The 57,671-nt window shown below is 50.8% G+C and carries 47 protein-coding genes (1 of these 47 only partly in view); 30 read left to right on the top strand and 17 right to left on the bottom strand.

The window, feature by feature from the left end:
• Positions 1-328 precede the first annotated feature (328 nt).
• The 5 genes from IXB28_RS12100 to IXB28_RS12080 all read left to right on the top strand — a co-directional run bounded on the left by IXB28_RS12100 (position 329) and on the right by IXB28_RS12080 (position 8,109).
• Positions 329-2,713, top strand: coding sequence for a response regulator (locus IXB28_RS12100; protein WP_215618858.1), 2,385 nt, complete (start codon positions 329-331; stop codon positions 2,711-2,713).
• Positions 2,714-2,734: 21 nt separating this feature from the next.
• Positions 2,735-6,544, top strand: a complete 3,810-nt coding sequence (locus IXB28_RS12095) for a PAS domain S-box protein (RefSeq protein ID WP_215618857.1) — start codon at positions 2,735-2,737, stop codon at positions 6,542-6,544.
• Between the two features lie 107 nt (positions 6,545-6,651).
• Positions 6,652-7,026: a response regulator gene (locus IXB28_RS12090; protein WP_215618856.1), complete on the top strand. Its 375-nt coding sequence runs from the start codon at positions 6,652-6,654 to the stop codon at positions 7,024-7,026.
• A 176-nt stretch (positions 7,027-7,202) separates the two neighbouring features.
• On the top strand, positions 7,203-7,640 hold the full coding sequence (locus IXB28_RS12085) for a hypothetical protein (protein WP_215618855.1): 438 nt from the start codon (positions 7,203-7,205) through the stop codon (positions 7,638-7,640).
• An 88-nt stretch (positions 7,641-7,728) separates the two neighbouring features.
• Positions 7,729-8,109 (top strand): hypothetical protein, encoded by a 381-nt coding sequence (locus IXB28_RS12080; RefSeq protein ID WP_215618854.1) that lies wholly within the window; start codon positions 7,729-7,731, stop codon positions 8,107-8,109.
• Between the two features lie 3 nt (positions 8,110-8,112).
• Here IXB28_RS12080 and IXB28_RS12075 read toward each other — a convergent pair whose 3' ends face one another.
• On the bottom strand, positions 8,113-8,922 hold the full coding sequence (locus IXB28_RS12075) for a TerC family protein (protein ID WP_215618853.1): 810 nt from the start codon (positions 8,920-8,922) through the stop codon (positions 8,113-8,115).
• Between the two features lie 135 nt (positions 8,923-9,057).
• On the opposite strand from IXB28_RS12075, the gene IXB28_RS12070 reads away from it, so the two are divergent.
• Entirely contained in the window at positions 9,058-9,759 is a 702-nt protein-coding gene (locus IXB28_RS12070; RefSeq protein ID WP_407659199.1) for a hypothetical protein, read from the top strand.
• Positions 9,760-9,764: 5 nt separating this feature from the next.
• Here the strand turns inward: IXB28_RS12070 and clpP are convergent, their stop codons facing one another.
• Both clpP and IXB28_RS12060 read right to left on the bottom strand, forming a co-directional pair.
• On the bottom strand, positions 9,765-10,370 hold the full coding sequence (gene clpP / locus IXB28_RS12065; RefSeq protein ID WP_215618851.1) for an ATP-dependent Clp endopeptidase proteolytic subunit ClpP: 606 nt from the start codon (positions 10,368-10,370) through the stop codon (positions 9,765-9,767).
• Between the two features lie 105 nt (positions 10,371-10,475).
• Entirely contained in the window at positions 10,476-10,904 is a 429-nt protein-coding gene (locus tag IXB28_RS12060) for a hypothetical protein (protein WP_215618850.1), read from the bottom strand.
• Positions 10,905-11,025: 121 nt separating this feature from the next.
• Here IXB28_RS12060 and petN point away from each other — a divergent pair, with 121 nt between their 5' ends.
• From petN to IXB28_RS12040, 4 genes are all read left to right on the top strand, one after another.
• Positions 11,026-11,115, top strand: coding sequence for a cytochrome b6-f complex subunit PetN (petN, locus tag IXB28_RS16830; RefSeq protein WP_215618849.1), 90 nt, complete (start codon positions 11,026-11,028; stop codon positions 11,113-11,115).
• A 43-nt stretch (positions 11,116-11,158) separates the two neighbouring features.
• A complete protein-coding gene (locus IXB28_RS12050) occupies positions 11,159-11,344 on the top strand; it encodes a hypothetical protein (RefSeq protein WP_215619075.1) in 186 nt (61 codons plus the stop codon).
• 105 nt (positions 11,345-11,449) lie between these two features.
• Positions 11,450-12,829: a 16S rRNA (cytosine(967)-C(5))-methyltransferase gene (locus IXB28_RS12045; RefSeq protein ID WP_326521027.1), complete on the top strand. Its 1,380-nt coding sequence runs from the start codon at positions 11,450-11,452 to the stop codon at positions 12,827-12,829.
• Positions 12,830-13,257: 428 nt separating this feature from the next.
• On the top strand, positions 13,258-13,983 hold the full coding sequence (locus IXB28_RS12040) for a PEP-CTERM sorting domain-containing protein (protein ID WP_215618848.1): 726 nt from the start codon (positions 13,258-13,260) through the stop codon (positions 13,981-13,983).
• A 224-nt stretch (positions 13,984-14,207) separates the two neighbouring features.
• On the opposite strand, the gene IXB28_RS12035 is transcribed toward IXB28_RS12040, so the two are convergent.
• Positions 14,208-14,504, bottom strand: coding sequence for a YiaA/YiaB family inner membrane protein (locus tag IXB28_RS12035; protein WP_215618847.1), 297 nt, complete (start codon positions 14,502-14,504; stop codon positions 14,208-14,210).
• Positions 14,505-14,887: 383 nt separating this feature from the next.
• Between IXB28_RS12035 and IXB28_RS16945 the strand changes: the two genes are divergently transcribed.
• Complete coding sequence (locus tag IXB28_RS16945) at positions 14,888-15,202, top strand: PEP-CTERM sorting domain-containing protein (protein ID WP_215618846.1); 315 nt, start codon at positions 14,888-14,890, stop codon at positions 15,200-15,202.
• A 287-nt stretch (positions 15,203-15,489) separates the two neighbouring features.
• Here the strand turns inward: IXB28_RS16945 and IXB28_RS12025 are convergent, their stop codons facing one another.
• Positions 15,490-16,887: an NAD-dependent malic enzyme gene (locus IXB28_RS12025; RefSeq protein ID WP_215618845.1), complete on the bottom strand. Its 1,398-nt coding sequence runs from the start codon at positions 16,885-16,887 to the stop codon at positions 15,490-15,492.
• Between the two features lie 204 nt (positions 16,888-17,091).
• On the opposite strand from IXB28_RS12025, the gene IXB28_RS16615 reads away from it, so the two are divergent.
• On the top strand, positions 17,092-17,988 hold the full coding sequence (locus IXB28_RS16615; protein ID WP_246559780.1) for an SRPBCC domain-containing protein: 897 nt from the start codon (positions 17,092-17,094) through the stop codon (positions 17,986-17,988).
• 19 nt (positions 17,989-18,007) lie between these two features.
• Positions 18,008-18,745 carry a class I SAM-dependent methyltransferase gene (locus IXB28_RS12015; RefSeq protein WP_215618844.1) on the top strand — a complete coding sequence of 246 codons (738 nt, stop codon included), beginning with the start codon at positions 18,008-18,010 and terminating at the stop codon, positions 18,743-18,745.
• A 93-nt stretch (positions 18,746-18,838) separates the two neighbouring features.
• On the opposite strand, the gene IXB28_RS12010 is transcribed toward IXB28_RS12015, so the two are convergent.
• The 3 genes from IXB28_RS12010 to IXB28_RS12000 form a co-directional block, all read right to left on the bottom strand.
• The gene (locus IXB28_RS12010) at positions 18,839-19,006 is read right to left on the bottom strand and encodes a hypothetical protein (RefSeq protein ID WP_215618843.1); all 168 of its coding nucleotides are present in this window, start codon (positions 19,004-19,006) and stop codon (positions 18,839-18,841) included.
• A 193-nt stretch (positions 19,007-19,199) separates the two neighbouring features.
• Positions 19,200-20,249 carry a cation:proton antiporter gene (locus IXB28_RS12005; RefSeq protein ID WP_215618842.1) on the bottom strand — a complete coding sequence of 350 codons (1,050 nt, stop codon included), beginning with the start codon at positions 20,247-20,249 and terminating at the stop codon, positions 19,200-19,202.
• 15 nt (positions 20,250-20,264) lie between these two features.
• The gene (locus IXB28_RS12000) at positions 20,265-22,715 is read right to left on the bottom strand and encodes an NACHT domain-containing protein (protein WP_215618841.1); all 2,451 of its coding nucleotides are present in this window, start codon (positions 22,713-22,715) and stop codon (positions 20,265-20,267) included.
• Positions 22,716-23,511: 796 nt separating this feature from the next.
• Here IXB28_RS12000 and IXB28_RS11995 point away from each other — a divergent pair.
• On the top strand, positions 23,512-23,865 hold the full coding sequence (locus IXB28_RS11995; RefSeq protein ID WP_215618840.1) for an NfeD family protein: 354 nt from the start codon (positions 23,512-23,514) through the stop codon (positions 23,863-23,865).
• 121 nt (positions 23,866-23,986) lie between these two features.
• On the opposite strand, the gene IXB28_RS11990 is transcribed toward IXB28_RS11995, so the two are convergent.
• The 4 genes from IXB28_RS11990 to IXB28_RS11975 all read right to left on the bottom strand — a co-directional run bounded on the left by IXB28_RS11990 (position 23,987) and on the right by IXB28_RS11975 (position 34,193).
• The gene (locus IXB28_RS11990) at positions 23,987-24,853 is read right to left on the bottom strand and encodes an alpha/beta hydrolase (RefSeq protein ID WP_215618839.1); all 867 of its coding nucleotides are present in this window, start codon (positions 24,851-24,853) and stop codon (positions 23,987-23,989) included.
• A gap of 80 nt (positions 24,854-24,933) precedes the next feature.
• The gene (locus tag IXB28_RS11985) at positions 24,934-27,882 is read right to left on the bottom strand and encodes a glycerol-3-phosphate acyltransferase (RefSeq protein WP_215618838.1); all 2,949 of its coding nucleotides are present in this window, start codon (positions 27,880-27,882) and stop codon (positions 24,934-24,936) included.
• A gap of 129 nt (positions 27,883-28,011) precedes the next feature.
• Entirely contained in the window at positions 28,012-32,811 is a 4,800-nt protein-coding gene (locus IXB28_RS11980; protein WP_215618837.1) for a WD40 repeat domain-containing protein, read from the bottom strand.
• Positions 32,812-32,876: 65 nt separating this feature from the next.
• The gene (locus tag IXB28_RS11975; protein ID WP_215618836.1) at positions 32,877-34,193 is read right to left on the bottom strand and encodes an AAA family ATPase; all 1,317 of its coding nucleotides are present in this window, start codon (positions 34,191-34,193) and stop codon (positions 32,877-32,879) included.
• A gap of 385 nt (positions 34,194-34,578) precedes the next feature.
• Between IXB28_RS11975 and IXB28_RS11970 the strand changes: the two genes are divergently transcribed.
• Entirely contained in the window at positions 34,579-36,624 is a 2,046-nt protein-coding gene (locus IXB28_RS11970; protein WP_215618835.1) for a sensor histidine kinase, read from the top strand.
• 470 nt (positions 36,625-37,094) lie between these two features.
• Positions 37,095-37,247 (top strand): hypothetical protein, encoded by a 153-nt coding sequence (locus tag IXB28_RS11965; protein WP_215618834.1) that lies wholly within the window; start codon positions 37,095-37,097, stop codon positions 37,245-37,247.
• Between the two features lie 1,357 nt (positions 37,248-38,604).
• Here the strand turns inward: IXB28_RS11965 and IXB28_RS11960 are convergent.
• Positions 38,605-39,765: a pyridoxal-phosphate-dependent aminotransferase family protein gene (locus tag IXB28_RS11960; protein WP_215618833.1), complete on the bottom strand. Its 1,161-nt coding sequence runs from the start codon at positions 39,763-39,765 to the stop codon at positions 38,605-38,607.
• A gap of 175 nt (positions 39,766-39,940) precedes the next feature.
• Here IXB28_RS11960 and IXB28_RS11955 point away from each other — a divergent pair, with 175 nt between their 5' ends.
• Both IXB28_RS11955 and IXB28_RS11950 read left to right on the top strand, forming a co-directional pair.
• Positions 39,941-40,645, top strand: a complete 705-nt coding sequence (locus IXB28_RS11955) for a C40 family peptidase (RefSeq protein ID WP_215618832.1) — start codon at positions 39,941-39,943, stop codon at positions 40,643-40,645.
• A 306-nt stretch (positions 40,646-40,951) separates the two neighbouring features.
• Entirely contained in the window at positions 40,952-42,232 is a 1,281-nt protein-coding gene (locus IXB28_RS11950) for a lysylphosphatidylglycerol synthase transmembrane domain-containing protein (RefSeq protein WP_215618831.1), read from the top strand.
• A gap of 149 nt (positions 42,233-42,381) precedes the next feature.
• On the opposite strand, the gene IXB28_RS11945 is transcribed toward IXB28_RS11950, so the two are convergent.
• Positions 42,382-43,317 (bottom strand): M28 family peptidase, encoded by a 936-nt coding sequence (locus tag IXB28_RS11945; protein WP_215618830.1) that lies wholly within the window; start codon positions 43,315-43,317, stop codon positions 42,382-42,384.
• Between the two features lie 144 nt (positions 43,318-43,461).
• Between IXB28_RS11945 and IXB28_RS11940 the strand changes: the two genes are divergently transcribed.
• From IXB28_RS11940 to IXB28_RS11925, 4 genes are all read left to right on the top strand, one after another.
• Positions 43,462-43,863 carry a VanZ family protein gene (locus IXB28_RS11940; RefSeq protein WP_215618829.1) on the top strand — a complete coding sequence of 134 codons (402 nt, stop codon included), beginning with the start codon at positions 43,462-43,464 and terminating at the stop codon, positions 43,861-43,863.
• 137 nt (positions 43,864-44,000) lie between these two features.
• Positions 44,001-44,483, top strand: coding sequence for a hypothetical protein (locus IXB28_RS11935; protein WP_215618828.1), 483 nt, complete (start codon positions 44,001-44,003; stop codon positions 44,481-44,483).
• Positions 44,484-44,847: 364 nt separating this feature from the next.
• Positions 44,848-45,981, top strand: a complete 1,134-nt coding sequence (locus IXB28_RS11930; RefSeq protein ID WP_215618827.1) for a hypothetical protein — start codon at positions 44,848-44,850, stop codon at positions 45,979-45,981.
• A 150-nt stretch (positions 45,982-46,131) separates the two neighbouring features.
• Positions 46,132-46,674: a Uma2 family endonuclease gene (locus tag IXB28_RS11925; RefSeq protein WP_215618826.1), complete on the top strand. Its 543-nt coding sequence runs from the start codon at positions 46,132-46,134 to the stop codon at positions 46,672-46,674.
• A 168-nt stretch (positions 46,675-46,842) separates the two neighbouring features.
• On the opposite strand, the gene IXB28_RS11920 is transcribed toward IXB28_RS11925, so the two are convergent.
• Both IXB28_RS11920 and IXB28_RS11915 read right to left on the bottom strand, forming a co-directional pair.
• Positions 46,843-47,283 carry a BLUF domain-containing protein gene (locus tag IXB28_RS11920; RefSeq protein WP_215618825.1) on the bottom strand — a complete coding sequence of 147 codons (441 nt, stop codon included), beginning with the start codon at positions 47,281-47,283 and terminating at the stop codon, positions 46,843-46,845.
• The gene (locus IXB28_RS11915) at positions 47,249-48,637 is read right to left on the bottom strand and encodes a putative bifunctional diguanylate cyclase/phosphodiesterase (protein ID WP_215618824.1); all 1,389 of its coding nucleotides are present in this window, start codon (positions 48,635-48,637) and stop codon (positions 47,249-47,251) included. Before IXB28_RS11915 ends, IXB28_RS11920 begins: the two co-directional genes overlap by 35 nt.
• Positions 48,638-49,689: 1,052 nt before the next feature.
• Between IXB28_RS11915 and IXB28_RS11910 the strand changes: the two genes are divergently transcribed.
• Complete coding sequence (locus IXB28_RS11910) at positions 49,690-51,768, top strand: hypothetical protein (protein WP_215618823.1); 2,079 nt, start codon at positions 49,690-49,692, stop codon at positions 51,766-51,768.
• Positions 51,769-51,934: 166 nt separating this feature from the next.
• On the opposite strand, the gene IXB28_RS11905 is transcribed toward IXB28_RS11910, so the two are convergent.
• On the bottom strand, positions 51,935-53,152 hold the full coding sequence (locus IXB28_RS11905) for an EcsC family protein (RefSeq protein WP_215618822.1): 1,218 nt from the start codon (positions 53,150-53,152) through the stop codon (positions 51,935-51,937).
• A gap of 149 nt (positions 53,153-53,301) precedes the next feature.
• Here IXB28_RS11905 and IXB28_RS11900 point away from each other — a divergent pair, with 149 nt between their 5' ends.
• From IXB28_RS11900 to IXB28_RS11870, 7 genes are all read left to right on the top strand, one after another.
• Entirely contained in the window at positions 53,302-53,646 is a 345-nt protein-coding gene (locus IXB28_RS11900) for a rhodanese-like domain-containing protein (protein ID WP_215618821.1), read from the top strand.
• A 41-nt stretch (positions 53,647-53,687) separates the two neighbouring features.
• Positions 53,688-54,158, top strand: a complete 471-nt coding sequence (locus tag IXB28_RS11895; RefSeq protein ID WP_215618820.1) for a globin family protein — start codon at positions 53,688-53,690, stop codon at positions 54,156-54,158.
• A 36-nt stretch (positions 54,159-54,194) separates the two neighbouring features.
• Positions 54,195-54,878, top strand: a complete 684-nt coding sequence (locus IXB28_RS11890; protein ID WP_215618819.1) for a V4R domain-containing protein — start codon at positions 54,195-54,197, stop codon at positions 54,876-54,878.
• Positions 54,875-55,177 carry a hypothetical protein gene (locus IXB28_RS11885; protein WP_215618818.1) on the top strand — a complete coding sequence of 101 codons (303 nt, stop codon included), beginning with the start codon at positions 54,875-54,877 and terminating at the stop codon, positions 55,175-55,177. Before IXB28_RS11890 ends, IXB28_RS11885 begins: the two co-directional genes overlap by 4 nt.
• Before the next feature lie 89 nt (positions 55,178-55,266).
• Positions 55,267-55,755 (top strand): globin family protein, encoded by a 489-nt coding sequence (locus IXB28_RS11880; protein ID WP_215618817.1) that lies wholly within the window; start codon positions 55,267-55,269, stop codon positions 55,753-55,755.
• Positions 55,756-56,113: 358 nt separating this feature from the next.
• Positions 56,114-56,779 (top strand): V4R domain-containing protein, encoded by a 666-nt coding sequence (locus IXB28_RS11875; RefSeq protein WP_215618816.1) that lies wholly within the window; start codon positions 56,114-56,116, stop codon positions 56,777-56,779.
• A 10-nt stretch (positions 56,780-56,789) separates the two neighbouring features.
• Positions 56,790-57,671 carry the beginning of a serine/threonine-protein kinase gene (locus IXB28_RS11870; protein ID WP_215618815.1) on the top strand. Its footprint extends 891 nt past the window's final position, so only the first 882 of its 1,773 coding nucleotides appear in the window; its start codon is at positions 56,790-56,792; its stop codon lies off the right edge, out of view.

Raw genomic sequence — 57,671 nt, 5'->3', positions numbered from 1 at the left:
AAACTATGAAGCTCACCCGCCTCCCATGGCGATAAAGCGTAGCGAATATCACAAAAAAATCACATTTCGCTGATTGTATTAAACGTAAAGCCTTCGGCCCTGCTGTTAGAGGCTGAACTGCATACTAAACCCATAAAAAAGCTAGCCTAGATATAATTCAAGGCCGGTTGATGTAATTCCTGACCAGTGCCCTCATTTTCTGGTCAGGAATTCTTTCCAATTTTTCAAAAGTTGCTATAAATCCTGCCCATGGCCCATCCAAAAATTGCCGTAAAGCTACAGGTTTTTACTGGGACGTGGTTTAGCAGGGGTAGGAGTTACACCCGCCATGAAAATCTTAGTTGTAGAAGATGATGCAGGATTAGCAGAAATCCTTGACCATACATTGAAGCAACATCACTATCAGACTGAAATGGCTACCGATGGTGAAGCTGGTTGGCAGTGTATCGAGCTATTTGAATACGATTTAGTCCTCCTAGATCTATATCTGCCCAAGCTGGATGGCATCAGTTTTTGCCGCAAGCTAAGGACGTCGGGCTATGCCGTGCCAGTGTTGTTGATGACGGCTGAAGATGCCCTGGCTAGCAAGGTTACGGGGTTAGATGCCGGAGCTGATGATTACATCATTAAACCCCTCGATTTAGACGAACTCTTGGCGCGTATGCGGGCCCTATTGCGCCGTGGCCAAGTGCAAACATCCCCCCTGATAACCTGGGGGCAGGTAACTCTAAATCCCACCAGTTGCGAGGTTTTATGCCAGGAAAAACGTCTGCACTTGACCGGTAAAGAATATGCCCTATTGGAGCTATTACTGCGGCATCGGCACCGAATTTTTAGCTTGAACACGTTGATTGATCGCCTCTGGTCATTTGAAAAAATGCCGTCTGAGAATGCTGTCCGCACCCATGTCAAAAGTTTGCGCCGTAAACTGCGACAGGGTGGGGTGGAGGACATGATTGAGACCGTGTATGGGTTAGGTTATCGTCTCCGACCTGAGCCAGTAGCCCCCTCACCTGAACCGGTAGCGCCAACAAAATATGCCTCTCTAGAAAGGGCCAGGTCAGGGGCTGCTCTAGCACCGCAAGATCCAGTAGTCGCCTCCCTTAAGACTATTTGGGAGCGTCATCAATCCAAATATTTAGATCTGATTGAATCTTTAGCCCAGTCAGTACAGCTATTGCAGGATAAAGCGTTTGATCCATCTACGGCCATAGCCCAAAATCAGCTAGAACTGGCGGCTGCGCAAAAAGTTGCCCACCGATTAAAAGGCGCTTTGGGGAGCTTTGGGTTTACAACCGCCTCTCAGCTCGCTGCCCGTATTGAGCAAGTGCTGTTGGTGACACCATTGCCCAATGGTCAACATTTGCAACAGTTACCTAGCGTCATTGAGCAGTTACGCCAGGCTTTACCGGGTTCAACCACTGTCAATAGTCACCGGGCGTCCCAGTTGCGAGGCTCCGGCATTCATCAGTGGCTCATTATTGATAACGATATAGATTTTGTCGATAACCTCATCCATGAGGCTTCTGTTTGGGGGGTGCAGCCATGGGTTGCATCCACCGTCCATGAATCTAAAGAGCTTTTGCAGCAACACAACATCGATATTGTGTTGTTGGATATCAACGTGACGGGAGTTTTGAGTGAAGGCATGGCCCTCCTGTTGGAGCTTACCCAGCTGCAGCCACAGCTGTCGGTGATTGTCGCCACCGACCAAGATAGCCTCAGGGAACGGGCAACCGCATTACGAGCGGGGGCCAAATCCTTTCTGCCAAAGCCGGTGGCCGCCGCCCAAGTCTTAAAAACCCTCATCCACCACCTAGGACAAACAACATTGCCTGCTGCCAGTATTCTCGCTTTAGATGATGACCCGCAAATTCTAGAATGTTTGGACGCCATCCTCAGACCTTGGGGGTTTCAACTAACGTTGGTGTCAGATCCCTTAAAGTTTTGGGATAGCCTGGAGCAGGCACCGCCAGATTTGATGATTTTAGATATTGAAATGCCTGATTTCAATGGTTTAGAAATGTGTCAGGTGATCAGAAACGATCCGGCGTTGCATCAATTTCCCATTCTCTTCTTATCAGGCCATACCGAGCCCGACATTGTCCGTCGCGTGTTTGAAGTGGGTGCGGATGACTATCTCAGTAAACCCATCATTGGGCCAGAGTTAGTGGCCCGGATCTTAAATCGTTTGGAGCGGGTCCGATTGTTGCGCACCTTGGCTGAAGTTGATCAGCTGACAGGACTGAGTCAGCGTCATCAGTCGGTTAAAGACTTCAATAGGCTGCTAAAGTTAGCAGATCGTCAACAGACGACCCTCTGTTTTGCCCTGTTAGATTTAGATCAATTTAAGGCTGTTAACGATTACCATGGCCATGATGTTGGCGATCAGGTGCTAAAAACCTTAGGGGACTACCTCCGTAAAACGTTTCGGGGGGAAGATGTGCTGGCTCGCTGGGGGGGGGAAGAGTTTGTGGTGGGGTTATATGGTATTTCTAAGGATGTGGCCGTGCAACGTTTAACCATGTTGTTGCAAACCTTTCGCCAACATGGTTTTCTAGGTGACACCAAGTCCTTGTTCCATGTCAGTTTTAGCGGTGGTGTGGCTGAGTATCCGCAGCATGGTAAAGATGTACAAAGTTTGTACCGTGTGGCTGACAAAGCTTTGTATAAGGCCAAAGCCGCCGGGCGCAATCAAGTTTTATCTAGTTGAATACTACTGGAGGCAAGTGGGATGGAAACACTGCAGAATATATTTTCTCCCACGCAGTTTATTCCCCATGGGCATTGTTATCTTTGGCAGCCTGAACTGATCTGGCTCCATTTGCTTTCGGATGTACTCATTGCGATCGCATACTACTCCATCCCCGTGATGTTGGTGTACTTTGTTCGAAAGCGTGAAGATATTCCTTTCCCCGGTATTTTTCTCCTATTTGGGTTGTTTATTACCACCTGCGGGTCCACCCACTTAATGGCCGTCTGGACCCTGTGGCACCCGGCCTATTGGCTATCGGGTGTGTTAAAAGCCATCACGGCTATCGTGTCTATCTATACTGCGTTGGAGTTATTTCCCACGATCCCGGCGGCTTTAGCCTTACCCAGCCCACAACAGCTAAGAAAAATTAACCAACAGCTTGAAACCGAGATAGACGAGCGCAAGCAGGTTGAAGCTGCTTTACAAGAACAGCTCAAATCACGCCAGGTGATAGCAGATATTTCCACTCGATTTATCGACCTCGATGCAGGTTCGATTGATACTGAAATTAACCAAGCATTAGCGACAATCGGTCAGCTAAAAAACATTGACACCAGTTATATCCTTGACTTCGACTATGTCAACGAAGTCACCTGTATGACCCACGAGTGGACCGATCACAATGTTGTTCCCTTAATCGGAAATGTCCAAAATATCCCCTTTAAAAACCTTCATTGGGTCATGAATCCCCTCCAGCGCGGTGAGCCCATTGTCGTTTCCAGTGTAGAGCAGCTACCCATCGAAGCCGCTGGCATGAAAACCATTTGGCAGCGTTACAGTCGCCAATCACTGGTGGGTATTCCCCTGGGCAGTGAACCTCACCCCTTAGGCGTTGTTGTGTTTGCCTCCTGTTCCCAAGAAATTTCCTGGACCGAAGGGGATATTCAACTGTTTAAAATTTTTGCTGAAATTTTACTTAGAAGCATGCAGCGCAAGCAGGCGGAACTTGCCCTGCGGCGTAGTGAAGAACGTTGGCAATTGGCCATCAGCGGCACCAATGCCGGTATTTGGGACTGGCAGATCGACACGGATGAAGTGTTCTACTCGCCTAGATTTAAGCAAATGTTGGGCTATGAAGGCCACGAATTTCTCGATCACCCAGACGAATGGGTAAATCGTGTACACCCCGACGATCTGGCCTATGTACAATCGGCGGTGCAGGATCATTGGGACCATAAAACACCGGATTATAAAACTGAACATCGTCTACGGTGTAAAGATGGCAGCTATCGGTGGGTCCTAGACCAGGCCCAGGTGCTGTGGGATGAGGCTGGGACGCCTGTGCGGATGGTGGGTTCCCACACAGATATTACCGATCAAAAACTGGCGGAAGCCGCTCTCCAAAAACAATTGCAACTGGGCAAAATTGTTTCAGAGTTATCCAGTCGGTTTATCAATTTAGACCCTGATGATACCGACTCGGAAATTAACCATGCCTTGCAAGTGATTGGTCAACTAGAGGCCGTAGATACCACCTATATTTTCCGTTACGCCCCCACTGACACTACCTTGAGCATGACCCACGAATGGGTTGCCGCCGGACACACAGCACAAATTAACCATGCCCAAAATCTACCTCAGGCTGCGTTTCCTTGGGCCTTTCGCTGTTTATTCAGTGGAGAGTCACTCATCATTGCCGATGTGGCGGATGCCCCACCGGAAGCAACGGTAGATACTCAAAGTTGGCAGCAGTTTGGTCTCCAGGCTATTCTCACCATTCCTTTGATGGCTAAGGGTGAGCTGTGGGGGGCCGTGGGCTTTGCTTCATTTAGTACGGTCTCACCATGGACCGACGCGAATGTGCAGTTGCTTACGATATTCGCTGAAATTCTATTCAGGGCCCAGCAGCGGCAGCAGTCAGCGTTAGCGTTGCGTCGTAGTGAAGAGCGTTGGCAACTGGCCCTCAATGGTAGTAGTGCCGGTATTTGGGACTGGGATATGCAGACGCGCGATATCTTTTATTCGCCTCGCTGTAAAACCATGTTGGGCTATGGAGAGCATGAAATTTCCAATAGCTTTGATGCATGGGAAAATCGCATGCACCCCGATGATATTGTTCGCGTCTATGCCACCCTGCAGGATCATTTAGATGGCAACACACCGGTCTACCAGGCAGAATATCGGATGCAGTGCAAAGATGGTAGTCACCGATGGTTTTTAGATTCTGCTAAAGCACTCAGAAATGAAGCCGGTAATGTTATTCGGGTAACGGGCGCTTATACCGATATCACCGAGCGTAAACGGGCAGAAGAAGAGCTCAAGCATCTCAATCAAGAACTTGAAGCTCGAGTGCAAGCAAGAACTGCCGCATTTCAAGAAAGTGAGCAGCGGTTTCGGTCATTGTTTGAGTCCGCCCCAGACTTTATCTATGTACTAGATCACCATGGCCTGATTCAGCAGGTCAATCCAACGGTTGCAGAGCAGTCTGGCTACGCCGAATCGGAACTGCTGAGCCAACCCTTGTCCAACTTTTTGAGTAGCAACACCCAAGCGACTTGTCAGCAAGAGTTTGCAGATTTACTCATCACCGGTAACCATCGCCAGGAGATGGAATTTGTCTGTAAAGATGGGCGAATTTTGACCATGGACTGCTCTTGTACGTTGGTAAAAGACTCGCCGTCGGACGATTATATTTTAGTGTTACAGCGAGATGTTACCCAACGTAAGCAAGCCGAAGAAGAGCGGCAAAAACTCTTGGTGACGGTGCAACGCTCTGAGCAACGCTGGCGTAGCTTTCTCGACAATGTACGGTTGATGGTGGTGGGTTTGGATGCTGCTGGCGCAATAAATTACGTGAACCCCCATTTTCTATCGTTGATGGGGTATCGCCGCCACGAAGTCCAAGGTGAAAATGGATTGCATCTATTGTTCCCCCAGTCCGAACGGCAACAGCCGCAAGAGATTTTCCAGTCCTTGTTGGCAAATAAGACATCATCCCATCATCAAGTCCGTGTCTTCACCTGCTGCGACAAAGAAGAAAAGATTATTGAGTGGAATACTACAGTGCTTACGGATGCTGATGGCCATTCAACCGGAATTTTAAGCATTGGGGAAGATGTGAGTGAACGCTATGCCATCGATCGGATGAAGGATGAATTTATCTCCGTTGTTAGCCATGAACTGCGGACGCCCCTGACATCTATCCATGGGGCCTTAGATTTGGTTGCCAGTGGATTGGTGACGCCACAATCGGACCGGGGGCAGCATGTATTGACCATTGCGGCGGAGAATTCATCCCGTTTGGTTCAGTTAGTCGATGACATTCTTGAACTAGAACGCCTAGAGTCTGGCAAAGTTAAGCTCCGTCAGGGAGCGGTTTCGATACAGGCGCTGACCCGACGAGCCTATGAGTTAATCGAACTGATGGCCGAGCGAGCCAATATCCACATAGAGTTGGCCGCCGAGCTTGATCTGATGATCTGGGCCGATGGTGACCGTATAAGTCAGGTGTTAACGAATTTGCTGAGCAATGCGATTAAGTTTTCAGAACCATCATCGACGGTATCGGTGATCGTCCAAGAAATTCCCATCCATGACGGCAGCCAGATTCAGTTTATGGTGCAAGATCAAGGGCGGGGAATTCCGCCGAATAAGTTAGATCATATTTTTGAACGTTTTCATCAAGTGGATGCCTCTGACTCCCGTAGTAAGGGGGGGACTGGTTTAGGCCTGGCCATCTGCAGCAGTATTGTGCAGCAGCATGGGGGCAAGATTTGGGCCGAAAGTACTCTGGGGGTGGGCAGCACATTTTTCTTTACTCTGCCTGCAGCTTGTCAAGTAGCGGTTTAATTCAGTACGTATCCCTTTCGCCCTTCGTAGAAATATGTGCTGGTGGTCTAGGTAATGCGTTGTTTGATGTACACTACATTGGCTTTATTTGACCGATCTAAAGGCCCATGGACAAGAAGAGTATTTTGGTGGTGGATGACGATGATGGTGTCCGCGAAATTATTCAGTTTTCCTTAGAAGCTGCGGCTGGGTGGACGGTGGATACGGCGGCCTGTGGCCAGGATGGCATTGCGATCGCAAAAGCCAAGTCCCCCGATCTCATTTTATTAGATGTGATGATGCCCGGCGAAGATGGGATCGACGTGTTTAAGCAGCTCCAAGCCGATCCCGTGACCCAATCGATTCCCACGATTTTTCTGACGGCAAAGGCCCGCATGAGCGAGCACCAAGCGTTGCTGCAAATAGGTGTCCTAGGGGTGATTACCAAACCCTTTAAGGCTAGGGAGCTCACCCAGCAAATTGAGCAATTACTCGGCTGGTAATCCGCTCTACTTTTTTATGCCGCCAATGTAAAATCACAAAAAAACCACATTGTTTGTGTAAATTACAAGCATTCTCCCAAGGCCCCTTTTTCTAAACCATCGAGGTTAGAGCGGGGAGGGGGAGAACGCTCATGCTCTGGAGCTCAACGCAATAGAGGCTGGCTGGTACTGCCAAAATGGAACGAAACGATTTTCAACGCTCCCTAGATAACGATTTTCAACGCTCCCTGGATATTGTTGTTTGTGTCTTCAAGGAAAAAGATATTACCGCCCTCAATAAAGTCAAAGACTTTCTATATTCGCTACCCAGCCCAAGAGAAACTGAGGAAGCGCTGGCTGCAGCGGTACTATACTTTGCCAAGCACGATCAGCAAGTATTTGAGTGGATCATTATCAACCAGGCAAGTTTATCCCCTGAACTTGACCTATTTGCCTACACGCGCAACTTAGTTCGCACCCGGCTGATTGGGGCCGGCTGGTTGCAGGGCAAGGATTTTTGGTTTGACCTACACAGCCTGCTATTCAATAACGAGCTACTAAAATATCAGTTTGTAGATTACTTTCGTCAAGATGAATTGGCTTTGGTCAAGGTGATGCTTCAGATTAAATCCTGATGCTCATAAAGTCTTTAGATTTTCTTCCTATTGTGGATTTGTGGGCGATGACAGCCTCCACCAATCCACAGTTAGGAAGGTACTGATCATGATGAACTGCACTGTCGAATCTGCTAATCAGGTTCTGCTGGAAAAACTGGACAATGTTTTAGCGTCCTATCCAACCTATCCATATCAAGTGGCGTTGAGCAATGAAAAGGTGAAGCAACTTTTGCTCGATTACGTTGAGGTGAAGCTAAAGCAGGTCATGCCCAGCCTTCAGTCCCCTGGGCATTGGCGACGGTTGCCCCACTATCTAAGCCAGCTTGTTGATTTAGAGCTGCGTTTAGACAGCTATATCTACTGGGGCATTGAGTACATTATTCAGAATCAGCTTGAGCTATTAGTAGAGCCTGAAAAATTGGCTCAGCCATCCTGGAGCGTTGAAGATATGACCCAAACCTGTATGCCATCCTACTGGTTTGGCTAGGGGCTATTCGCTGGTGAGGACCGTATTTTCTTCACCTTCGGTGGTGGTCTCTAGGCCGGTGGTAATCACAGAGAGCTTTAAGGCTTCGTCGGTCTCTGGGGCAGTTTCTGCTTCGGTCTGTGGTTGGGGGGTGATTTCAGGGTCCACACGTTTGGAAAAGCCCCATGCGAAGATCGCGGCAATCAGGGCGACCATGGCCCAGTCTGGGGGGACCCAGCTTTCGTTGATCACACGCACCAATAACCTGAGGCCCACAAATGCAACGGTGACAAAGCCGGCATCTTCTAGGTGAACATATTCATCCAGCCACTGGATAAAGAGACCCGCCATAAACCGCAGGGCAATGATGCCAATGGCGCCCCCCAGCAAAATGATGGTCACTTCGTCTGAAAGGGCGATGGCCGTTGTGACGCTATCTAAAGAAAAGGCTAAATCTGTAAACGCAATGATTGGAATTGCCTGCCACAGGGATGCAAACTTCGGGCCGTGGTGTTGTTCATCGTCATCATCACGGCTGCTGAAGTGTTGATACACCAGCCACAGTAGATAGGCTGCACCGGCCACTTCAAATTGCCAAAAATTTAATACCCAGCTGGCGGTCAAAATTAGGGTCATCCGCAGCACAAAGGCGACGATTAAGCCTAAATTGAGGGCACGTCGTTGCTGTTCTGCTGATTCTAGCCCCTGGGCAATGGCGGCCAGTGCGATCGCATTATCCGCCGACAGCACCGCCTCTAGTGCAATCAGCACCGGCAATAACAGTAGGGTATCTAGGCCTAAATTAGGCGACCATTCGAGTAACTGATCTAACATGTAGCCCTTAACATTTTGCAGTCATTACAAGTAAACATGTCTTTAGTGATCGGAGTCAGGGACACCCTTGTTTAGAATAGATCGGATACCATCCACCGCCCATTCTTATCAGGGAAACTGATCTCCCGATTGCCTGTGATTTCAAACCTATTTGCCCAATTTCGTCACCGGCATGCCAGTGGCAGTCTCACATCCGAATTATTAATGGCCCATGCTGAGCAATATTTGGTCAAGGCTACGGTGAGTATAGACGCCCAGGTCGTGGGGACGGCCCTAGCGGCTGATAAAGACCTGGCGGCAGCGGATGACCGGGCAAAGGAACGAGTGCTTGCCATGCTAGGGTTTGGGCCAGATGGCACTGGGCAAACCAACGGCTCAGCGGCCCCCGTGGCCAGGGTGCCCGCCGGGGCTCCCCAGCCCCAGACTGTAACGCCAGTGGTGCCCAAGCCGATAGCCAAAGAAGCCGCCGCCCCCGCCATCGCCCCAGACCCCAGCCCTGAACCCGCAGACCCGGCCCATGGCGCTACCGAGGATGACGACATGGGTCGTCCTTTAGATAGCTTTACCCCCGAAGAGGCACCGGCACCGTCGGAAGTGCCTGCTTCATCCTTAGCGGCTAACGCCATTGAAAATTTTGACGATACCCATCCCGTAGACCTGTCAGACATCATTGCCCAAACTGATGTGGAAATGTCGCGGCTGGGGTGGAGCAGCGTCCAGGGGCGGACGTATCTAGAGCAAACCTTCAATAAACGATCACGTCAGCAGCTATCGGATGAAGAACTGCTGACGTTTTTGCTGTACCTAGAATCTCAATCCACACCTAGCATGGGCTAGTGCACCTACTCAACTGGTGTGGGGCGGCTGCCAATGGAATGGCGGTCAATGACCTGATCGATTAATCCATATTCAACGGCCTCATGGGGAGACATGAAGAAATCCCGTTCCGTATCTTCGGTGATACGTTCAATGGGCTGGTCCGTGTGGGCGGCCAAGGCATCGTTCAGGGTTTTCTTAATGTATAGAATCTCTTTCGCCTGAATTTCGATGTCAGTTGCCTGACCTTGGGCGCCGCCCAAAGGTTGGTGAATCATAATGCGAGAATTGGGCAGGCTCATGCGTTTGCCCTTGGTGCCCGCACTTAGCAAAAAGGCACCCATACTGGCAGCCAAACCCACACAAATGGTGGATACGTCTGGCTTGATGTGGTTCATCGTGTCAAAAATGCCCAGACCGTCGTATACCGAACCACCGGGGGAATTGATATAGAGGAAGATATCCTTATCGGGATCCTCGGCCTCTAGAAATAGCATTTGCGCCACAATCAGGTTGGAGGATTCGGCGGTCACCTGCTGCCCTAAAAAGACAATACGCTCCCGTAGCAGGCGGGAGTAGATATCAAAGGCGCGTTCACCGCGACCCGATTGCTCAATAACGGTAGGAATCATAAGGGCCTAAGCGTATGGGTTCTTTTACTTGCTTTAACTGATTGTACAGACTTAATTAGGGTAGTGGGGGAGTGCGGATATCCCTAAAGTAGCAACGGTCCCATCCTAGATCTCATTTTGGGTTGGAAACGGTTTGAGCCACTGCCGTTGTAACCCAAAATCTAAAATCAGGCGGACGACTAAAAAGAGGCCAAAACTTTCGGCAATGGGCAGCATTAGGACCAGAATATTGGTCTGTTCTGCGAAATTTAAGCTTTCTAGCTGGCTGAGGCTGCGGGTGAGGGCGAAGGCCCCAACGGCCCCACTTCTGAGATGGGGATTGGGATCCTGACGAATGATGTATCGGTAGGTAACGCCGAATAGGAAACAGCAGACAGCGGCAATGCTCAGGCGTTGCAGGATGAGGAGGGGCATATGGGGCGCGGCACCTGGGGTGAATATCCCTGTGGCAACCACTAAGATCAGGCTCACGGCGATGCCTGCGATCGCAGCCACAATACCGGTTTTGACGGATTCAATCCGTTCTGGATCCATGGGGATAATCATCGACTCTGGGGCAATTTTTCCGCTGCACAAAAATCGGGCATTGATTTACCGTATGATAAAAGGAGCCGATTAGGCGACACTTTTCACTTACATAAGCAAGTTAGGCGATATGGATATTTTGACTTTGGGCTGGGTTGCATTGCTCGCTTTCTTTAGTTTTTCTATCTCCATGGTGGTTTGGGGCCGCAACGGTTTCTAGGCCGCTTGTTTTCGATATGGTAGGTGACCCATAGCAGGTGTCCATGACAGGCGATTTAGAAGCTCAGGTATATAGTGTTTTAGCAACTCTGGCGGCGCTTCTTTTGGTATTAGTGACCGGAGGCGTTGTTTACTTAACCAGTGTTGAGTGGCGCGATAAGCGACAGCGCACCCAAGAAGCGCTGGATAATCGAAAGCCCGTAAGTAAACGCCGGAGCAAGAAAAAATAGTTCAAACGTGAAAGGGGGCGAACCCATGGGTTCGCCCCCTTTCACGTTTGAACCGTTCTGCTAGAGTAATTACCTTCCCTGTTAGCCCTTACCCCGTATTTATCCGTGCCATCTGCCGTGTCGTCCCAGTCGAATCGCATCCCTGAGCATCTATCGGCACGCCAGCTTGCATTTTTGGTGCTGCGCGATATTGATAAAGGGGCTTTTGCCGATGTGGCCTTAGAACGTAATATTCGCAACTTTAGCTTGGCGGCTGTCGATCGACGGCTGGCCACGGAGCTCATCTATGGCACGGTGCGACGTCAGCGCACATTGGACGCTCTGATTACCCAATTGGGAAAACGATCTGCTGAGCAGCAACCGGCTGAACTGCGGCGGATTTTGCATTTAGGCTTTTATCAACTGCGCTACTTGGATCAGGTGCCAGAACATGCCGCCGTTGACACCACAGTGCAGCTAGCCAAATATCAGCGCTTAGGCAAGCTCAGCGGTGTGGTGAATGGCATGCTGCGTCAATATATTCGCTTGCATGCAGCGGGCGACGATCCGCTACAGCTACCGGCGGATGCCGTGGAATCGCTGGGGATTTTGCATAGTTATCCCGATTGGATCGTGCAGGCATGGCAGCAGTTGCTCGCGGCAGACGATGTGTCGAAGCTCTGCGAATGGTTTAATCAAACGCCCAAAATCGATCTACGGGTAAATCGGTTGCGTTCCAGCATTGATCAGGTGATGGCGGCCTTAACTGACCATGGATTAATGGTGCAGCCCCATGAACAGATTCCCCATGCTCTGCGGATTGTGGGGGCAACGGGCAATATTCGTCAGCTGCCTGGATACGACGAGGGCTGGTGGATGGTGCAAGATAGCAGTGCTCAGCTGGTGAGCTATTTGGTAGATCCACAGCCAGGGGAAACCATTATTGATGCCTGTGGTGCCCCCGGCGGCAAAACCACCCACTTAGCAGAGTTGATGGGCGATCAGGGGCGAGTGTTGGGTTGCGATCGCACATCTTCCCGTCTCAACAAAATTTGTCAAAATGCCAAACGGCTCCAGCTCAATACGATTGAAACCGTCATGGGCGATAGTCGCCAGCAGCCTAAGTTTCAAGGCATTGCCGATCGCGTCTTGTTAGATGTGCCTTGCTCGGGGCTAGGCACCCTCCATCGCCATGCCGATGCCCGCTGGCGGCAAACGCCAAATTCCATTGCCGGTTTAGTTACCTTGCAGCAGGAGCTTTTAGAGGCCGCTATCGATTGGGTTAAACCCAGGGGCGTATTGGTCTACTCCACCTGCACACTTCACCCCGACGAAAATCAGACACTGATTCAAACCTTTTTAGCCCGTCATCCCGATTGGGAAATTCAACCCCCTGCCAAAGCCTCTCCCGTAGCCCCTTTTGTGACCGAACAAGGCTGGGCAACGGTGTGGCCCCATCAACAAAATATGGATGGCTTCTTTATGGTGAAGCTGCAGCGGTGTTGATTTTCCTATGGTGTTGATATCCGAGACTTTACGGAGACTGTGCAACCGGTTTTTCGAGGGTCCTCAGGTGCAGTTACTGTTTTTCTCGTTATCTCTTTCTGTTTCGCTACGCACATCAGCCTATCTAGACGATATTTAATCACCCTATTGCTGGTGTAATAACTCTCTTCTTCAATTTATGGTCTGGTGAATTTACTGATTCAATCCTACTGTTATTAGTGAGCTGAATAGTATAAATACTGGGCAGTCGAGAGCATGAATTACTTATCCACACGGATTGCCGTCTCTCTTAAAGCTTGTATAAAAAGTAGTAAGTGGCTTTGGCCATGGGAGTTGGCTTCTGTCATCTTAGGAACAACGAAACATTACGGGCTCAGCTGTTCAGCAGCCTGGGGTTTTCAGAATCAATCTTGACTGCAAAGGGAAACATGAATATTAAGACTATTGTTGCTGGTGTTGTAGGTGCGGCTGTTGTAGGTGTGGGTATTGCTGACTCAGCTCAAGCTGCTGGTTTAGTAAACTATAACTTTGAAGATGCCACCGGAGCTTTTCCAGGGCTGAATCAATTCAGGTTTGTTAATAAGGCCGACGTTTCTGGTTGGCAGACTACCGATAACAATGTCATTGAAATCTGGGGTGATGGTTTTCATGGTGTGGCTGCTGGTGAAGGTAACTACTTTGCTGAATTAAATGCCCACAAGGCTGACACGTTGTTCCAGGAAGTGTCCAACATCGAGGCCGGTCAGAAAATGGGATTCTCCTTTATGCACCGTGCGCGTAGTGGCACAGATGTGATGAATCTCGAGATTACTGACCTAGGTTTGGATAATGTCTTCGGTACCGCTGATGATACTGTCCTCTTTACCAAGGACTATTCCGCAACTACAGCTCAGTGGGAGCTAAACACTAGCGAGAATGAAGCCGCAATCACAACTCTGGGTAACAACATGCGGTTTGCATATTCCGCTGTATCCACTGGTTCTGGTAACAACTCTGTTGGTAACTTCCTAGATGCTGCCCAGTTTGGTCTAGCTTCAGAGGTTACTCCTGGTGCTGAATCTCAGGATGTGCCCGAGCCTGCTTCTATCTTGGCTCTGCTAGCAGTGGGTGGTGTTGCTGCAGGTGGTGCATTGCGTAAGAAGCAAGCGGCTTAAATCTGGCTTGCGTTTGCCAAGAGAGATTTGGCGAATGTGTTAAAGCTTGCGACATTTATTTCCTAGACTACTACCTTTTTATAAAGCCCTGGGTTATTAAAGACTCAGGGCTTTTTATTGTGGGATTAGGGCTTGTTAAAAAATAAAATCATGGCCTTGTTGCTTGAAACCGTGGCTTAACAAGCCTTTCAAGGCTAACCAAGAAGTTGTTTCTTAACACCTCCTTATTGCTTAAACGGATCGTACTCCGCTAGCAGCCGCTCTAATTTGGCCTCATCGATGCGGCTGAGCATGCGCTTGGCTTCTTCTTGGTCGCGAATGGTTTTAGATAAACTGACTGTTGAACCTACTGAGAAGAGTAAACCCATGCCAAGATATCCTTTCAGCCAGACATCGGCGGGTAAATAGACAATGCCAATGGCGGTGGCAGAAATTGACACAACAAACGATAGCCAGGTTTGGGCAATCCATGCCGTGGTGTGGCTTGAGGGGGCGTTAAACTTTTTTGTTGCTGTGGTCATAATGGATTTCCTTTGTGTGTGTGCATGGCTCTAGTGTCTTCAATGCAAGCATGAAGATGCCATGAGAGCGGCCCAAGGAAACTCAGCAGTGGGAATCTCGACGTATAGAGGCGAAGTGCGTGGAAGTAAATCCATGATGCGGGGCCCTATGGTTGTGATGATTGAGCATCACAACCATAGGGCCGATTGGTCTGGCAACTAATGATCACACTGCCAGGTCAAGAATTGTGGGGAACCGTGATTAAACCTGGGACATTTGGCTGAGGGGCGTGGCTGGCTAATGGAGAACGCTGTGCTGCCGCAACCCCGTTGTCTGTGATTCCACGTGATAAACCTCACAAGGTTTAAATTCACGTCTGCAAGATAAACAAAAAGTCGGTGCTGTGGTTAAAATCGAACTTGGTTTAGCTAATGGCGGGACTCAACTGATTGACTTTCCCCACGATACAACCCGTGGACAAAGTGGCTCTGTTCTCTACCAAGGGATTATTGCGGAAAACGAAGCCGAATTGTTCACCAGTGTTCGTTTCCTCGCCACAGGCGGCAATGATGGTTTTGGTTTTGATAATTTAACCGTGGGCTCTTTTGAGCAGGTTAATGACGACTCGGTTGCAACCCCTGAACCCACATCTATGTTGGGTCTAGCGCTGGTGGGGCTGTGTGGCGTTGGCTTTAGCTTCAAGCGTAAGCAAGCTTGATAGTTGGTGAGCAAGAACAGCCTAGGGAAGAGATGCAGGCAGTGAAGCGTTGATATTTTAAGCGTAAGTTGACTCTTCTCTAGGTGGGCTATGTGATTTCTACTGCTGAATAGCGGTGACTTTAGGTCGTTTGCACTATTGTTGTGGATCAGGAGCGTTTGTCTCGATCCACAACAATAGTGTTTTTTTATGGGGCATCTGAGGCCACCGGTGGCCTCAGATGCCACCCATGGAGCCTGTTTATGGGGGCTGGTGCACGTTGGCCGGCAGTTGCTGTGCTTGGGGCGTTAATTTCTGGCTACTCCAGCATCCCGGGCCGCTTGCTTGACGGCGGCGGCAACGGCATTGGCAACGCGTTGGTCGAATACGGAGGGCACAATGTGGTCGGGCCGGAGCTCGCTATCGGGAATCAGCGTCGCGATCGCATGGGCCGCATGTAAGAACATGGTGGTGGTAATTGCCTCAGCCCGGCAATCAATGGCACCGCGCAGCAGACCGGGGAAGGCCAGCACATTATTAATCTGATTGGCATAATCACTACGGCCTGTGGCCATGACCGCCACAATGCCGTCTAGGAGCTCTGGCTGAATTTCGGGTATGGGGTTGGCCATGGCAAACACAATGGGATCCGGGGCCATGGATTTGACCATATCCACGGTGACGACGCCGGGGGCGCTCACCCCCATAAAGACGTCGGCACCCACCATGGCGTCTGCCAGGGTGCCGCTTTGGTCCACTACAAATTCTTGCTTCCGGTCGTTCAGGTCGCTGCGATCGCGGCTAATAATGCCCTTCGAATCACATACCGTAATATGATTGACGCCAGCTTTTTTGAATAGGCGCGCCATGGCTAGCCCAGCGGCGCCTGCACCGTTAATCACCAGCTTGATTTCACCCATTTGAGGTTCTTTGCCCACCACCTTAAGCGCATTGACCAGGGCTGCCAGACTCACGATGGCGGTGCCATGCTGATCGTCATGGAAAATAGGAATGTCTAATTCCTTTTGCAGGCGAGCCTCAATTTCAAAGCAGCGGGGGGCACTAATATCCTCAAGATTTATACCGCCAAAGACCGGTGCAATGCGCTTAATCGTTTCTACAATTTCATCCGTATCTTGGGTATCCAAGCAAATGGGGAAACCATCTAGACCCGCAAATTCCTTAAACAGCATGGCTTTACCTTCCATCACTGGCAAAGCTCCCGCTGGGCCCAGATTGCCTAGACCGAGTACCGCGCTACCATCGGTAATAATGGCCACAGTGTTGGATTTAATCGTCAGGTCGTAAACCCGTTCTGGATGTTGGGCAATTTCAGAACATACGCGACCGACGCCGGGGGTGTAGGCCATCGCCAGATCCTCCTGGCTACGGACCGGGGCTTTGCACACCATGTGGATTTTGCCCCCTTCGTGGAGTTTGAAGGTGCGGTCATGGACCTTGACAACCTCGATATTATCTAAGGCGTAGATCGCATTCATGATTTCTTCAGCATGTTCAGCACTGGCGGCATCTACACTGACATCCCGAGTAACATTGGCTCGGCAGCGGTCGATCACATCGATATCTCCCAAGTTGCCCCCTGCTTCGGCAATGGCCTGGGTTACCTTAGCCAGCATGCCAGCCTGGTTTGGTACGTGCATACGGATGGTTAAACTATAGCTAGGATTGGGTGTCAGACTGACCATGCTCAAAAACCTCGATGTGGGATATGGAAATGTAGTAAAAAAATGTTAAGCCCTGGTGGTGCTATCCTGCGACCCTGGAACCTATGGATATAAAAAGCGTTTAAAAGATAATCCTGTTTCTTCAGCTAGGGATATTGCATACAATTTTCCTACTGTCATAGTCTGTCCCGATTGCCCATTCCTTAATTCCACTTCCCTGACACCATGCCAAGTCTCTACGCTGAAATCGAAATCAACGCCACCGCTGCTCAAGTTTGGGATGCTTTGGTGCGCAAAGAAGACTGGCGTTATTGGAATACGTTTCTATACGACTGCGACCCGCGTTCTAACTTTATGCTGGGGCGCGAGGTATTTTTGGCGATGCAGCGCATTGAGGGCGATGTGGACACAGAGTTTCAGCCGGTGGTGACCACCTTGCGTCCCGGTAGCTGTCTACGCTGGGTATCGAAAATTCCCGGCCTCAAGACAGAGCATTCCTTTGAAATGCAGGAAATTGCTCCGGGCCGTACGCGTTATTTGCATCGGGATATTTTTATGGGGCCCCTGTCCGGGGTGTTTTTGCCCTTTATTCGTGACGATGAACGGGAGGGGGTGCGGCGCATGGCGTATCAACTGAAGCGCTATGTGGAAAGTGGCGGTAGGCCGCAGCGGGACCCCTACGGCAACCCCTATAGTCGCAATGCATATCGCGATCCCTATGGTGGCCAAGCCTATGACGATCGCGGCTATGGCGGCGGTTATCAAGACCGTGGTGGTGCGTATCCAGACCAGGGAAATAATCCAGACCGTCGCTATCGGCAGCAGGGCTACCCAGACCAGGGCTATGGGCGTGGTTATGGCAATGAAGACTATGGGGACCGTCGCTATCCGGAGCAGCCAGGCTACCAGGACCGGGGTTACCCAGACCAGGGCGGTGGCTATCAAGATCAGGGCGGCGATGACCGGCGCTATCGTGACCAGGGCTATTCGGACCAAGGCTATCGTGGGCAAGAGGGCTATTCGGACCAAGGCTATGGGGATGGGCGCCAGGATCGGAATTATCCCGATCGCGATGACCGGCGCTATCGGGATGACCGGGACTATCGTGACGACAGATGGTAATGCCTGGGAGTAGCAAACCTTGCAAAAATTCTATAAACAGGACCTGGCCCATATTCATGACCTGGGCTATGGTGAGCACGCCCGCCAAGCGTCCGCTGAGATTGTTCAGTTGTTAGCTAAGAACAATATTGCTAATGGTCTTGTTGTTGATTTAGGCTGCGGCAGTGGCATCACCGCCCAAACCCTTTCCAGGGATGGGCATCAAGTGCTGGGGATTGATATTTCCGATGCCATGGTGAATTTGGCCAGGGCCAGGGTACCCCAGGCTAAGTTTTACGTAGCGTCTTTGTTTAATGTGGAGCTTCCACCCTGTGAGGTGGTGACATCCCTCGGTGAATGTGTGAACTATCTGTTTGATCCAGATCACCAGGAAGATCGCCTACAACAGCTATTTAAACGGGTATACCAGGCCCTAAAGCCCGGGGGCATGTTTATCTTTGATCTAGCAGAACCTGGGCAAGTCCAGAAAGGTGAGGAACAACATTTTTCCGAAGGTAACGATTGGCTTGTGTTAGTCAAAAAAGAAGAAAATCTAAAAGCTGCCACCCTCACCCGCCACATTGTTACCCTGCGCAGAATCGGCGAGACCTATCGTCGTGATGATGAAGTTCATCACTTGCGTCTCTACCATTCGGCAGCTGTGACCCAAAAGCTCAGGCGTGCGGGCTTTCAGGTCAGGACTACGCGCAGCTATGGCGCCTATCGGTTACCCAACGCACACACCGCATTTGTCGCCCTCAAACCATTAAGGGCTTAAGTGGTGTGCTGATCCTCTAGAGAGTTTTATCGGTTAAGTCGCTGTTTTATGGCGTGTCTAACCGATCGGTTTATCTCCTAAATCGCAACGGCTTTAGGCTTTGGCTTCGCTATTTTTATGTTCCGACACCGCTTTCTCAACCGGCTGGTTTTCTTGGGGGGCTGTTTGGCGAGATGTGCAGCATCCTTCTTCCCATACATCTCCAGGTTTGTGTTGGCAGGTGGGTTGAGGGGTTGGATTGTTGTTGGTATTAGTAGACATGGGCCATTCCCTTGGTGAGCGTTTCAAGATGCTTCCATGCTAATCGGTGATTTTCGGTAATAACCGGTAATTTACGGTATTTAAAAAGAATGCAACAGTCCTTAAACTCTCGTTGTCACATTTGCTGAACTTTATGGCACACAGATGCTAACGCTTTGTCAAGCTAAATGTAGTATTCGAAATGTGTTGAGAACTAGTGATGGGCTTTTGCCAGGAGCTGGTCGGTGATGTAGTTGCTAATGGTGTAGAAGGCTGCGATCGCTAAAATAGCCGGCAACGTAATACTTAATAGTTGTACGTCGTCGATGGCCAGTTCCAGGGCAATGGTTAATAGGATAGCCGTCATGCCGTTTTGGTGGCCAAACATCACCCGTACCACATCATTCCTTTCATCCCTAAAAAAGAGCATGGTTACCAAGGGCTGAGCAATAAAAAAGGTCCCCATGGCAAGGGCTACCCCCATGCGCCAGTGCAGGTCTAAATTGGCGGCCAAAGCCCCAATGACAAACGCGCTAAATCCAAAAATTAAATTAAGGACGGCAGTTTTTAATTTCTCATTGGTGAAGGGGCGTAAATAAAGCCCCAGGGATGCCGGTAATAGCAAGGTTCCGGCGGTGATAAATGCGCCTGCGATACCGCTGCCGATGCAGGTGGCAAAAATGATTAGCTTAGCGCCCCAGCCTTGCTGTAGGGGTTTCCACAGGCGGCTAATGGTGTAGATAAGAAAGCTCGCGTAAATTTCTAAGCCCAGGTTGCTGAAATATTGGGGCAGGGAGACGGCCTGTACGGAGAACTGGGGCAAGAATAGATAAAACGCGAATAGCACCGTAATCGGATCGTCAAAGCTGGACCAGCATCGCATCAGGGTGGCGGCTTTCGGACTAAACCGTTTGGGATTAATATTTTTGGCGGCTAGGATGGGATCAATTTGGGCGATGACGGTGGCACATAGCATGGCTACCGGGATCGGTAGGAAAGGGCTAAGGAGCAGACCCGGTACCAAAATTTTGATGGGGACGCCTAGAAATAAAACGGCGGCGATCACCTTGAGGTTACGCCGCACTTCTCGAATATTAATTTCGGCTACGTTCAAATAAAGCCCGGCTGCGATCGCCATGTGCATGGCCGGTTGCAAGAGGGCAAAGTCCTGCGGCTGAAATAAGCCGAAGGTATTGAGGCTCCATGCCGAGCAATAGGCACCCAAACCAATTCCGATGGGGAGTAATGCAGACTTTGTTTGCATAGCTGGGGATCGACACTAAGCAACCACAGACAGAGAAGCTGCATTAGATCGTAGTCGAGGCGCAATACTTTGGCTATTGGGCGACAGTAGTAGGGAATCTAAAAGTTGGGACCTTAAGGATTTTGCACAATAGATGTCTGATTCTAAGCAATCAATAATAAGTTCAACTAAATAAAGATACTGGTTCAGGGCGGCGGCCTCATCCGGGGCCAGGGTGATCACAAACCCCTCATTGAGATGTTGTTGAATCAGCAGTTGTAAGTTGTCAGCCCATTGGGCACAAACCGCTTTAGAGTCTCCAGGGCTAGGCAGGGTGTGCTGCAATTGGGAGAGTTCTTGTGCTAATTGCGGTTGAATCTGATGGGCGAGGGCGACCGCCTCATTAAACTTCTCAACAATATTATTTTGAGCTGTTTGATAGGTGGGGTCGTAATGACTAACGGCGGTAATGTCGGTTTCTCGTCCTTCAGCCCGGTCTTTGACCAGGGTATGAATCACGGCCAGGTCAACATCTAGCTTGGCGCGGGGGGAGCGGTGGATGATTTTATTGGATTTTCGATTGATTTTGCGAAGTTTGGTCGCTACCTGCTGGGCTAAGATATGGTCTACCCCTTCGGTTTTTCGATCAATGTGGAGGTCGGTTTCCAGGTCAGTCGATAGGTAGCACGCTCGCCAAGAACTGGACTCCACCTGGGCTGTCTGTGTGGTTTGTTCGAGCCAGGTAAAGACTTCGGGCAGTTGGCCCATTTGTAATATATTTAAGCTCTGTTGAAAGAGAATCGTCAGAAACTGATCGGCTTCGGGCAGTCTTTCTACCTCAAATAAGAGAGTTTGCCGCCAGTCTCGACGCTGGGCGTACTGGCTCAAAAATTCCTTTAGTTTGTGTTCGTCTGGGCCGATGACATCGATTGCTTTCATTGCTGTGAAATATTCTTGGAAACTACGGTAGGAAAATGTATAGGTGTTGTGGGCCGAGCGGGTGAGCAAGCTATGCTGAGACTCTAGGGCGTTTAAAATTGCCTGGGTGTCAGCATCTAGGGTGTCTTCTTCCACATCGGGCAGATGTTGAATAAAGTCTTTAATAATGCGTTCAATTTGCGATCGCTTCCAGAAAAACTTAGAATCCTCAGCCCCCGTCATGCCTTTAAAGGCAATTAGGTAAAATAAATCGCGGCGGCGGGGGCGAGATAATTTACCTTGGTATACATCATCTCGTTTAATGCGTCGAAAAGAATCCCATTTTCGCAGGTATAAATCCGTTGCATCTTCAAATAAGGAGCTTTTATCTTTTGGAAACTCGTACCCATCTGAATAGATGGAGCAGAGCATCGTTAACATGAGGGGGTTCTTGGTCAGCTCACGAATCTGAGGATTCTCATTCAGGTTCTCTAAAAACTGTTCCGTAATATCATCTTCGTCGGAGTGGTTAAACCAATTGGTGACAAATGTCTTGACCTGATCGCGCTCAAAGTCAGCCATTTCCACTTCTTTAAATGAAGCTGGGATATAATCACTGGCTCCGTATCGGCAGGTGAGAACAAACCCATTGTCAGGATATTGTTTTACAATCTGGTCGATTTCCTGCTGAACGTCACTCAAAATACTCAAGGGAATTTCGTCTAAGCTATCTAGTAGGATGACTAATTTCCCCCGGGTGAGCAACGTCCGAGCAAAGGAACTTGCTTGCTCCTCATTGAGATTGCCTCGGGAAAATTCTTTGATGATTGCATCGACAAAGCTCAGGCTGGTGTGGTTGCGAGAGAATTCGTTGAGGGTGATAAAAACCGGCAGAGTGGGTTCTGGCTCTTCTGTGGCTCGGGCACTGAGTCGGAGGGCTAAGAACCGTAGGGATGTACTCTTGCCAGAACCGGCGGCCCCCCAGACCACTAGTTTAGAATCTGTTTTAAAGAGCTTTTTGGCTTCCACTCGGGGAGCATCGGAGGCGATGTATCCCTCCATTTCTGCCTGCAGCTCGGTAATCGATTTACGCTTTCTGATTTTGAGTTCCTCGGCCAGCCTTGGCTCTGTATATAAGGCATCCAATGACAGCGGCTTGGTCATATTGGGAATGCGTACTACATTGCATTTGTGACGCACGTAGTCAATGTAGTCGTGGAGCCAATCCTCAAAGGTTCTAGAGACAGCGCTAGCCGCAGTTTGCTTAATACTTGTTTGGGCATCTCGGAAGCTGGTGTAGTTGAGCAGCAGCTTACACAGGTAATTTAAATTTTTTTCCGAAAGCTTTTGAGGCTCATCGGCATTAAAAAAGTTCCGAATTGTCTTATCGGAGATCAGGTCCCTGGCCGTTGATTTTTTAGGATTTTTGCGTAGAGCGTCCAGATCGTCTGCAAAGGTTTGATTTAAGCGATTGATCAACATGCTAGGCGAACGACCACACTCTGATGTGTAGGCCGTTTGCAGCCGTTTGTAGAGAGCCGTGTCAATTTCGATCGCCGGGGTAGGCATAACGATTACCTAACTCAATAGACATTCCAGGACATTATCAGAAAACGTAAAGCTCCTCGATTATGGAAACCTTATGATTATCTTGCCAGCCTGTTTGGGAGAATTAAGTGCCGCCCTAAACAACATCGTTATTACTTAGAGTAGGAATACCCTCCTCTCCAGGATACTCCTAGTTTCGATTTCCTATCGTAGGTTTCCATACAGTTCAAGGGATGCTCCTGTAAAAAGCCTATAATTGCCGATAAATACCGAATGTTATGGGGGTAGTCTGTTGAGAAAGATAACAATAGTTGATCAATTGCTATCTCTTTTGCCGATATATATGTTTCTCTGAAGTAGATGTTCGTATCCAGCAACATTCCTCGTCTTGCTGTGTTGTAAAGCTTTGTTACAAGTCGCATAGGCTTTGAATACCGTATTTCTGCCGATAAACTGACGACACTTTGCCGATGCGGTCATGCAAAGTGTCGATTAATATCCTTAAATACCGTTAATTACCTAGGGCGGTTGTATCTTTTCCGGGGTGTTGGGTTCAATCTTTTCCCGCTAATCTGATTTTGTCGAGCCAAGAATCACGCTTTGTCTATTGTATAAGTGTTTTCAAGGTTGGACGGTGGGGCGGGTATTCAAGAGAGAATTTTGTGCTGTTGGATATCCATGCCCATGATTTTTAGTATCTCTCAGTGGGGCAGATCTGCTTTTATATGGCTAATTAGTAGCCCTTTGGTTGGGATTTGATGCCTTCGTAGAGATTCTATTGGTACAAACATTTGCATTTCTTAGGGGATGAGATTCAATGTACAACAAAGAGTCTGACAGCCAATCACTGCAACTGCTATATAATCCTTACTTTGGTGCGGATACGGCTGTTGTTGAAGAGACTATCAATGGTATGCACCAAAAAGGCCGCATTAAGGTGCCGGGGGGGATCTCTTGGTTGGCCCTCAATTATACGAATGAGCGCATTCTCAAGGGAGAGCGTGTACGCCTGCTGGGACGTCAGGGCAATACTTGGATTGTGGAGCTAATTCGAATTCCGGGTATGGCCCCTCGGCGCAGTGCTGCTTGTGTCGATATGCAGCCGTATTCCGTTGAGGACGCTAATCAGATTAAACGTCCGGCCACAGCGGATCTAGCCCAGATGAACTAGCTGCCCATCGGGTTTGAGAGTTCGTCCCATGGGGCAGCTGTTTAAAATAAGTGTGTAAAAGTGACTCCTTAAACAAGCGTTTAAGGAGTCACTTTTTGGCTTGAAAAGTGTGGGTAATCCGTTACCGCATGGGCAGCTTGGAGCGGTGATGGTCTAACCAGTGGATGACGTCTACCATCACTTTGTCGCGGTCTAGGTCGTTGTGGGGTTCATGGTAGCTGCCGGGGTATACCTGGAAGGTTTTATCGGCCAGGGTGATGCGGTCAAAAATTTCTTGACTGCCGCGGACGTCATTGATTTTGTCTGCGCTGCCGTGGATTAGCAAAATGGGGAGCTGCAGCTGGCTGATGGTACGCCTGACATTGGCGATCGCAACCAGGCATTCGGTGCCCCATCGCACCGTGGCCATGGAATGGGTGAGGGGATCTTCTTGGATTTGTTGAACGATGGCCGGATCGCGGGATAGGGTGGCTTTGCCCGCGCCGACCGCCATGGAAAACCGAGGCCACACCCCCGACAAGATGCGGGCAATGGTGACTAAATAGGGCTTGGCGATGCCGACGGGGCGAATGGGGGGACCGCTAATAATAATCCCAGCAATATCTTGGGGCTGAAGCAGGGCAAAATCGAGCACAATCAGCCCCCCTAGGCTGTGGCCAAAAATAAACAGGGGCAAACTGGGTTCGTGGCGGCGCACCTGGGTGAGGAAGGCGCTGACGTTATCGCGGTAATCTTGCCAGCGATCAATGTGGCCCCGCTGACCTTCGGAACGACCATGGCCCTGGTTGTCAAACCCAAACACGGCATAGCCTGCCTGGGTGAGGGCGGTGGTGACGGTGTGGTAGCGATCGCAATGTTCGCCAAAGCCATGGACTATCACGACAATGGCTTTAGCCGTGCGTCGGGGATACCAGGCTTGGTAAAACAGCGATAGACCGTGGGCACCGCAAAACGTATCTTCTAGTTGAGCTGCTTGGGTGACAGGCATGTTGGGACGAGGAACAAACAGGGAACGGTGGCGAAAAACATTGCAAGCAGAGGTATCAAAACGTGGCGCAGACCATGATTTTACAGGATTTCCACGGTGCCTTTGTGGCCATCGATACGTACCCGTTGCCCAGTGCGTAGCTGCTGGGTAACATCAGTGACATCCATAACTGCTGGGATCCCATATTCACGCGCCACAATCGCTCCATGGGAAAGTTGCCCCCCAACTTCAGCAATGAGTCCCCCCAAGTTTGCCAGCAGCGGTGCCCAGCCTGCATCGGTGTAAGGTACCACTAAAATAGTGGTTTTGCTGATGGGGGCTGCCGTATCTAGGGTGGTAAGTACCTGGACTTCGCCCTCTAGGGTGCCCGGACTAGCACCAATACCGGTTAACAGGCGTCCAGTTTGTGCAACTGTCCTTGCGGGCACGGTCATGGGGGTTTGGCCATATACCAGGTGGGGGGCGATCCAGGTGCGATCTAGCTGGTGTTGCTGACGGCGGCGGGCCACCGTATCGGGTGGGGTGGGGCTATGGATAGCGAGGGCGGCGGTGCTATTCCAGGTGGTGATTTCGGGCCAGGTCAGGAAAAAGATATCCCCAGGGTGCTCGAGGCTGTTTTGGTTAATGTAGTGGCGTTCCAGCGCCAGAAAACAACTTCTCAGTTCGGCCAGGAGGCGGTTGTATACTTCTGCAACCTGGCCTTTTATGTCGAGGCGGGCCTGGACCTGACGCTGTTTCCAACCCTGTTGATGGGCGGTCTGCTGAATTTGTTGGGGCGGTTGTTGCAAAAAAGTGGCTAACAGCGCTTTTACGGGGGCTGGCTGCTCGCGCCAAGTGGGTACGGAAATATCCGTGGCGACCTCACTGAGATATCCATATTGGTTTAAAAAACTTTCCAGGTGCTCAAAAAGAGATGCACTTTCCGGCACCTGAGCCAGGGCTGCGAATAGCGCTTCGCTATTGTCAGGTACTGTGGTTAAATGCTGGAGCAAAAAAGACTGGTGGTGGGCGATGGCCTTAATGGCTTCAATGGCTGCAATTTCCGGATTGGTTTTGTAATTTAGCTGGTCGCTATCCACCTTGAATAGGGCTTTACGCAGGGCGAAACTCAGGGGGGCCAAAATGTTGTAGAGTGTCGCTTTTTCCAGCAGTTTGAGAATCTGCTCAATTTGGGTTTTGATCTGCGGCGGCGATAGCGCTTGGGCTGGCTGTAAAGACTTTAAACCTGGCTGGAAATAGGCGTCATTGTCGTGCTTAAACCGCCGAATCAGGTGCCATTCTGATTTGGCGAGTCGCAGTAAACCGGGGGCATTGCGCAGGGTGCTGGTCAGGGGAGGGCGACTAAACTTGGCGCCTCGGGTGAGAAACTCTAGGCTCTCGGGGGGCAGACCCATGCGCTGAAAAATATCCCCTAGCAAGGTGGCATTAAAGTAGGCCTGGGAGCGATGTAGGGTGGCCGTTTGGGAGAAATCTAGCCCCGCTGCCCGCTGCCCTAGAACCAGGGTGAATAGGTTGCCCCAAACACCGCAGGTCAGGGGCTGGTTGATGGACCAGGTCAGGGGATGAATCACCCCGGGAATCACCTCGGCGGCAATTTTGCGCGTCCATAGGGGCATTAGGGTGGTGATGGGACGGCTTTGTAGGACCCATATCTGGTCGCCATCGTAGGTCCATTCGACATCCTGGGGAATGTCGCCAAATTTGAGCTCCAGGTGCCGAGCCAGGTAGGCGATTTGTTGAATTAGACGGTGGGGAATGGGCTGGTGCAAGGGTAGGGGCACCGCCTGCTGTTCCCCCGCCGCCGGATTTTGATTATGGTCTGTAACCGGTAACTCCACCGCATCGGATAGGTGCCACGGGTCCCCAGGCTGAATATCTTCTGGGGTGACGGCCACATAGTATCGCTGGGGGGTGACTTGGCCAGATACTACACGGCTGGCGGGGCCGGGGAGGGCTTCGATGACGACGTTGTGGCCACAGCGGGCAATGGGATCGCGGCTAAAGGCGACACCGGAGAATACGCCTTGAATTTGTTGTTGCACCAAGACATTCATGGGGGCCTCCGGCAGGCCTAGGTCTTGGCGATAGCGGGCGGCGCTAGGCTGGTTATAGGCTTGAAAACAGGTTGCGATCGCACTTGCCAAGTCTGGCTGGTTGACGAGATCTGTCACCGACACATACTGGCCAGCCGCAGATGCCCCTAGGCCATCTTCCCCAACCGCAGAGGAGCGCGCCACCAGCGGTTGTTCTGGCGCAGGCTGGCAAAGCTGAAACAGGGCCGCAGGATCATCCCCTGCCCTGAGGACATAGCCCATGGGCACCGGATATCCCCAGGCTTTTAGCTGGGATAAGGTGGCGGCTTTATTGCCCACCACGGCGGCATCCAATACCTGATCGAGGGCCTGGAGGGCGGATTCCCCTCGAAAAAACCGAAACAACCGCCTAGATTCGGTGCGGGTGCCCTGGTCTGGCAGCTCTAAATCGTCGGGCAGTTTTTCGTAAATCCAACCAATCAGTCCCATGAGGCAAGCCACAGCGGTAAACCGCATGCCATTGTTGTGTACAAGTCCGGTGAGCACTGGCAACAAAATTAGGGCAAAGGTGCGGCCCTGTTTGCGCTCCCGCAAGACCGTAAAGGCGATTAAGCTCAGCACCCAGCCCAAAATTCCCACCAGGGGGTCATAGACCAAAAAGCCCCAGCTAACGTTGGTTACCCCGGCACCCCGGCTGAGCCAATAGCGACCCATGACTAAGGCCATCAGCGCCACCACCGGCCAAATGGGATCCCCTGGAAAGAATTGCCAGGCCATGAACACCGCGCCAATTCCCTTAAAGGCTTCCAGGGCCACTGCCCCGAGGCCAACAACGGTGCCACCGTGGTAGAAGGCTGCCGAGACGCCCACATTGCCGGTGCCGATGTGGGCTAACCGTTTACCAGTGGCTAGCTGTACCCACCAGCCGGTGAGGGGCAGTCCCCCCAGTAATGGGCAAACCAAAAAGATTAACAGCGCGCCCCACACTTGCTCCATGGGTAATTCCATCAACAGTGCTTTTTATCTGACCATTAATTCACCCTGGGGTGATGAATCCTTAAGCCCAGCCTTAGTAATGGGTAACTAACTGCAACAACTGCGGATAGTCACGTCGCGAGGAGGGGGTTAAAAATCCTCACAAACCAGGCGATCGGTGTCGCTTAGTTTGCCATGGGCTAAATAGTCCGTTAGCCAATGACAGCCTTGTTTCATCAGGTCTGCCAGGTTGAGGTTCCACAGACAAATCTGGCCATCGGCCCCGGCGGAGGCGACATATTCACCGGTGCTATCAAAGGACGCTTGCCAAATAATGCCCCGGTGTCCGTTGAGGGTGTGGAGCAGTTGACCGTTGGACACTTGCCAGAAGCGGATGGTGCCATCGTCGCTGGCCGAGGCCACCACCGTGTCTCCTAAGCCAAAGGACACACTGCGGACCCAGTCGTGGTGCCCCCGTAGGGTGTGCAATAACTCCCCTTTGTGCCACAGACGAACGGCATTATCGCTGCCAGCGGAGGCGATGATTTCACCATCGGCGGAAACGGCCACGGCCCAGACGCTGCCGGTGTGGCCCTGGAGTACATGGCCGGTTTGGGCGCTGTCGCTTTCGATGTCTTTTAAGGACCAGCGGCGCAGGGTGCTATCTTCGCTGCCCGAAACCAGGTAGCGGCCGTCGGGGCTAAAGGCCACGGCCCAAACGGTGCCTTCATGGCCGCTGAGCTGCCCGAGGGAGCTGCCGTCTATGGCCCACAGACGAATATTGCGATCGCTGCCCGCTGACGCCAAATAGCTGCCATTTGGACTAAACTTCACCGCCCACACCGCGTTGTGGTGCCCCTGGAAGGAATGTCGCAGCTCCCCGTTCACAGACCATAACTTGACCGTATGGTCGGCGCTAGCCGATGCAATCATGCTCCCATCGGCCCGCCAGTCAACGCTATAGACGCTGCTGTTATGACCTTGCATCGTGGTCACTAGGCTGGGGGCCTGCTGCTGCCATACCCTCAGGGTTTGATCGGCCCCAGCCGAAGCCAGCAGCGAACCATTGGGCTGCCAGCACACGTCCCACACAATGCCCTGGTGTCCCTTTAAGATCGGTCTGGTTTGGGTTTGCAACTGCCAAATGCGCACCGTATTATCATCGCTGGTGGACACCACCTGGCTACCCTGGGGGTGCATGGCCAAGCTTAAAACACTGCTGCGATGGCCCTTGAGCGTATCTAAAATTTGGCCCTCCAGGTCCCACACATAAATATGCCGATCGTCACTGGCGGAGATAATGCGTTTGCCATCGGGACTAAAGCACACATCCCGCACCCAGTTTTGATGCCCCTCAAAACAGTGCAATAGCTCCCCTTCAAAATTCCATAGCTTAATCAGATGGTCGTCGCCCCCCGAGAGAATATGTTGACCATCGGGGCTAAAAACGGCCTGTAGTACCCAGCCCGCATGGCTGCTCATGGTTTGCAACAGGTCCCCCGCCGTGTTCCAAAGGCAGAGGGTGCCATCTTCTGCGGCCGACACCAAATGTTCTCCATCGGTACTAAAGGCCACAGAGCGCACCCAGTCGATGTGGCCTTCCAGGGTGTTTAACCAAGAACCATCCCAATTCCACAGGCGCACCGTGTGGTCATTACTGGCGGAGGCCAGCAGCCGTTGGGTGGGGCTAAAGGCCAAACTGTTGATTGAGCCCGTGTGGCCAGTGAGAATGTGCAAACAATCTCCCGAGAGCTGCCAAAGCCTGAGGGTAAAGTCATCTCCGGCGGAGCCCAGCAGCTGACTGTCGTGACTAAAGGCCACATCGAGCACGCTGCCCTGGTGCCCCGTGAAGACCTGGAGTAATTTGCCCTGGGCGCTCCACAGCCTGACCGTGCCATCGTCGCTGGCGGAGGCCAGATAGTCGCCACTGGGGCTGAACCGCGCCGATAGAACCCAGTCTTGGTGACCGGCGATCCGATTTTTCTCGCGCACGCCGTGGACCGCTTGCCACAGGCGAAACAGTAGCTGATTTTGTAAATAGCTAGACACAGGGGTGAGCCGACTTTGTTGGGCTCCCTTTAAGGCTTCCAGTAAAGCACCGAGGCCATCGTTGGACAGTAATAGGGCTTGGGAGACGGACGCCAGGGCCTGCATTTCGGCGGTTTCGGCCCGATAGCGTTCTTCGGTGGCTTGGGCCAGGGCCAGGGCCTGTTCTTGCAGGGCCGTACGCAGCTGGGTCTCGGTTTGTTGTCGACGGCTGCGTTCGGCCTGGTAGGCGCTCATCAACCCTGGCATATCCTGTTGTTTGACCAGGTCAGTCAGGTAGTCGTGGGCTAGCTGGTAGCGCACCCGCCCCCCGACTTCTGGGCTTTCAAACAACAATCCGGAGGCCGCTAAAATGTCTAGCACCAAACTTAATTGTGTCGGATCGGCCAAAATCCCTAACGACTCTAGGGATTCTTCTAATTCTGCCAGGGTTTTTAAGGGGCGGGTGTGGCTCTCGTCGCTCAGCAAATAAAGAATGGTGCGGGCCAGGGTTCTATTTTCGGGGCCGCAGTCTTCCACCACACGGTTGAGAAAATTGCTGACCAGCCCCTGGATGGGGTCTTCCCCTAGGTGTTGATAGCGCCTCAGGGTGGTGATGTTCTCCCGCTGTAGTTCGGCCCCCACCACCTGGAGCTCAATGGGTTTAACTTCACCATCGTCCATGGTGAGGTCGTTGACTAGGGCCGTAATCAGGGTTTCTTCTAGGTAAAACTGGGCATTTTCGGTCAAATATCGAATGACGGCTTCGCATTGTTCGCGGTTAAAATTACCAATGTAGTAGCGGACGTCTTTACTTAAGATATCTAGGTCCAGATCGGCAATGCGCTCCCACTCTAGTAAGTAGTGTAAATAGTCATCCCGCAGCGCTAGGACGATTTTGAGGTAAGGGATGTTGAGGCAGTCTCGTAAAAAGTGGTACAGGGACTGCCGTTGTTTCACACTGGGGCTTTCAAAGAAGAATTCTTCGAACTGGTCGAAGACGATAATAATTTGTTGGTAATTATCTTGGGCATGTTGTTGCAGATGGTTGAGCAAACTTTCGCCCGTAATGGGAAAGGCTACCTGGAAGTTGGGCGGTGCGGAGGGCAGGGAGGCGGTGACCCGCTGCAGGGCCTGTAGGATGGAAATTTCCCAGTTGAGGTAGTTGCGTACGAGTAGGGGCAGGGTGGTGCGCCCTTCGGAGGTTGCCTGCTTGAGGGCCGGTATGAGGCCGCTGCTGAGGAGAGAACTTTTGCCCACCCCGGATTCTCCATGGAGAATGACCAGGGTGTATTGGGGCTGCATTAGCCGGTTCACCAGATGATTAATGTCTTGCTGGCGGCCCGAGGCCCGCATTTCGAAGGAGGAAATGTCATTGCGGGCCGAGGACGAACGATAGGGTTGGATCGGGCTGGCCCCAATAAAGGCCCGCAGGCCCATGAGATTTTCGATGTGGCGCTGCTCTTGTTTGATGGTGAAGGCTTCTAGATAGCGCTGTTTGGCAAAATAGAGGTCCTGCAGACTGCTTAAAATCTTGCGGTAAAGGGGAAAATTGTGGCGGGCTTCGGTGCGCTGGCGAGCGTTTTCTAGATCGTGGAGGGCGCCGTTAAATAAGCTTTCTTTGCCTTGGAGCTGGCGGGCCTGCCCCCGCAAAAAATAGTATTCGCCCTGGTGGTACCGGAGGGCGAGTACTACGGCCTCGGGGGAAAGGCTGGGGCTGGTGTCGTTAGCCAAGGTGGTATCTAGAACCTGGGTGTTTTTGACCGCTTGGCTAACTAGGTCTAAGGCTTGGCTTGCCAGGTTGTCCGCTTTGCCCCACTCTTCTTGGTGGATGGCGGCTTCCGCCAGGTAGCCATAGTCTCGGGCTAACCGGATGGGATCCTGTTGGTGTAGGGTGAGCGCTTCTGTGGCGATTTGCTCGAGGGCGTTCCAGTCTTCGAGTTTTTGGAGAATGGCGGCGAGGATGTGGATAAATTTGGCGGTGCGTTCTGGATGGTTTTGGGACCGTAATACATCGATAAACTGTTCGTAAAAACGCCTGGCCTGGCGGCACGAGGCTAAATAGGTGGAGCGTTGCAGCTTGGCATGGGTTTGCCACCACAGGCCCAGATGTAAGAGTAGTACCGCCTGTTGCTCGCTGGTGTTTTCAATGGTGTCGCTGACCGTTTGCCAATAGTTGAGGCTTTGTTCGTAGTAGTCGCGGGCGACTTTTAGGCGTCCGGGGGTGTGGGCTTCTCGTCCTTGGAGGAATGTCAGGCTGGCCTGGAGGGCGCCATCTAGCTGGGCCGTATGGTGGGTGAGATCTGCGATCGCAAATGTCAGTTCCTGCTCCGTCAGGGTGGTTAGATGGTGGCTGAGGCTAGGCAGCTGGGGGGCAAAATAATCCAGAAAATCCGACGCCTGACTGTCGAGAATGTAGGTAAATAGCTCAGCCGCAGAGCGGTGGAGGGCTTCGATCAAAGCCTGCACCGGATATTCTACCTGAATGGGCACCGCCGCAAAGCTTTTGAGGTCTGCCGCCTGGACCGTCAGCGTTTGCAGAACGCTATCGGTCATCCAGAGCACCACCGGATGGGGAAACTTGGTGATCAGGGCATTGCGACCCACATTGGCCGCCTTGAACATGGTTTCCAACGCCTCTACCTGGTCAAACCCGGTGACCATGACCGCTGCCGGTGGTGTGGCGTGGTCGGCCAGGCTAGAGATAATGGCTTTGGAGAGTGAACGGGTGTCTGGGGTTAGCTCCACCGTCTGAAAAGGCTGAGTTTCTGCCAGGGTTTGGAGCAACAGCTGACTTAATCGCTGATAGTTGGCCCGCACCAAAATCAACGAAAACTGACCACTGCCTAAGGTTAGGGCCCGCTGGAGATTATTTAGAGCCGTTTGGTTATAGGCAACAATTTCGGGAAGATCAGCCTGGTACATCGGAGCAGATAGGACAGGGCCAATGGACTAGAGGCCCCCTGGAGCAGGGGCCTGGACGGATGGGGTTAACGATTAGTTTGCCAATTTTGATAGCGATTGGTTTCTTTTAACACCGGGTTCAGGTCAAACCATCGGCCACTATTATCGCGATATTCATAGAGAAATAAACTGCGCAGTAGCAGGCTATAGGCCTCGTTGCCCTGGGTGTCGGGGGTGCTAATGGCCTTAAACATGAGCTGCCATTCGCCTTCGTCAATCAGGGCCATGAGAGAATCGCGCTCGTCTCGAATGACGGCTTCTAACACATTGGATTGTAGGGGGGGATCGCCCTTTTGTAGGCAGCCATAGAGCAGCCTCATTAGGTTACGCATGTGGCCGCCGCTGAGGCAGCAGAGACGGTTGAGCACGTCTAGGTTTTCAAAAATCTCTTGGCTGTGGTCGATGCGCTCATTATAGTTTTTGTCGGGAAATGCCCGGGCCAATACCATTTGTTGTAGCAGGGCCAGACCCGACTCGGAGGTGTTGCCTTCCCGCTGCATCACAGGCACCATGGGCAACACTTTTGGCGAGACGCCAAATCGGTTGGAAAGCCGGGGCAAATCGTCAGAGAAGACTAGCGCCAGGGGAATGGTATACACCACATGGCAGTTGAGGCGTTTTAGTTGTTCTCCGCGATCAATAAATAGGTATTCGGACTGGGTGCGACCGTTGGCGCGCTCCACCGGGTCAATGCGGTCCAGATTGTCCACAATTACCACCAGGCCTTTTTTGCCCTGGCTGCGTAGTGTGGCGATCGCAACTTCCAGCAGCTCTTCATTAATGGCATCAATAATCGTTTTCGTGCGCGGCTCTAGATATTGCCGCATGCGGCTGCGCATTTCTGGGCTTTCCTTGGCCCGAGCCGTAATCGCCGCAATGCCCACCGAAAAACTAACATCGGCAATTTCCATCGGCGTTTGCAGCGTTTCTGCCAAATTGCGAAATAGGTTCACCAAGGCCGACGGTCGCAGCTTAATCCCATCATTCTCTAAACTCTCGACCACCTGATGGGCGATCATCAACAGAATGTCGCTAATATCCACATCGGCCATTTCCAGGTCGCGGTCCGACTCAAAATAAACCACATGTAGCCCCTGCTGTTCTAACTTGGCCTTCAGACGGAGTAGCTCTGTAGATTTGCCGCAGCCAATGTTGCCCGTAAATAACTGCGTTGTCGCTTCATCGGGGGAGAGTAGGGTAATTGTGCGTTCCAGTTCTCGCACAATGTCGCCCCCCCGCACTGACGAAAAGTCGATGTAATATTGTCGATCCTCAGCCTGAACCAACCGCAGGGGCCGGCTCGGGTTTGCTGCGCGATAAAAGCGAGGAAGGTCTAAACCCATTGGCATAAAGCAACACGGCATTCGCCATCCTAGACGATTTTTATCGCAATAGGCCATGGGGGTGTCAGCATCTCCATGGCCATGACACACCAGTGGTGTCTGGGCGGTGTCTGGGCTTCATATTGCCCAGACCAGGGTCAAACTAATGAAATTATCCCGAAGATTGGCCGCGCGCGTAACATTAACCATCTTTAAATCCTTTGCTACACAGTTTTTTGGGCCTTTGCTACACAGTTTTTTGGGGCAATGTCTAGGTCAAAACGCCCCCATGGCCTACCTTAGAACCATCAGTAGTAATCAACTCAGGTTGGTTTAACCCCAACTTGGGCACATTAAGCCAATGGTGAATATGTAGTGATGGGGCATCGCACAGACGATCAATGACATGGCATTTATAAGATGTCTTAGCAAAAAAGTAGTTGCCTGTTTGCCGGTCTTGCTACTTGCGTTTGGTGCTGAACCTCGAGGGGGTGGGGCCACTACTCAACCCCCGAACAATATCCTGGTGATCCATTCCTACGACTTGGATTTATCGTGGACCGAACAGGAAAAACGGGGAATCGAAGAGGGATTTCAAGACAGTCAGCACAGTGTGACGGTCTACCATGAATTTCTAGATGCTAAGCGCTATCCAGATCTGAGGCATCACGATGATTTTTTAAGCTATCTCCAGACCAAATATCAGCACACAGAGCTGCGACTGCTAATGGTGGCAGACGATCCTGGCCTCAATCTGATTTTAGAAACGCGGGGGCAGTATTTCCCAGACATCCCCGTTGTTTTTATGGGTATTAACCATGTGCAAGAGCGCCTATTGACGACTCCTTGGTTGACCGGGGTCTTTGAACTACACAGCTATAAAGAAACGATTCTGGAGGCGCAACGACAGACCCAGGCTGATAATCTGATTGTTCTCATCGACTCTACGGAAACGGGCAAGGCAAATCTGGAGCGTCTGCGACAGCTGCAAGCGGCGGATGGGACACTGCCTCAGCTGACGGTGGTCAAGGATCTGACCCCAGCGACCATTACTCAAACGCTCGGGCAATATCCAAGTCATTGGCCCATATTGTTGCGGGGGCAATTGCGGTCCGAGGATGAAAATGGAGCACTTATCCCATTTGAGGATACGGCGCGGCTGTTGCGATCGCAGGTAGAAAACCCGATCTACACGGTCAGCAGCCATGAATTAAGCCACGGTGTCGTGGGTGGAAAAGTGCTGGAAGGCAGTTCCCATGCCAAACAAGCCGTTAAGCTAGCCAACAAAATTTTAGCTGGCACCCCCGTCGATCAAGTAGAGCCGGTGGTCGAGGCAAAAAATCAATGGATGTTTGACGCCCAAGAGCTCAAGCGATTTAATATCCACCCCAATGCGCTGCCCCTGGCCAGCACTCTAATTAATCAGAAACTCTCCTTCTATGAGCAGTATCGTCAGCTGACATGGTATGTCTTCTCCATCTTTGTCCTGGGCATGGTCACTATTGTGGTGCTCATAGAAGCCATTCGTCGGCAAAAACAAGCAGAACGCACCTTAGAGGGGCGAGTCGCCGAGCGCACAAATGAGCTCACCAATGCGCTCCAGGAACTCAAACAAACCCAGGCCCAGCTCATTCAAACAGAAAAACTGTCCAGCCTTGGTCAATTAGTGGGCGGCATTGCCCATGAATTTAATAATCCCCTGACCTTTATTTCGTCCAATATGCAAGTTTTGCAAGAATATGGACAAGACCTATTTAATTTACTGCATCTGTATCAACAACAGATATCCCCATTAAATGGCGCATCTGCCCTGGGGCAGCAGGCCGAAAACATCGACCTAGACTATATCCAAGCAGACATGCCCAAAATATTTCGCTCTGTAGCCAAAGGAACAGAGCGAATTGAGTCCATTGTGCGTAGCTTGCAATCCTTTGCCTGTAGTGACGAGCAAGGGGTAAAGCCAACAAATTTAAATGACAATCTAGACAACACCCTCTTAATTCTAAAATCCCGCATTGATAACGATGTGGAGCTAGTCAAAGAATATGGCCCCCTGCCATTGGTGGATTGCGATCCTAGCGCCATCAATCAAGTATTTATGCAGGTGTTACTCAACGCGATCGATGCCGTTAATAGCCTGGGTGACGGCAGCGTAAAACAAATTGTGATTCACAGTTGTTTACAGGAAGACGATTGGGTAACCATTGCCATTAGCGATTCCGGTCCAGGCATTTTGCCCTCCCTAAGGGATAAAGTTTTTGACCCATTTTTTACAACAAAGCCGGTGGGCAAAGGTGTTGGTTTGGGGCTATCTGTTTCCTATCAATATCTGCAGCAGCACCATGGCCACTTGGCGCTTCAGCCCCATTTGCCCCAGGGAACGACATGCCTTATTCAATTACCCATTACCCAGGCCCGGTCTTCAGTTTGGGCTGCGCAAGCAAGCACTTGAACCGCAGGTCGTAGCCCACTGCAGACCGCAAAAAAATGGCTATGTAAATCAATGTAACCATGTGTTGACTTTTGATGATAAGTACAAAATTTTGATTTATGAGCGTTGTATTTTCAAAGTATTTGCTGAATACTGAACTGCCGTCATTTTTTAAAAGGTAGTGTCAGACCAATGACATTAATGCATGATAAGAACGTAGGTCGCCCAGCCAATGCGTATCCAGAAAACGTAAACTATGCGTTCTATGAGTTGCTATGGGCTATGGGTTTGGTAATGCTGTGCCTATTTGCCGCCTTGGAATTGATTAAGCATTACTAAGGGATTGGCCGAGCTAAGGTTATGTTTAGCTGCGGGAATATCAACTTTTGGCAATGAGGATGAAGATTCTTTCTTCAGCTGTTGTCTTTCTAGGGTGCTTGTCTATGCTTTAGGGCATCCACCCCGAAAGATAAACAACTCAGGAGGTTGTTATGAAATCGATGATTTGGAAACCCGAGGAACATGATCGGTTAGTCAATGCCTACCTCGATGCTGAAAATCATGCCCCCTATGAGGTGATTTGGGCACTGGGTGTTGCGATATTTTGCCTGTTGACAGCAGTTGTTTTGATTGGCAATTTCTAGGTAATTAAAGAACGATTTGCAACGGTTATTTGTCCGTGGGCTTGTAGTATGCTGCAAACCCACGGATTTTTAGTTTAAAGTTATTGTTCGTGTTTTCAGCCATAGTTCAGGTGGTGGGGTAGCAAATTCTTACCCAGATTGGGTCGCCGCACAAAATGTCCCTGCCATGACCTAGTGCCCATCTGAGTTCGTCAACCCGGTTCTGACTAGACCATCCTGTCGGGGGCATTCCGGGTGGATGCCCAGTGATACCGGGTGCCATTAATCAGAATTTTGTATGACTCCGTACGGATAATTTCAATTCTTATTGGCCCCCATGATCATAGATCTTGTGGTACCGATGTTCAGTTTTTCCCATGGCCTTGATACATTTATCCCAGGCAATGGTTGTCAAAGTATCCGTAGACACGGAAAAACTCATGAATGCTGTCTCGGAGCCACAGCTTGATTGTGTAGTAGTTAAAACTGCTGAACTATGATCTTGTTTAACTACCTGCACGATGGGTAGCTTCAACCTTTAATTAATAATTTGGCGGTATTATATTAAAAACTAATGCAGCTTGAATCAAAATATATTGATGCAGGTTCGATATCTGGGAGAAACCCATGGGTGAAAATTGGAGTGTTAAGAATTTTCTCCACAAGCCGCTGCTGTTTTGTTGGGTCTCTATCAAGAGTGTTCTGAGCAGCCGGTTCGTCGGGAAAATGCCAAGTGTTAACGCAGGAATAGGGTTTCTGAAATCATCTTTTAAATGGGTGATTAAGGAGATATTGTGGCTATTTGCCGCAATATTAAGTGCCTATGCTTTAGGTAGCCTTTTCCTAATAGTTGCGATCGTCAGGTTTGGTAGGGCTGTTGTTAGGTGGATGGGAACAGTTATACAGGCCTGTTCAATGGCTTTGAGGGTAGGGGCGCGCGAGCAAGTGAGTCAACCGTTTACGCTCGATTAACAGTGACCTCATCAGGGATTGTGGATACCGTAATACGGTGGATGCGTGATTGAGTAATTCTCCATTTAAGTTAGACTTCTGTATTGAACACTACCACCATAGTTGTCGTTATCTGCTTAGCAATTAATTTGGTCGGAGTAGCCGTTTTATTGTCTTGTTATGGGTGCTGACGGGGCGGCTACGGGGCTATCGGGCGCATGTACTACCTTGTTGGGAAAAGTTAAGCGATGGTTGGCCGAAAACCCTTGCCTGTGGGTGAGGCCCTGGCTGGGTTGCTGGATAATTGTTGAGATTTTTAGCTCACTCCCCATGGGGGTGCACATAGCATAATTGGTCTTGAAAGGCTGACGGTAAAAGAGACTCCTGTGGCTGGGAGTCTCTTTTATTGCGTGGGCTAGGGTAAAAATTACATCTCTTTTATCACCTTGCCCATGGCAGTCAGCACATGATCCACATTTTTAGGCTGGCTGTTGTAGCCCATGAGGCCAATGCGCCATACTTTGCCGCCAAGTTCTCCTAAGCCATTGCCGATTTCGATGTTGTGATCGCTCAGCATTTTGCTGGTCACTGCCTTGGCATCTATACCTTCGGGTACCTTAACGGTGGTCAACGTCGGTAGGCGGTACTCCTTGGGGACGTGGCAGCTCAGGCCGATTTCCGCCAAACCATACCAAAGTTTCTCGGCGGTGGTTTGGTGGCGGGCCCAGGAATTTTCTAGGCCTTCTTCCATCACCAAGCGCAGCGCTTCGCGAATAGCGTAGGTCATATTCACGGGCGCTGTGTGGTGATAGGTGCGTCCTTTGCCCCAGTAGTTGCGCAGTAGGGAAACATCTAAATACCAGTTTGCCACTTTGTTCTGGCGCTTATCCATTTTTTGCAGTGCCCGCTCGCCCATGGTGAATGGAGAACTGCCGGGAGGGCAGCTGAGGCCTTTCTGGCTGCAGCTGTAGGCCATGTCCACCCCCCACTCGTCTAAGAAAATGGGCACCCCACCCATGCTGGTGACGGTGTCGATTAGTAGTAGGCAGTCGAACTCGCGGCACAGCTCGCCCACCCCTTCTAAGGGCTGGCGGGCACCGGTGGAGGTTTCTGCATGGACCAGGGCTAAAATGGCCGGGCGATGTTCTTGGAGTGCGGTCCGTAGTTCGTCTAGGCTAAACACTTCGCCCCAGGGTTTGCTAATGCTGCGCACATCGGCACGGTAGCGCTCTGCCATGTCCACTAGGCGGTTGCCAAAGTAGCCGTTGATGCCGACTAAGACCACATCTCCGGGTTCTACGGCGTTGGCTAGGGTGGCTTCCATGGCCGCGGACCCGGTGCCACTGATGGGCAAGGTCATTGGGTTTTCGGTTTGCCAGACGTAGCGCATCATGGACTGCACTTCATCCATGAGGTCTAGGTAGGCTGGATCCAGGTGACCAATGGGCTGACGATTCATGGCGGCGACCACGTCAGGATTGGAGTTGGAAGGGCCAGGACCGAGCAGTAGACGTTCTGGAATATCTAGTGCTGTGGGTGTGATACGGAATTTTTCATTAACTTGGGGTCGGGATAGGGTCTGGCTCATGACTGGCTAAACTGTAGCTAATGCGACAAAAGATTTTTTTATTGTCCGATGGAATGGTCCATTCGTGAAATTGGGTCTACCTTGCAAAGTGACTGATGTGGGATGTGGTGCTTTGCATTAAAGTAATGGCGGGCTTTTGTGTCCTGGCAATATGTAATGTGAAGGCTGGTGTGCGGTGCAATTAGATGAGCTAAGGAATCGTTGGCGGTTGGAACCTCAGGCGGAATATCGGTGCGATCGCAACCTAAACCTCTACAAAACCACCACTGATCCGGGGTTAGTCACCCAAGCCGCCGTTGGTCTGCAGCTGCACATCACCGACATTGCCCCCGATGGTATTCAGGTCCTACTCTGTGCCGATGCCTACCCTGGCTGGCTCAGGTTAGGCGATGCTGACGCCCTCACCCCGGCGGCGCACACCTACCAGGCACCCACGGTGGATCGCCATACTATTGAACAGGCCATTCCAGCCGCCATTGCCTTTACCCAGGCCGCCATGGCCACCCCCAACGAATATCTATGGGGCGGCACCGTTGCCCCCAACTACGACTGTTCGGGGTTGATGCAAGCGGCCTTTGCCTCCGTGGGGGTGCCCCTGCCCCGCGATTCATATCAGCAAGAAGCCTTTACCGCCAGGGTCGATCAATCGGAGCTGCAGCCAGGGGATCTCATCTTTTTTGGCCCACCGGAGCGCACGACCCACGTGGCTTTGCACTTGGGTGATGGTCGCTATATTCACAGCTCTGGCAAAGACCAGGGGCGCAACGGCATTGGCATTGACTCTATTGTGGATCTGGCGGACCCCGTCAGCGCCGCCTATGCTGCCCAATATCGATGCAGTGGCCGCATTGTTCAGGGCTATAAGCCTCAAAGGCCTTAGCTTCTATGATGCGGCCGCATTATGCAGGGCCATAAGCCTCAAAGGCCTTAGCTTCTACGATGCGGCCGCCTTGTGAAGGGCCATAAACCGCAAAAACTGTGCTAAACCTATATGCGAACAAAATGAAAAACTTAAAATTCGGCATTGCTAGCCCAAGCTGATGGCTGCATCTGTATTCAGTGGATCAATTGCATCAGCAATGACAAAGCCCAGGTTATGAATCCTGCCCCCTAGGGTACAGACACGGTTTAATACACCTGACCCATGTAGTTACACCGCCCTGTTATGCGCCGGCTTTCCCCCTCCATGGTTAAACGCATTCTTCGCTGGCTGTTGTTCGGCGGTATTTTATTTTTTCTTGCCAAAACCCTCAAAGATCATTGGCAAGACGTGAGCAATCTCCAGATTACGGGGGCCACATTTGCGTTACTGACCATTGCCCTGGGCATCACCCTGATTGCCCACATTTGGTCTGGGTGGGTGTGGCATTGGATTTTGCGCACCATCGATCAGCCCCGCGATGGCCGCTGGTCTACGGTGGTGTACCTCAAAACCAATATTGCCAAATACCTGCCGGGCAATGTGTGGCATTTCTATGGTCGGGTGCGGGCTTTGCAAGCAACGGGGTCATCCACGGGGGCGGCCATTGTCGGGGTGGTGCTAGAACCCTTGCTGATGGCGGCGGCGGCCCTGGGGTTGGCGGCGATTAGTTTTAGCATTACCGCTGGTAGCGATTGGCGCTATTTGTTGCCCTGTGCGGTGGCGCTGGTGGCCATGCTGGTGGCCGTTCACCCTCGGTTCTTGAATCCGGTGCTGCGAAAGTTGGGCATTGCTAAGGCCAAGGCCCAAGGCCTCACGGTGATTACCAGTACCCTGCGGCTGCGGTCTTACCCCTGGCGTTCTCTGCTGGGGGAACTGGGGTTTGTGGTGCTGCGGGGCCTGGGCTTTATGATGACGATGGTGGCGCTCCAGGCGCTGCAGCCCAGTCAGTTTTTTCCGGTGTTGGGGGCCTTTAGTGTGGCCTGGCTATTTGGCCTGGTGGTGCCCGGTGCCCCCGGTGGTGTGGGGGTGTTCGAAGCGGTTGCGATCGCGCTGCTTGGCCATCAAATCCCCAGCGGCTTACTGATCAGCAGTGTCGCCCTCTATCGTCTGATCAGTACCCTGGCCGAAGCGTTGGGTGCCGGGCTGATTTGGCTAGAAGAACGCATTGCCGACTTTATGACCCCAGTGGGGAAAGCAAAACGAACCATTTTGCTACCGCCTCCCAAAGATGAGACATCCCAGCCAGCATCCACCCCCCTGGCCGACAAGATCGGTGCAGATGCCTCCACAACTGCCGAGGCTATTTCGCCTCAGTCAGCTCCATCCCTGGAGAATTCAAACAGTTCTGAAAGCGTGGGGGAGCCGCCTACGGAATATGTGGAAAGTGATGCTGGGGCCGATGCCCCAGCTGTCGTCACGCCCGAAAAAGATAAGTCTGCGGCCCCGATACTGCCATCTGTTCTCTCTCAATCGGCGGCGAACGAAGGAGAACCCACTTCCCAATCCTTTGGCCCCCGTAAGAAGCGATGGCCCATCGGCAAATAGTTGGCAGCTATATGCTTTGGCCCATGTAAGCAACGATGGCCCATCGGCAAATAATTGGCAGCTATATGCTTTGGCCCATGTAAGCAACGATGGCCCATCGGTAAATAATCGGCAGCTATGGGATCGCACAAAAATAAACCGCTACGGCATTAAACACTCTCTTCGGGGCTGTTTTTTAATAGGTTGGCTACCCGTTCCACCACGTATTGGGCGGTCTGCTGAAGAAAGGCTGGATCCAACGTTTCCACGGTATCTGTGGCGCGATGGTAGTTTGGGTTGCGAAAATCAGCGGTATCACTCACCATAACGGCCCCAATGCCCTTGAACCAAAACGGAGCATGGTCGCTACGAAATAAATCGGGCATCAACGGTAACACCCCGATGGGCACCGGCAACGTGATTGCCGGCAATGTCGTTTCGTCCGCAGGGTCTAGGGCGAAGCTGGCCAACAAATCAGGATGGTCCGTATCGCCGATGACCCCAATAAAATCTCCTTGGCTGGGTAAAGTCCCTTGCCCTAAGCCAGCGGGGTATGCCTGGCAGTCCGGTTCATAGCAGGCGTAGCCGAGCATTTCTAGAATTACGGCACTTTCCAATCCGGCCAAATTGGCCCCATTGTTCACAAAGGCATTGCTGCCCACAAGTCCTTCCCCTTCCGGCTGCCGCTCCTCTTGGTCAAAAAAGACTACCTGGAGAGTTTTGTCTGTAGGGTAGTTAACAAAAAGACGCGCAATTTCTAGGGCGGTGGCCACAGCGCTGGCATTATCATCCGCCCCGGGGGACCCCGCCACAGAATCGTAGTGGGCCCCCACCAGAATCTTTTGCTCGGGCGTTTGGCGACCGGGGCGCACCACCATCAGGTTGGTCCCGGCGCTGTCTCCACGGCCAAACGACTGAGCCACGGGTTCATAGCCATAGGCGGTTAATTCCTGGCTTAAATAGGCACGGGTGCGATCTAGGGCGAGATCTGTGTAGCGTTCAGTGGATAAAGTTTGCACGTGCGCCATTAATTGGCCACTGTCAATCCTCAGCTCCCTCGACTTGGCCAGGGACGAAAACCCGTAGAAAACTAGACTTCCAGCCAAAATTGTCATTCCTAGCCAAAGACCTAACCGATGCCTCAATTTGCCCATGGTTTACATCAATTCACGCTGTGTGTCCGAGATGCACACATTGTCCACTGTAGATCGCAGTACTGAAAATCTGATCAATACGGCCCTATCTTTTCCATGAAATCGTTTTCCCAATCCAATCGACCACAGCGGAATGTTGCGTTGCTAGCTACGGGCTATGGTGCTTTCTTTTTATTGATTTTGTGGGCCGCGTATACGAATAATTTGCCCCTGCAGTTCTTAGGAAAATTTCCCTATTACGACAAAATTGGCCATGTGGTGCTCTATGCCATCGCCAGCTATTTGGGCCATCGCGTCCTAAATTATAGGCATTTTAGGGGGCTGCGATCGCTCCCTATTTTCCCCGTCCTATTTGGTTTAACCATGGCCGCAGAGGAAATTGTGCAGGGCCTGTCGCCCCACCGCACCCTAGATTCTTTAGATTTAGTTTGTAGTTTGGCGGGGGTGATCGTCGGATACCTGATAGCCCAGTCCACCCAGCCATCCCAACCCAATTAGGCTTAATTTCCTCGGCGAAAGTATTCCGTATATTTACGATGTTCCTGTAGCAAGCTTTTTTGATACTTTTCCGATATGGGGCGATACAGACTTGTTGCAATAGTTAATGAAAAAGTATTTATCAAGGTTCCTCTGTCATGACTTACTGTGAGACCTCTCCTCTCCTTAATGCCGCCCAGCTAAAGATACAGGGGCGTGAAATTAATGAGGCCATGGGTTGGAGTCGAGGTTGGTTAGCCAATCTTCGCTTTTTGGCGCTATGTTTGGCCGATCCTCAGCTCAGAGGTTTATCGCATTTGTTAGCCCAGGTGGACGAACACAATAGTTTAGTGTCTGCCATTGAAATGGATATTCGCAAAGCAGCGAGTAAAGAAAAGACGTTGTTGAACGATCTCCATGCGGTGGTGAAAACGTTTTACCAAACCAAAGAAGAGATTATTCAAGCCATTGCTCAATATGGTGAGCGCAACGATGAACGCAACAACACATCGAACACTGTTGTGCCTGATGATGTGCTGTCATATGAGCCAGAAGAGTCGGGCGGTGTGTATAACTGGTTGATTCGAAAGTCTCGTGCGTTGAGAACCAAGGTGCAGGGTTTGGTGGATTCAACAATCTGACTGCTGCTGATTTAGGCCCCTGTGTCTGGCTGAGATAGAGCCCATAGGGTCTAGTTAAAACTGCGATCGCACTTCTGAACCAGGGGTGCGATCGCTTCTTTTTTTAGTCATCAAATCACTACACATTCTTCACAAACGCTAGCCACAGACGTTGTACATAGGCAACCAGTTTAGTTAGGAGTACTAGACTACCTGTGACTCAATGGGAAATGGTCGTTTAAGGGAACTTTTTCCCATCGTTACGTCTATTAAGTCCTGTCTAGGAAAGCCTTCCTGGTCATTACTTTAAGATATTTCCCCGGATACGGATTGCCCAAATCTGTAAATTCAACTAGAACGAGGCAGTTCCTATTGTCACTAACTTATGTCTTCTTTTTATAACCTGACTAGCCAAACTCAGTCCCTACCAGGATTACCGTTGGATGGCTCAGTACGGTATCCCAACAAGCAACGTAAAAAGCCCAGCCATGGTTGTGACCATAGTAAGCCGCGCTCCGCTTACTGGACAGATGAGCTAGCTATTTCAACGGCGTCCTCCGCAGCCGCATCGCCTTACCATACGGCCCTTGCCCTTGGCGCCACGATGGTATGTTCTGCTGGCGCCCTGATGCAGTATACCGATACAGGCTCACCGCAGGCTGCCCCCGTCCTGCCAGAAGGTACGGCGCCAGGCGATGCGACGCCGTTAAAGCAGTCTGAAGCTGAAACAGCCGTTGTGACTCCTCCCGTTGCGACGTCTCAGCCCACCGCATCCTTTAGCACGAGCGCAAATGAATCTGCGACCCACAAACTACTTGATAGCCCCGCCGCTGTCCAGGCTAAGCTACAGCACTTGAGGTCTAAAATAGGGCAGTTTAAGACTCGAGATACGGTACAGGAACTGGAGCGTCAGCAAGCTATTCTGGCTCACCGTGAAGCGGACTTAGCCCATCGCCAGGCGGAGTTGGAAAAGAAATCCCAAGCATTGAACGAGCAAAAGGTTAGCCTAATTGACGTTTTAGGCATTCATCCGACTGAAGCTGAATACATTGCAAGTTTGCTAGGTGCCAGCGAAGACTATCAGCTCACTCGCCTAAAACTCAATGTTCTAAAAGAGGAGATTGCCACTGAATACAGTAAGCCCGTGTTGAGTAACCCTCAAATCGAGGTGCTTTACGGTCAATACGCTGAGGGAGAGGTTTATCTGCGTCACGTGGCCGCAGATATTTTGAACAACTATATTTCTAGCGTCAGCACTGAATTCTCCGATCCTAGATGGCAGGAGGTGAATTATTATGAGCTGCTTCACGCATTGATTCGTGTAGAACATTTTCGCCAAATGCACACTGTGGAATACAACACGTTGGCGCAAATGGATGAGCAGTTGACCGAGCGACAAACGGAAATCGCAAGTTTATTAGAACAAAATACGCTACTGACGCAGCAGCCCCTGCTAGATCACAATAAAGTCTTGCAAAAGGCTAATGCTACGCGTCATGAGCTTTTGCAGGTGTTGTAGGTTGTTTCTATAACGTTACTGATAGCGCAAGCTGCTGCTGCGATCACCGGTTACAGGACCTATTCTATGGATCGATAACATAACCATGCAACTATTTTCTTTATCCATAGTCACATACTTATGTAGTATGACATGGGGAGCCCTAATAAAATGGCCACATCAGTAAAGTGGGCGGTCGAGGACTATCATCAGATGATTGCAGCAGGTGTTTTGAAAAATCGTCGGGTGGAACTGCTAGCAGGAAATATTGTGGAAGTGAGTCCAGAGGGACCGAGCCATGCGTCCCGCGTTCGTAAGGTAGGAGCCTATCTCCGTGGACTGTTCAATGGTATGGTTTTGGTCTCTGAGGGGCATCCGATTACGCTACAGCAGTCGGAGCCATCGCCAGACCTGGCCATGGTTCGGTTGCCTACAGAACGTTACGACGCCCAGCATCCCCAGGCGGATGATATTTTGTGGCTGATTGAGATTGCGGATACCACGTTGCTGACTGATTTGAATGAAAAACAACAGATCTATGCGGCAGCCGGCGTTACTGACTATTGGGTGGTAAATATGGCGGAAAATCGTGTGATTGTTTTTCGCCAGCCGGTTGGTCAGGATTATATGAGTGTATTTGAGCTGACGGATGGGTTTGCGAATCCGTTAGCCTTTCCGGATATCCAGGTATCGGTTGATTGTTTGGTAGGGTAAAAAACAAGCAGGAACAAGTAAAAATTAGCAAGTAATTTAACCTGCAAAATGAATGGTTGCTAGGGGGCTGTAGCGTTTGCCAGCTCTCTGATATTTAGTACTTCTAGTTGCTTTAGACTCTGATGGGCCATGGCCCATCAGAGTTTTACTATGTTTGTTTTCGTATTGCTAAACTTGCCCCTCATGCCTTTTCACTAGGTCGTAGAGCACGTTGATCAGGGCTGTACCGGCTTGTTCACTTTCGAGTTCATCGGGCGACTTCAAAATGGCGTCGATGCTGGCAAATAAGGTATCCTCAATGCCAGCCAGGGCCATGGACCAGTCTGAAAAACTACGATTTGGAATTGGGTTAAAGTGCAACACACTAACATCCGTGTGGCGCGGGTCGTTTTGGATGGTTTCAAATAGATCCTCTACCGCATCCATCGGGCCTTCGATCACCTGGCTAAAATAGCCGCCACTATACAGTAAGGCTCCGGTGATACCCTGTTCTTTATTGTTTGAGCGAGCCAGCGTTAAAATTGATTCTATTTCGCGGGCGACATCGTTGATGCTGCCTTTAATGCTGCTCTTGCTAAAGTAAGCAATGCTGAATATTTGGTTGTTCATGGAGATCTCCTAAATGTAGGGGGGTGGATAAAAAGTCGGGAATTTGGTCTGTGGGGATGGGTCTGCTGAACAAATAGCCTTGGTACATGGGATTGCAACCTAACTTATGGAGAAAATGAAGTTGAGGTTGAGTTTCGATACCTTCTACGATGAGCTCAAGGCCAATGGCACTGCTAAGGCTAAAGATGGCGCGGATCATCTTTTCTGATAATGACCATCGGGCTTCATCTCGAACGTAGAGATCTGAGATAAATGATTTGTCGAGCTTAACGCTATCAAATGGCAAACTGTGTAGATAGGTGAGGGAGGAATAGCCTGTGCCAAAATCATCTAGGGAGAGTTTGCATCCTGTTTCTTTGACCGCAAAAAACTTTTCTGGAATTTCGTTGAAGGTGGAGGTTTCTGTCATCTCCAGGTGCAATCGGTGGGGCGCTAGACGAGACTCTTCCAGTGCATTGTTGATGGTGTCTGCGAGTAAGGCCGGTTTTTTGAATTGTTTTGCCGATACGTTAACGCTAATAAAAAAGTCTTCGGCTAGTTGGGGACCATGCCACTGCATGATATCCTTGCATGCCTTGCGCATGACCCAGGTGCCGAGCATGTCGATCACGCCAATTTCTTCTGCGATCGGGATAAATTGCCCCGGGCTAACCCATCCTCTTTGGGGATGATTCCATCGGATTAGGGCCTCAAACCCTGCGATCGCATAGTTGCTGCTAGAGATAATGGGTTGGTAGTGGATGGAAAATTGTTCGTTGTTGATGGCCTGATGTAGCTCAGGGGTATGGGTCGCCAGCGACACACGTAAATCGTTTTCTAAACTATGGGCCGCTTGAGCTAGCTCAAGCATGTGCGGCTCAAAGTGGGTGACTTCTAGTTTATTTCGTTGGGCGTGGTGTAGGGCAATATCTGCGGCATGGAAAAGAGAAGCTGCGTCTTTGCCATCTGCGGGCTGGCTGGTGGCGATGCCGATGGCCAGCGAGACGATGATGACATTGCCCCCCACGGCAATGGGGCGTTTAATAAAGTCCAGGAGCTTATCGGTGATGTCATCTAATTGGTCTTGAGAAAGACCTTTGAAGGCTAATGCAAAGTTATCTCCACTGGTTCTACCCAGGACATGGGCTTCAGGTGCAGCATTTTTGATGCGTTTAGAAACAATTCGAATAATGCGATCGCCAATTTGAATACCAACGCTATCGTTTACTTTTCTGAAACGCCCAATATCCAGTAAAACAAGTGTCACTGGCTCGGAGCCTTCTTCGATTAACAGCTCGTCAATTTCACTGAGTGTAGCTATACGATTTAAGAGCCCTGTTAGGGAATCTACCATTTCCATCTCAATCAGACCCATATGTCAATATCATGGTGTGCGAAGCCGGTTCATCCCTATAAATAACGAAATTTCTGAAACGACGACTGTAAATATAAGTTTCTTTCCCCTTACTTAGAGTAAGCCCACCTGCTTTGGAGAATTAACTGGCTGAGGCGTTGTTGTTCAACGGGTGCTTTCGTGGATTCATCATGTCATGGATGGTTCAATCTCATGTGATAAGAGAATTTGTAATGTTCTAGATTGTGTTGTCGATGCATGGTTGATATGAAAAATCTCTTTGTTGAACTGTTTGTTTCTATGTATGTGTAGAGATTGATCGGCCCTTGGTGGATTTTTTGTTGAGTGCGTCGCGTTAGCCAGCTATCCGATGTTAGAGCTATGGTTGGCGGTTTTCTTGGTGGTAGATTTAATGTTTAGTGTCTTCAGGTTCTTGTCCTAAGGGGGTGAGTCGGTTGATTTTTGTGGCAACAACTTTTTGTGATGCTTGATCGATCAAGATTTTCTGATGCAAGAAAATTTTCTTGTTCCCCTAGAAATTGGGCACTCTATTAATGTGGCGAATGCTCGTGTAAGGCCACGAGTGCTCGTGATCGGGGAGCATATTTCAACTGATGACTAGAGGCTCCGTTAATTCCTTGCATATATCAACAACTTCTAATTTGTCTGATAACGAACTTGAACAAGCGACTGTTGATATCACCCGCATGACCTCTGGTGCTTGTAAAATTCACACTGGTAACTCTGCTTTTTGGGTCGCGTTGATGAGCTGGCTGTTTGGTAAGTAGTGTTTGGTGATTTTGGTGATTTTGGTATTTTTGTGACCAAAGCTACGTCTTAAAGCTTTTTCTTGGGCTTGGTGAAAAATAGTTGAGAGATTGATCCTGGCGAAATGTTCGATTATCTCGATTTATTGCTGAATTTCTTTAGCTAACGGGGATCAGATTGCTGACCCGTATACTACTGGTGATGGTGCAGCATAAATCGAGATGACGGCTTCAAGGTTTTCTAAATGCCTTTGCCAATGGCGCAAGGTGGGCTTAGTTCCTGCCCTTGCCTGTGGCTTTTTTCTGATGGCTTCTAAGCTGCCTCAGTCCATGGTCCTGGGGCAAACGTCGCCTGGGGCAATGGTTACCTTTGACCTCAATGCCGATCTGCAAGACCAGGCTGAATTTTATAACCTTCCCTACCCATCAGATTTTCGGCTGGATGCTGAGGGTAAGCCTGACTTGTCTGGGTTTCCTGTATTGTCGCGGCAGTTTGGTCTGTTTAAGCGACTAAAAACCATTGCTAGCGATCGCACAGGATTTCCCACCACAGCGGCTGGTTATTTCCGCTTCGATCAGCCCCTAGAAACCCTCGATATTAATCAGCTCATTCCGGCGGCGGTGGATGCCCCCATATTGCTGATCGATATTGATCGAAACTCGCCAGATCGGGGTCGATTGTATCCTGTGGTGGCATCTACCCCCGCGTCTGATCCATTTTATGTCCCCGAGCATTTATTAGCCGTCTCTCCCTACCCAGGCATAGTCCTCAAGTCCAACCGCAAATATGCATACGTAGTACGCGACACCCTCAAGGATGCCAACGGTGAACCGTTACAGACCACCGACACCTTTGCCCAGCTGCGCCAGGGCAAACTCATTCAAGGCGAGATAAGGCGTAAGTTTTTAGCCTATACCCTTTACCAACCCCTGTGGGAAACGCTTGATTCACTTGGGGTTGATCGAGATAGTGTGGTTGTTGCTACGATATTTACCACGGGAGATGTTGTGGCAGAGATGGCCCAACTTTCCGATCAAATGCTAGAGGCCTACGAGCCTACTATTCGCGACCTCACCTACGATGCGTCCCAGGTGATTTCTGATCTGGATTATTGCAAATTTACCGCCAAAATTCGGCTGCCCCAGTTCCAGAAAGGATTTCCCCCCTATTTCTCGTATCGTGAGCGAGAAGGTCTCTTTGTCTTTGACGAGCAGGGAAACCTTCGCCGCCAGCGATATCAGACCATTCCTGTGGTGATTACGCTCCCTAAAACGTCCATGCCTGCTGCCGGCTATCCCCTGGTTGCCTACTACCATGGTACGGCAGGCTTGAGCACCCAGGTGGTCGATCGGGGGCCAATTCCACGGCCAGGTCGGGCGCGCTTGCCAGATCGTGGTCCAGCGGATGTGGTCGGTGCCCAAGGGTTTGCCTCCGTTGCCAGTGCGCTCCCCCTCAATCCAGAACGTCTGACCAATCTTTCGGCTAGGTTATTCTCAGACTTTTTAGATGGTCGCATCTATCTAAATCCGGTGAACCTATCGGCCTATCGAGATACGTTTCGTCAGGGGGTGATAGAACAGCGGCTGTTGCTAGAGGCCCTAGGCCGTTTGCAAATTCCCTTGGACGCGTTAGCGGCCTGTGAAGGACCCACATTGCCTGCGGGGGAAACGCATTTTCGGCTACAAACAGATGCGGTCATTGCCCTGGGGCAATCCCAAGGGGCCCAGTATGCGGTGATGATGGCGGCGGTGGAGCCGAAAATTCAGGCGGTGGTGCCAACCGGGTCCGGGGGATTTTGGGCCTTGTTATTTTCCTCATTAGCAGGACCCGATGGGCCTGATGACATCCAAGATGTTGGCCGACTGCTGCGACAGTTTCTAGAACGTCCTGAGCCCTTAGATCATCTTTATCCTGCCCTGCGGTTACTCCAAAGTTCTTGGGAAATCGTGGAACCCATGGTCTATATGCCACGCATTGCTAAGGATCCCTTGCCTGGGCATCCAGTGCGCTCCATTTATCAACCGGTGGGCCAGGGAGATAGCGATTTTCCTGAAGAGGTGTTTAATGCAGTCGCTTTGGCCAGTGGTGTGCAACAGGCTGGCCCGAGTCTATGGCCTGAAATGCAAGGGTCTTTAGCATTGGGTGGGCTAGATGGAATTATCTCCTATCCGGTGTCTAATAATGTTGTGAGTGAGACGGGGGTGCCCTACACCGGCGTGGTGGTGCAGTACGAAGGTGATGGCATTGCCGATGCGCACACTATTTTTTCGCAACGGACCGATGTGAAATATCAATATGGTTGTTTTATGAGTAGTCTGCCGCAATTTGGTATGGGAATTGTGGTTGAGCCACGTCCTGTGCTGCCCCCTTGTTTATTTCCCTAGGTGATTTTGCTATTTGGCTGGAGGACTGGGTTGCCAAAAGTGATGGTTTGGATGCCTAGAATTAAGATGAAATTTGACTTCTCTCCCCTTTCTTGGAATCTCTGATTTTGGCAAAAGTGTATGTTCTGTTGAGAGATAAAAATCTGTCGTTCTAATGATAAAGTCGTTAATCTTCGGTTTTTACATCTAATGTTGTACGAATCTCATGGATGATTTTCGCTTCAGCATCGGTGACTGTGCCATCTAGTTCAATGATTTTCTGACAACGGATGATAAGGGGAATGGCAAAGTCTTCATTGACTTTGGGTAACAATGTTGAGAGTTCTGGCAGCCCTTCTTTTTCTAGGGTCTCTAATGTGGCTGGTGCCAACCCTAGGGTTGTTTTTAGGGTGGATAGGCTGTCTGTTAAAGATTGTTCTGGGGTATTGGCCAACATAATGTGCACCAAAATCAGATCCATGACCACCTCTTGGGCAATGGCCTGTTGCAAATAGGTGTCGCTGTCGCTAGTGGATGCTGCGAGCGCTTGCTCTGACTGTAGCGGGTTGAGCTTTGCTTCGTAAAACCGACAGGCAGCATAGCCTAGGGAGTAGGTCATGGCGGCATTGGTACTGCAGCCGATCACGGCTCCTGCGGCTGGCACGTTTTTCAAAAATCCCAATAGCCCGGCCCGGGTGGCATATTTCACACCCCCTTCAATGGCTTTATTGCCGCCCATAGACAGCCCGAAAATGGCGAGCACTTCACCTTTGCGGGCAGGGTTTTCTAACCCTAACCCGTAGGCTGCTGCAATTTGGTAGACCAACTCTGCCTGGAGCGACATGGTGACGGCAAAGTCGAGGGCAAAGAGGGCGGTGGCCATGCCGGGTAAGGCGCTGCTGGCGAGACCGGTGCTCGCGGCTAGGGTAGCTTTGCGCACCATGAGACGATGGGCCAACTGGCCAGGGCTATCGTTCGGGTGTTTGGCTCGAATTTTGTCTACTTCTGCGGTGGCTTTTTGCACATCGACGGTATCTAGCAGTTCCACTAACCAGTCTAGATTTAGGCTTTCGGTAGCGGTGCGAAACAGGGGATTGGCCTGGATCCATCCTGTTAATTGTCCGATGCTGCTGGTTGCTCGCTGGGCGCTATGGCCAGCGGCATGGGTCAAGTTAGTGGCCGTATTGATGACAATTTGGCTGGTTTGGCTGGCGGCATGGGTCAAGGTGTTGCCGGTATTTTTGGCGGTGTTGCCAAGGGTGTGGGCGGTTTTTTCGGTTTGTTTGCCCAATGCTCCGGTCGCCGCCCCCAGAGCGCTAGCGATTTTACCTAGGAGGTTGCGGGGCTGGTTAGGGCGTTCCTGCTTGGTTGGTTTGGCTAAAGGGTTCGGTTCTGGGGAGGCCATGGGTGGAATTTTCAGGGAGGGGGTTAATAGAATTAACAGGTTAAGATTGCCCGATCCCAGACGATGGGCGAGCCCTTCGAGGGTTTATTGCTACTTTTCTGGCTAGCTTCATCAATAATGGGGGCAGTAGGCTCTATCGGAAAGTATCGATGTACGGAATTGCTGGAGTTGACGAAATCTCACCCATTGACTTTGCCCAACGTTTGGCAGAAGGCGATTTACAGCTGGTGGATGTGCGGGAGCCGGAGGAAGTTGCGATCGCAAATCTGCCCAACTTTATCCATTTACCCTTTGGTCAGTACGCTGATTGGGCGGAGCAAATTTTCACCCACTTAGATCCTAGTCTAGAGACCATCGTGATGTGTCACCACGGTATGCGATCTGCCCAAATGTGCCAGTGGTTACAGCGCCAAGGGTTTGAACGAACCAAAAACCTGGTGGGTGGGATTGATGCCTATGCTCGATTGGTGGATAATTCCATTCCTCGCTACTAATCCGTCATCAGGCCAGTTCCCTTTCTACTCACCCATTTTCTATGCTGAGTCACATTGAAACCCTCATCCGTGAAGTGGATGGTCGCTATGCCACCGATAACGAACTGCTGTTTATGCAAAACTACCTGCAAACAGCACGCCTGCGGTTTAATGCCTATCAAAAAATTCAAAAATCTGAGCGGGCCATCATTCAACAGGTTAAGCAAAAACTCAAAGCTACCGAACCTCAGCTGCTAAGGCGGGGCAAGGCAGACATCAGTGCCAAATGGCAGCGAGATACTGTGCGGGTTCTCCGCTTCTGCGCCCATGCCATGCTTGTGGCCGATGAAGAGGGGCTAGAAGAGAGCTTACTGCTGTGGTTCCAGTCAATTATGCGCGCCTTCAAAGCACAACAGAGTTGTGATATTACCTATAAAACAATGCAAGACGTTGTGCGTCAGTATCTGACTCCCCAAGAGGCGGAACTATTTTGTCCGATTTTAGCCCGGGCTCGGCGCTTGCTAGGGCAATAGCGTTACCCTAAAAGTACACCCACGTAGATTAAATCTATGGATACCCCGTCGGTTTCTGCCCACAAACTACGTCAGCAACACCCACAAAAACATAGCCACTACAAGTTCTCTGAATTTTTTCAGTTCAATGCCACCGAGGGCACCATTGCTGATTGGAACGGTAGCCGCAATATTATTACTAGCGAACATTTTATTATCGGTCTGCTGGAAGGCTTAGAAGAAGAAGTGGGTGCGGCTTCTGCGGCCGTGATGTACTCCATCGGTGTGGAATGGGGGAAGCAAGATTCTTTATTTTTTGACCAATGGTTTGAGCGCGAATACAACATCCGCCCCCAACAGGCGAACCTGATGTTTTTACTCGAAACCTGGTGGTGGCCCTTTACGGCCCAGGGCTGGGGCCGCTGGGAAATCGATATGACCGATCGCCAACAGGGGTTTATGTTTATTAACCTATTTGATTCGGCGGTGGCCCGTACCCTGGGGGATGTCGGTAAACCTGTTTGCTATCTCTACGCAGGCCTATATGCAGGGTTTTTTACCGAAATGGTGCGTAAACAACTCAGCTGTATTGAGATTCAGTGCTACTCCATGGGAGAAACCTACTGCAAATTTTTACTGGGGGCTAAAGATCGAATTGATGCGGCAGCGTTTTGGCTCAATGAAGGGGCGACAGCCAGTGATATTGAAAATCGACTCCGTGCCGGATATACATCATCATGACTGATCTGACGCAGGTGTTAGATGCCCAGGGACAGCCCCTATCCACGCTAACGGTTGATCATTTCTTTCAGCAGATTAACTGGTCTGGAACGCAACAGCGATCAGCGCGTGAAAATAGCGGTGCCCCCGAGACTCCCTATGACACCGTGGGGCAGTTTTTTGCCACGTTTCCTTGGCAGGGCGCCACGGCAGCTCCATCGGCGAGGCGCTTGGCGATAGACATCGATGAAGCAGCCTTTGACCAACTGCTCGCCGAGGACGATGCCCTGACATTGGACGATCTATCGGCATTATTTTAGGCTGAGAGGCAATAAACTAGAGGGCGTGCGGGTGCCCCCATGCACGCCCATGTCACTGTTTTAGAGAATTGTCATCGTCTAAGCTTGCCATGTCATCTTCCTTGCCCCATCAACATATTTTCCGACAGCTTGAATTACAGCCAGAGAAAGGCTATCTAAATTCTCAGGAATTGGCCAATCTGGGGCAATATGTCGGCGGGTTATCAGAGCGCATTCGGGTCTATCGCCAGCTGCGGGAGTGGGAAATGAATCTGATGCAAGAGCTGGTGGATGGCTTGCCCGGAGAGGTGCAAAATGATGCGGAGGCCCTAGAGCAAAGTATTAAACAGGCCGTGCTTATTTTGCGATATGCCGCCCTGGGTATGTTGGTGGATGATGCTAATTTGGGCTGCCGCCGTTTGGAGGGGTGGTTGCCTACCATGGTTGAGGTCTATCAGACCCAAACGGTTGATGCCCTGATCCACCGTGCTTTAAATCAGCACCTGCTGCGGTCCCTAACGCCCGTGCAGTTTGCTCTCCTGCAACCTGCCCTAGAAGCGGCCCAGCAACTTTTATATCAATCCGAGACCAAGGAGTAGCTTGCTGGTTGTCGTTGCTGATTTCCTGGCTTAGGAAAAGCGAAATCAATTAAATCCATAGTTTTCCTAGCCGTCACAGAGGACTGAGCAGAGTCCCATAGCCCCATGGGCTTGGGCCAGACTAATGGGCACGTGGCAACATGGGAATTTATTGAATCGCCATGTCTAGGATTTATGGCTGGCAACCTGTCGTTGCTGATTTAGAGGATGAAACGATCTGGGGGGCGGGCTGATGATCTGAATATGCGAAATAAAATCATCCCGAGGATCAGCAACGGCTGAAACTCTTTGGGTGATAAAATTTCTCCACGTTCAGGTGCTTTGTTTACCTTGAAAACACCTTGGGAGTTTAATCATTATGGTGCTTGTTGCCGATTTGCTTTCAGATATCAACCTGACGGCTAATTATTTTGCCAGTGATGTGTATGTTCACGGCACCCTTGAGTTAGGGCTGTTGGAGAATCGCCGTGGCGATCGGCTGCTAGCGTTGCCGGAAACCCTAATTCGAGCTATTTATGCTGGGTTAGATAATGAAACGGGGCAGGCGTCGATGTTGGTGCTGTATAACTGTGGCCTGTGGTGGGGGAAAAACTTTTATACGCGTTTCTGTGAGGAGCTGTCGGACTATCACCATCGACCAGTGAGTGGCTTACCCATGGCTGAGTTTATTCAGGCTTTGCAGCAGTGTTGGCTAACCCACGGTTGGGGGCAGATCAGCTTAGATCCCACGTATCGTGCCCAGGGTTTTTTGGTGATTAAAGTGCAAGGCTCGGCGTTTATTGAACATGCGCCTAAGTTGGAACGTCCCGTTGGGTTTCTAGAGACCGGGGCACTCCAGGCCTTTTTTAGTGAGCTGAGCGGTCAGCCGTTGCACTGTGTCCAAACGGCCTGTGAATCTTTGGGGGCCGAGGAAAGTTGTTTTGTCTTGGGTTTGCCAGAGCGCTTGGCGGTGGCGACAGCGGGGGTGGAACAACGGCTTTCCCACGCTGATATTATGGCTGCGCTGGTTGGGGAAGCTGCTTAACCATGGTCGCATGAATATAGGGATACGTAACCAGCAGCGGTCCAGCTATCGACTTCTGGGGTTAGTGGGCAATGGTCAATTTGGACGCGTTTACTGTGGCGTACATCGTAAGACAGGCCAGTTGGTGGCGCTTAAATATCTGCAGCGTCATAGTTTGCCTACCCATGCTTTTTTGCGAGAGCTGCGTTGTTTGTTGAGTCTGGCTCATCCTAATATTGTTGCTTGCTATGCGGTAGAGCATTGTCGCGATGGTCGCCGGCTGGTGCTGGAATATGGTACCGGGGGGACTTTGCGATCGCACATGCTCAGTCCCCTCAAGTTGGGGGAAATTCTCAAGCTCAGTTTCGATATACTGCGCGGTCTTGCCCATGCCCATCAACAGGGCATTGTGCACTGTGATATTAAGCCCGAAAATATTTTGCTCGGTTACCATCAAGGGCGCTGGCGAGCCAAAATCTCTGACTTTGGCATTGCCAAACTGATTCAAGAACAATCCTATCGCCGGGGGGCTGGGCAAACGGGATCTCCTGCGTACATGGCCCCCGAACGCTTTTTTCGACAATATTCCCCAGCGGCCGATGTCTATGCGGTGGGGGTGATCCTATTTGAACTCCTGGTGGGGCAACGCCCGTTTAGGGGAACCCCCGCAGTGTTGCAGTCTGCTCACCTGCATCAAAAAGTTCCCCACCTAGATCCATCCATCGAGATACTACAACCTTTAATTAGCAAAGCATTGGAGAAATTGCCCGCCCGCCGTTATCCCACGGCTGTGGAAATGCTCGCCGATTTGGAACACCTGGCACCGGCTTTGAGTGCGGAGTTTTGTTCTCCTAGCTATCACTTTTCGTCATTAGCGTATTCGTCCCATGGTCAAGCCGCCGTGCATAGCGGG

It is taken from the genome of Leptothoe kymatousa TAU-MAC 1615, from assembly GCF_018739865.1.
In the GTDB taxonomy this organism is placed as follows: Bacteria; Cyanobacteriota; Cyanobacteriia; order Phormidesmidales; family Phormidesmidaceae; genus Leptothoe; species Leptothoe kymatousa.
This window is presented reverse-complemented; position numbering and strand designations above follow the sequence as displayed.

Excerpts from the sequence above, each read along its gene's own strand:
- IXB28_RS12100 (WP_215618858.1), top strand. The coding sequence starts at position 329 with ATGAAAATCTTAGTTGTAGAAGATGATGCAGGATTAGCAGAAATCCTT.
- IXB28_RS12095 (WP_215618857.1), top strand. The coding sequence starts at position 2,735 with ATGGAAACACTGCAGAATATATTTTCTCCCACGCAGTTTATTCCCCAT.
- IXB28_RS12090 (WP_215618856.1), top strand. The coding sequence starts at position 6,652 with ATGGACAAGAAGAGTATTTTGGTGGTGGATGACGATGATGGTGTCCGC.
- IXB28_RS12085 (WP_215618855.1), top strand. The coding sequence starts at position 7,203 with ATGGAACGAAACGATTTTCAACGCTCCCTAGATAACGATTTTCAACGC.
- IXB28_RS12080 (WP_215618854.1), top strand. The coding sequence starts at position 7,729 with ATGATGAACTGCACTGTCGAATCTGCTAATCAGGTTCTGCTGGAAAAA.
- IXB28_RS12075 (WP_215618853.1), bottom strand. The coding sequence starts at position 8,922 with ATGTTAGATCAGTTACTCGAATGGTCGCCTAATTTAGGCCTAGATACC.
- clpP (WP_215618851.1), bottom strand. The coding sequence starts at position 10,370 with ATGATTCCTACCGTTATTGAGCAATCGGGTCGCGGTGAACGCGCCTTT.
- IXB28_RS12060 (WP_215618850.1), bottom strand. The coding sequence starts at position 10,904 with ATGGATCCAGAACGGATTGAATCCGTCAAAACCGGTATTGTGGCTGCG.
- petN (WP_215618849.1), top strand. The coding sequence starts at position 11,026 with ATGGATATTTTGACTTTGGGCTGGGTTGCATTGCTCGCTTTCTTTAGT.
- IXB28_RS12050 (WP_215619075.1), top strand. The coding sequence starts at position 11,159 with ATGACAGGCGATTTAGAAGCTCAGGTATATAGTGTTTTAGCAACTCTG.
- IXB28_RS12040 (WP_215618848.1), top strand. The coding sequence starts at position 13,258 with ATGAATATTAAGACTATTGTTGCTGGTGTTGTAGGTGCGGCTGTTGTA.
- IXB28_RS12035 (WP_215618847.1), bottom strand. The coding sequence starts at position 14,504 with ATGACCACAGCAACAAAAAAGTTTAACGCCCCCTCAAGCCACACCACG.
- IXB28_RS12025 (WP_215618845.1), bottom strand. The coding sequence starts at position 16,887 with ATGGTCAGTCTGACACCCAATCCTAGCTATAGTTTAACCATCCGTATG.
- IXB28_RS16615 (WP_246559780.1), top strand. The coding sequence starts at position 17,092 with ATGCCAAGTCTCTACGCTGAAATCGAAATCAACGCCACCGCTGCTCAA.
- IXB28_RS12010 (WP_215618843.1), bottom strand. The coding sequence starts at position 19,006 with ATGTCTACTAATACCAACAACAATCCAACCCCTCAACCCACCTGCCAA.
- IXB28_RS12005 (WP_215618842.1), bottom strand. The coding sequence starts at position 20,249 with ATGCAAACAAAGTCTGCATTACTCCCCATCGGAATTGGTTTGGGTGCC.
- IXB28_RS12000 (WP_215618841.1), bottom strand. The coding sequence starts at position 22,715 with ATGCCTACCCCGGCGATCGAAATTGACACGGCTCTCTACAAACGGCTG.
- IXB28_RS11995 (WP_215618840.1), top strand. The coding sequence starts at position 23,512 with ATGTACAACAAAGAGTCTGACAGCCAATCACTGCAACTGCTATATAAT.
- IXB28_RS11990 (WP_215618839.1), bottom strand. The coding sequence starts at position 24,853 with ATGCCTGTCACCCAAGCAGCTCAACTAGAAGATACGTTTTGCGGTGCC.
- IXB28_RS11985 (WP_215618838.1), bottom strand. The coding sequence starts at position 27,882 with ATGGAGCAAGTGTGGGGCGCGCTGTTAATCTTTTTGGTTTGCCCATTA.
- IXB28_RS11980 (WP_215618837.1), bottom strand. The coding sequence starts at position 32,811 with ATGTACCAGGCTGATCTTCCCGAAATTGTTGCCTATAACCAAACGGCT.
- IXB28_RS11975 (WP_215618836.1), bottom strand. The coding sequence starts at position 34,193 with ATGGGTTTAGACCTTCCTCGCTTTTATCGCGCAGCAAACCCGAGCCGG.
- IXB28_RS11970 (WP_215618835.1), top strand. The coding sequence starts at position 34,579 with ATGGCATTTATAAGATGTCTTAGCAAAAAAGTAGTTGCCTGTTTGCCG.
- IXB28_RS11965 (WP_215618834.1), top strand. The coding sequence starts at position 37,095 with ATGAAATCGATGATTTGGAAACCCGAGGAACATGATCGGTTAGTCAAT.
- IXB28_RS11960 (WP_215618833.1), bottom strand. The coding sequence starts at position 39,765 with ATGAGCCAGACCCTATCCCGACCCCAAGTTAATGAAAAATTCCGTATC.
- IXB28_RS11950 (WP_215618831.1), top strand. The coding sequence starts at position 40,952 with ATGGTTAAACGCATTCTTCGCTGGCTGTTGTTCGGCGGTATTTTATTT.
- IXB28_RS11940 (WP_215618829.1), top strand. The coding sequence starts at position 43,462 with ATGAAATCGTTTTCCCAATCCAATCGACCACAGCGGAATGTTGCGTTG.
- IXB28_RS11935 (WP_215618828.1), top strand. The coding sequence starts at position 44,001 with ATGACTTACTGTGAGACCTCTCCTCTCCTTAATGCCGCCCAGCTAAAG.
- IXB28_RS11930 (WP_215618827.1), top strand. The coding sequence starts at position 44,848 with ATGTCTTCTTTTTATAACCTGACTAGCCAAACTCAGTCCCTACCAGGA.
- IXB28_RS11925 (WP_215618826.1), top strand. The coding sequence starts at position 46,132 with ATGGCCACATCAGTAAAGTGGGCGGTCGAGGACTATCATCAGATGATT.
- IXB28_RS11920 (WP_215618825.1), bottom strand. The coding sequence starts at position 47,283 with ATGAACAACCAAATATTCAGCATTGCTTACTTTAGCAAGAGCAGCATT.
- IXB28_RS11915 (WP_215618824.1), bottom strand. The coding sequence starts at position 48,637 with ATGGGTCTGATTGAGATGGAAATGGTAGATTCCCTAACAGGGCTCTTA.
- IXB28_RS11910 (WP_215618823.1), top strand. The coding sequence starts at position 49,690 with ATGGCTTCTAAGCTGCCTCAGTCCATGGTCCTGGGGCAAACGTCGCCT.
- IXB28_RS11905 (WP_215618822.1), bottom strand. The coding sequence starts at position 53,152 with ATGGCCTCCCCAGAACCGAACCCTTTAGCCAAACCAACCAAGCAGGAA.
- IXB28_RS11900 (WP_215618821.1), top strand. The coding sequence starts at position 53,302 with ATGTACGGAATTGCTGGAGTTGACGAAATCTCACCCATTGACTTTGCC.
- IXB28_RS11895 (WP_215618820.1), top strand. The coding sequence starts at position 53,688 with ATGCTGAGTCACATTGAAACCCTCATCCGTGAAGTGGATGGTCGCTAT.
- IXB28_RS11890 (WP_215618819.1), top strand. The coding sequence starts at position 54,195 with ATGGATACCCCGTCGGTTTCTGCCCACAAACTACGTCAGCAACACCCA.
- IXB28_RS11885 (WP_215618818.1), top strand. The coding sequence starts at position 54,875 with ATGACTGATCTGACGCAGGTGTTAGATGCCCAGGGACAGCCCCTATCC.
- IXB28_RS11880 (WP_215618817.1), top strand. The coding sequence starts at position 55,267 with ATGTCATCTTCCTTGCCCCATCAACATATTTTCCGACAGCTTGAATTA.
- IXB28_RS11875 (WP_215618816.1), top strand. The coding sequence starts at position 56,114 with ATGGTGCTTGTTGCCGATTTGCTTTCAGATATCAACCTGACGGCTAAT.